Genomic DNA, 57281 nt, shown 5'->3' with positions numbered 1-57281 from the left:
TCGCGGCATCGCATCTTTTGGGCCTAGGCCGCCGAAACCTTATCTACGTGTCGGGACCACGAGGCGTTCGACAGGTGGCCGACCGTCTCGAGGGCGCTCGTCGCGCCGTCGGCGAAGTCGCAGGCGCAGGGTTGGAAGTCGTCGAAACGCCCGCCCTGACAGTTCTTGACGGTCGGGACGCGGGCGAGAGGCTGCTGCAGCGGGCGGAGGTTCCAGACGCCGTGTTTGCCGCCAATGACTTGCTCGCCCTCGGAGTACTGCAAGCACTGACCATGACGGGTCGGGTGCGCGTTCCCGAGGATGTCGCCCTGATTGGCTACGACGACATCGACTTTGCCGCCGCCGCCGTGGTCCCCCTCAGCTCGATTCGCCAGTCGGCGACCTCCATGGGCTACCGGGCCGTGGACATCCTGCTCCACGACATCTCCGGCGCGTCCCAGACACTCGAACGCAACGTCCAATTCCGTCCGTCTGTTGTCGCGCGCGCGTCAACTGTTGGGCCGTAGTGGTGGGCGGACTCGTTCGCCCGCACAATGAGTAGGGGTTCATTGGACGACGGGTCGTCGCGTCGTCCTACTATCTCGGTATGGCCCTCAGCCCAGATCAGGTCGCGGCACTCGATGCCCGCGCGCGCGAAGTCGGTGAGCAGATTGGTCGCCGACTGCGGTTCATTGTCGCACCCAACCCCGAGTTCATCGGGCTCGTTGCCGGGGAAGAGCAGATCGTCGTGGGTGGCCTGAACCGGTTGTCAGACCTCGCAGCTCACGAGGTCGACTTCACACTCGACGATCTCGCCGCCGGGCGACGTCACATCGTCGACGACGAAGACGGCGACCCCTACCTGGTCTGACGCGCGCGGAGCGCGGCGTCGAAACAGCGGGAACCAGGCCGTTGACCGGCAACGGGAGGACGCGGTCGTCGATTGGGGGGGTGGGCTGCCCTGAGCGCGGGGTCCACACCACCAGCGGGACGACGGTAGTCCGGCGCGCCCGCCCGGGCGGCGCGTCAGACTGGGTGACCCCGCCGGGTCTGCTTGACTCCCGCGCCCGGGGCAACCTGCTCTACGGCACGTGCGCTGTCCCTTGGGGTGAGAACGAGCGAGCCGTGAATGTTGTCGCCCGTGTAATTCTCCTCGCCCGGGGAGTCGCGTAGATCTTCCGAAACGACATCGTCGCTCTCCTCCCCGCGCAGACCTCAGCGCACGTGCCGGACCCCAGAGAGAGAGAGACGGGACTGTGCCCCCACTAGGAACCCGCGGCTCCATGACCCTCCCCGGCTCCGAGGTGATGATCCTGCCGATAGCGGACCGATGACCCTGCCGCCGCGGAATGCGCCCGCGCCGTCCGCGGCGCCCGTCGCGTGAAGCCGCCCCGCGACGCGATGGTGCGCGGAAGGCAATCGGGTCGGCTTGTAAGGCGCGGAGAAGCTGCTCGTCACCGCAGGTGTTGACGACGTTCGCGTCCTCGTACTCGTCGTTCTGTCAAAGCGGGGTGAGCTACGCTCGCGCGTCGAAGCCGCGCGCCTGATCTTTCAGGGCTGATGTCACAGTTGCAATTACGGGACTCGCGTCGCTTCCTTGACGGACTGAGAGCTCGATGCTCCGGGCGGCGACGACCTCAACCGTGCGGAATTCGCTTTGAGCGCGCAGGCTGAGACCCGGCAGGAATGCTGCCGCGAGCCCCTCCGTGACTAGCTGAGCATGCAAGTACACGTCGGCGGACTCGAACATGACTGAAGGTTCGAATCCCGCCCCCCTGCAGACCGAATCGGTCCAGCGGCGAACGCTGCTTCCTGCGTGCTCCATGACCCAAGGGCGCGTCGCAAGGTCGGATAGTGAGCCCACCGGCCAGTCCGCTGGTACGGCAAGGAACAACTTGTCCGAGAGAAGGACGGTCGTCCTGACCCCGACAGGCGCGGTGGACGGTTCCCCTGGATATCGCTCGGAGAGGACCACGTCGAAGTCTCTCGCCAGCAGACCGAGAACTGCAGCATCCGCGGATATGTGAGCGAACGTGACCCGCAGGGCCGGGTGCTGAGAGGACAGCCGCCGCACGACCCCAGGCAGCATCGCACGCCCGGCGGACTGGAAGGCGGCGATTCGAACATGGCCAGAGACCTCAGACCGGCTAGCGGCAACACTCGCCTGGGCGCGCTCGAGCTCGTCCAGGATGTTTTCGGTGTGCATCACGAGACGCTCAGCTGCGGGGGTCAACCGGACACGGCGCCCGACCGGCTCGAGAAGCGGAACCCCAGTTTCTCGTTCGAGAACGGATAGCTGATGGGATACCGCCGACGGACTGTACCCGAGCGCCTGCGCGACTGCCGCAAGGGTCCCCCGAAGGCTCAACTCGCGGAGCAACCGTAGTCGGTGCAAGTCGTACATGAAAACCGTCAATCTGCTGCATGAATACTGCTGAGAATCATGACATCGCTTTCGCCATCGCGATAGCCGCATGCTCAGTGCATGGCTCTCGACGCACCCGACACCACCCGTCATCGCACTCGACTGACCCTCGACGGCGGCGCCTTGTGGCAGCGGCTTGAGACGCTCGCTCGGGTGGGCGCATACGACGACCCCGCGACCGGGCTGGTCGGGGTGAATCGACAGTCGCTGACGGACGAGGACGCGGAGGGACGTCGGCTACTCATCACGTGGATGACGGAGGCCGGTCTCGACGTAACCATCGACGAGATGGGGAACATCTTCGGCCGCCGCGAAGGCGCCGATCAGGACTTGGCGCCCGTCGTGGCGGGCTCGCACATCGACTCGGTCGGCACCGCCGGAGCGTTCGACGGGTGCCTGGGCGTGTTGAGTGCGCTTGAAGTCATTCGCGCTCTCGACCGTGACGGCGTCACGACGCGTCGACCGGTGGTTGTGGTCGCGTGGACGGAAGAGGAGGGTGTGCGGTTCGGAACCGACATGCTCGGTTCCGCCGTCGCAGCGGGTCGGCTGTCACTGGAGTATGCCTACGGCCTCACGGACGCGGCAGGCGACCGATTCGTCGACGAACTGCAGCGAATCGGGTTCCAGGGACACCGCCCCGTACGGATCGAGCCCCCGCACGCGTACGTGGAGTGCCACATCGAGCAGGGCCCCGTCTTGCTACGCGAGGGCCTCGCCGTCGGTGTCGTAACCGGTGTTCAAGCCATCTCGTGGCAGCGGGTCACGTTGCACGGACGCGCTGCGCATGCTGGCACGACTCCGACTGAGCTGCGTGTCGACGCTGGACTGGCCGCCGCACAGATCACTGTGCATGTCCGCGGGATGGTGGACTCAGGACGCTACGGGCAGCTGCGCGGCACGGTCGGTCACATCTCGACCTCCCCCGGCTTGCCCAGCGTCGTCCCCGACCGCGCGGAGATCACCGTCGACCTTCGCAACCCCGACGACGCCGCAATGGCCCGAGCCGAGGAAGACCTCGCCGCGTTTCTCGAAACCCTTCCGAAACTGCAGCCCGGGCTCGCAGTGGAAGTCCAGCGGATGGCGAAAACGCATCAGGTGCCATTTGATCCTCAGATTCAAGACATCATCACCTCCGCGGCCGCCGGCCTTGGCTTCCCGACGATGAAGCTCATGTCCGGGGCTGGCCACGACGCTCAGGAGATGGCCGCGATCACACCGACGGCCATGATCTTCGTCCGCGGCCAGTATGACGGGATCAGCCACAACCCGCGCGAATACTCAACGCCCGAAGACTGCCTTGCGGGGCTCGAGACGCTGGGACAAACGATGCTGGAACTCGCCTCATGAGCGGCTTCTACGACAACCCTCGCGCGCGCGAGTGGCGCACACTAGGCGCGCGCGACGTATCGGAATTCCACCGCGGACTACCGGGCTACGCACCAACGCGGCTGGTCGAGGTTCCCGAAATCGCCGCTGAACTCGGTGTTGCGCGCGTCTTCGTGAAGGAGGAGTCGTCCCGGCTGGGCCTGCCAGCTTTCAAGGTGCTCGGTGCGTCCTATGCCGTTTCGCGTGCTCTTTCGACTCGCATCGGGCACTCCGGGGCTCTCCCTCTAGACGAGCTCAGGGGTGCGGCGGGCGGGGTCCGCCTGGTCACCGCGACGGATGGGAATCACGGGCGCGCTGTAGCCCACGTCGCGCGTCTACTTGGCATTTCCGCCACCATTTTCACGCCAGTCAACATCTCGCAGGCGGCGAAGGACGCAATCGAAGCTGAAGGTGCCCGCCGCGTGGAAGTCGACGCGGAGTACGACGACGTAGTTCGCGCAGCCGCTTCGCTCGTCGATGAGGGCGCAATGCTCATCCAGGACACATCTTGGGACGGATACGAAGAGGTCCCTGGTTGGATTGTCGAGGGTTACACGACGCTGGTGATCGAAGCGGACATGCAGGGCGCAGAGGTCGGCGCTGCTGAGTTCGACGTCGTCTTTGTGCCCGTCGGAGTGGGGTCGCTCGCTGAGGCTGTCGTCCGTCACTACCGCTCAGGCTCATCCTCACCGTCGGTTGTCAGCGTCGAGCCGACCGCCGCCCCGGCCGTGCTCACCTCGCTCAACGCTGGCGAACGCAGAGCCGTCCGGACTTCGTCGACAATCATGGCCGGCCTCAATTGCGGCACGCCGTCCGCGACAGCGTGGCCAACTCTGCGGGATGGACTGGACCGCGCCGTAGCCGTCACCGACGAGCAAGCATTGGCGGCCGTCAGCGACCTAGCCGCGTCCGGCATCGACGCTGGACCATGCGGCGCCGCCGCCCTTGCCGGCGCTCGCGCCCTGGCGTCGCACCTGAGTTCCGCCGCCACGCTCCTCCTCCTCTCAACCGAGGGTCGTGCCGCCAATCCGGTTCCGGTGCACGCGTGACCGTCGTGGAGAGAGCGGTGCGCTGGCGACACACACTGCACGGCATGGCGGAGACGGCGTTTCAGGAGTCGAAGACTGCTGCGTACGTCGCAGAAGTTCTCAGCGACCTCGGTCTTGACGTCGTCACGGGCATCGGGGGCAACGGCGTGGTGGCGACGCTTGAACGTGGCGGGCGGCCGATTGCCTTCCGCGCGGACATGGACGGTCTCCCACTCCGCGAACGAACGGGGCTCTCGTACGCTTCACACACTGATGCCATGCACGCGTGCGGCCACGATGGCCACATGGCTATGGTTCTGGGCGCCGCCGCGGCTCTCGTTCACGAACCGGCCCTCGAACGCACCGTGCGGTTCCTCTTCCAGCCAGCCGAGGAACCGGGCAAGGGCGCGAGCGCCATGATTGCCGACGGACTCTTCGAGCGGTTCCCCGTCGGGTCCATCTACGGCTTGCACAACATGCCGGGCATGCCCGCGGGGCGGCTGACGACCAGGTCCGGAGCGATCATGGCGGGCGAAGACAACTGCGTCATCACCGTCACGGGGCGCGGGGGCCACGCCTCAGCGCCGCACCTCGTGGTCGATCCGATCCTCGTTGCCTCACACATCGTGCTTGCGCTGCAGAGCGTCGTCTCCCGCAGTGTCGACCCGCTGATTGCCGCGGTCGTTTCGTGCACCGACGTGTCGACGGACGGCGCACGCAACGCGATTCCCACCCAGGTGAGGATCACCGGTGACACCCGCTCCTTCGATCCGAACGTCAGCCGCCTCATCGAAGAGAGAATGCGAGCGATAGCCGAGGCTACAGCGCACGCTCATGGAGCCACCGCAGAAGTCGTCTACACCCGTGAGTTCTCCCCGACGGTGAACACCCCTTCCGCAACGGCTGCAGCGATTCGCGCCGCCAGCGTCGTCGGCGATCACGACCCGGACGGGAGTCCGGTGGCGGCAAGCGAAGACTTCGGTCTCTACGCCGATCACGTGCCGGCGAACTTCACCTTTATCGGCAATGGCCTGACCGGGCAGCGCGGTGGCGTTCCTCTGCACAGCCACGATTACGACTTCAACGACGCAGTGCTGCCCATCGGGATGCGCTACTACACGACCCTGGCGCTCTCGCAATCATGAACAAAGAGCATCACGGCAACGACCTCCGAATGCGAGTCGAGGTTCCGGCAGCGAGACGCTCGCTGCGCGTCGGACTCTCGTCCGATTGCGACTGCGAGTTATACAGCGGGCGCGGCAGTGGTTGCCCGCGGAACCAGCTGCGGCTCTAGGAGCAGGTGTGTTGACTCTGTCCGGCCCGAAATGCGCTCCAGGAGGAGGCGTCCCACTGCTTGGCCCATCTCGAAGCCAGACTGGTCCACCGTTGTGAGCGCGATGGGCCCGATTGAGGAGGTGCGTGAGTTGTCGTAACCCGCGAGCGAGTACGCCGCCGGGGCGGATCGCCCCGTCTCCCACAACTCGCTGAGCATTCCGAGAGCCGTGACGTCGGCGCCGGCGACCACGGCTGTGGGTGGGTGCTCGAGGGTGTCGGCGATACGTGCCGCTTCCCGCCCTCCCTCCAGGCTCCAACGCGAGTCGATGACGACCGCCTCGCCGCCCAAACCATGCCGGTCCATCGCGCCGAGGAACCCGGCCAATCGGACGCTCTCCGGGCGGTCCGGTTCAAGCTGGTCCTGATGGTTCGCGACGAAGGCGATGCGGCGGTGACCAAGCTCAACGAGGTGGTCGACGACGAGAGCTGATCCGAGGTCGTCGTCGCCGGAGACGGAGTCGAGGGCTGCGCTACTGCTGTGCCGACCCACGACGACGAGGGGGATGTCGCGTGCGATGCGTTCCAGGTCCGCACCGGATACGACGGGCGCGATGAGGATGAGCCCGTCCATCTGGTGGTCGATGAGGGCGTCGACGGAAGCATTTTGGGACGCACTGTCGTAGCCACCGGTGGAGATCAGCAGCTCGTAGTTTTCGGTCTTGAGGACGCTGGTGATGCCGTCCGCGATGATGCTGAAGAACGGGTTCTCGATATCCGAGGCCATCATGCCAACGGTGAAGGTCTGACCACGCATCCCGCGCGCGGGTCGGTGTGGACGGTAGCCGAGGGCGTCCATGGACGCCTGCACCCGCTCCCGCATGGCGTCACTGACGCCGTATGCGTTTCGAAGAACCTTTGACGCGGATGCGGTCGAAACGCCCGCATGATGAGCGACGTCGACGATGGTCGCGCGCTTCTGCCGTGTCGGCCCCATTGTCGACGATGTCATTGTGCCCCTCCAGTCGCGCCCGGGCTACTCCGGCCGTTTCGGCCGGACGCGCAATAGAACGTTATCCGAAGCGGGTGAGAATTGCGCAGAGAGATCCCTCATGCCGCCACCGCGTCGCTCCGGTCGGACGCGCTGGTCAACCGGGAACGTAGCAGCAGACACGCGCAGATGGCGATGGTGGCCGTCACCATCACGGCGATGCCGAGAGCGGCCTGTGGAGTAGGCGCGGCAACCGCCGCGAGCGGCGACACCAAGCCGGCCACAGCGAAGTTGGCTGCACCGAGGACGGCGGCCGCTGTTCCCGCGCGATCCCCATGAGTCGACATGCCCAGTACCTGCGCGACCGGCATTGCCATTCCGGCGGCAGCGAGGAACGCGAATGAGGCGACGGTGAGCCACACCCAATTGGCGTGGGTCAGGTCGACGACCACGAGTGCACCACCAGCTGCCAGCCAGACGGGCAGCGCTATCCCCAGGGCCGTTCCCGGGGTGGTGCGGGTGACGACTCGCGAGGCGACCTGAGATCCGATTGCGAACGCAGCAGCGTTCACCGCAAATACCGCGGCGTACACCTGGCTGCTGAGCTGGTGAACGTCCTGAAAGATGAACGAGGAGGCCGCGACGTATGAGAACACTGCGGTGCAACCCATCGCTCCGAGGATGACAGCGCCGAGGAAGACCCGGTCGGTGAGCACGGCCCTGTATCGCTGTAGGGCCGGTTCCGGTTTCGGAGCGGCGCGGCGCGTTTCCGGCAGCGCGATAAGGCACAGGACCGCAACGGCGACTCCGTACGCACCGAGGACTGCGAACAACCCCCGCCAGTCGAATGCGTAGAGCAGGAGCGAACCGAGAAACGGCGCCACCACCGGCGCCAACCCACTGAAAAGAGCGAGTCGAGCCAGCAGCCTCACCAGAGGCGCACCGGACACGACGTCCCGCGCAATCGCCATGGCCACGACGCTCGCGGCCGCGGCTCCGGCTCCCTGCACGACTCGTAGCGTCAGCAGCTGTCCGATGTCAGCGCTCAACGCGATGCCGATGCTCGCCGCCACGTGCACGGCGGTACCCGCTAGAAGCGGTACGCGCCGTCCGATGACGTCGCTCCATGCTCCACCGATGAGTTGGCCTGCAGCGACACCGATGAGCGATGCTGCGACGGTCAACTGCACGAGCTCTCGCGAGGTCCCCAGCTCGCTGGTGATGGCGGGGAATGCCGGGAGGTAAAGGTCCGTCGTCAACGACCCCAGCATCACCAGCGGTCCGAGGATGAAGACCAGAGCCGCGGGCGACCGGCGAGCGAGGACCGACCGAGGATTGCTTCGCGTCATCCGACCTCGGCCACCTCGACGTACGTCGCCGGCGCGGTGACGCTGAGCGAGTGGACCCCCTGCCCCAACTCGTAGGGTTCGATGCCCTCGAGGTCTACCTCCGCAACGGTGCCCGGGGGGACGGTCACCTGCATGTTGAGGTGCCCGCCGGACACTTCCCAGTCCAGCGATGCCTCCCCGAATGGCGTCAGGTGGGTCGCGCCCGCGTCTCGAAGCGGCAGGCGGGGCCGCGGGGCGATGCGGATGCGTTCCCATCCCGGTGCCGCCGGCTGGAGACCGGCGACTGTGCGATGCAGCCAGTCCGCGACAGCTCCGAAAGCGAAATGGTTGAAGCTCGTCATCTCTCCGGGGTTGATGGAGCCGTCCGGCAACATGCTGTCCCAGCGTTCCCAGATGGTGGTGGCACCCAGGGACACCGCGTAGAGCCATGACGGCCGTTCCTCGTTGAGGAGGAGCCGATATGCGTCGTCGATCTCGCCCGCGTCGGTGAGAGCATCGAGCACGAGCGGGGTGCCGACGAATCCTGTACCGATGACGTGTCCACCCGCGCGCACCAGCTCTGCGAGGGCCTGACCGGCACCGTCAATCTGTTTGGGCGTCTCGAGCAGCCCGAGACGCAGGGCAATGGCGTAAGCGGTCTGGGAGTGGCTGGTCATGCGGCCGGTCGCGTCGACGAACTCGGCGCGGAACGCTGCACGGACCGCATCGGCAAGCGTGCGGTAACGCGCTTCATCATCGACTCGCCCCAGCACCTGCGCGGCGTCCGCGACGAGCCGCGCTGAGTGCGCGAAGTAGGCGGTCGCCACCAGAGCGGGGTCGGTGCTTCCACCCGCGGGGTCCTCGGGGGGCGCGACGGGGTCAAGCCAGTCCCCGAACTGAAATCCTTCCCGCCGGATGTATCCAGGGCCCGCGACCTGGGCAACACCGTCGACCCAGTTGCACATGCTTTCGTACACGTGGGCGAGGTAGCGGGGGTCCCCGGTGGAGTTGTAGACGGCCCAGGGAACGAGGGTGATGGCGTCACCCCAGACGGCCGGGTGGATGTCACCGAACTGTCCGTGGATCTTCTCCGAACCCGGGGGGAATGGGATTTCGGGAACGAAGTTGGGGATGGCGCCGTTGGCTCGCTGTTCCAGCGCGACGTCGGCCAGCCAGCTGCGGAGGAACTCGGAGGAGTCGAAGAGGTACTCGGCGGTGGGGGCGAAGACTGCGACATCGCCCGTCCACCCGAGACGCTCGTCTCGTTGCGGGCAGTCCGTGGGGATGCTGACGAAGTTCCCCTCCGTGCTCGCAACAACGTTTCTGTGCAGCTGCGCCAGGGGCTCGAAACTCGTACGGAACCATCCGGTGCGCCGCAGGTCGGTGGAGATCACGACGGCTTCGAGGTCCTCGACGCGCACGTCCCCTGTCGGCCATCCGTCGACCTGCAGGTAGCGGAACCCGTGATACGTGAAGCTGGGCTCCCATTCCTCGGGTCCTGTGCCCGCGAGAACGTACCGGTCGGTCGCCTTCGCGGACCGGAGAGGTCGGGTCCCCAACTCGCCGTTTTCGAGCACCTCGGCGTGCTGCAGTCGCACCTCCGTGCCTTCCGGACCGGAAACGCGGATACGAGCCCACCCGACGATGTTGCGTCCGAAGTCCACCAGGGTCTTCCCCGAGGGGGAGGTGAAGATGCGGGTGGGGCGAAGGGTGCGGATGCGTCTGACGGGCGGTGCCGCACGCTCCTCGAGGAGGTCGAGGTCGTAGTCCACGGTGTCCACCGGCGCGGGGGCCGCGACCCGGTCGCTGTCAGCTGCGATGCGGGCGTCGTAGGTCTCCCCGTCGTAGAGCTCGGCGCTCAGCGTGGGGCCGGGTTGCCAAGTCCACGTCTCATCGGTCGCGGCGACTGTGCGCCACCGACCATCCTCGAAGATGTCGAGTTGAGCGATGACGGCCCGGTGGGCGCCGTAGACGTCCCGCTGTCCGAAGAAGCCGATGCGTCCGCTGAACCAGCCGGGGGCCACTTCCGCTTCGATGACGTTCTCGCCGATGCGGAGGAGGTCTGCGACCTGGTGGACGCGGTACACGAGGCGGTGGGTGTAGCTCTGCCATCCCGGTTCCAGGACTTCGTCACCGACGATGACACCGTTGATGCGGAGCTTGCCGATGCCGAGGAACGTGGATCTCACGACAGCGTCGTCCGGCACCGTGAGGAGGTCGAAGTGGCCCCGGATGAGCGGCACGGGAACGTTTGAGTCACCCGTTCCGACCGGCTTGGCACGCCATTCGGGCAGGCTGCCGCTGAGGTCCGCGGAGCGGACAGCTGTCGAGATCATCCCTTCAGGCCACCCTCGGTGAGTCCGGCGAGAACCTGACGCTGTGCAACCAGGTAGACGAGGATGAGCGGGAGGCTCGTCATCACCACGTGCGCGAAGACGAAGTTCCACTTGACGCCGATGAAGGACGACGAAGCGAACTGGAAAAGCGTCAACGGGAGGGTGGCGTTTTCGGCGGAGCGCAGCAGCAGCAGTGCGAAGAAGTAGTCGTTCCAGACGCCGATGACCATGATGACGGCGGCGACGAACAGGATCGGACGCAGAAGCGGGAGGAGGACGGAGAAGAAGGTGCGCAGACGGGTAGCTCCGTCGATGGCAGCCGCTTCCTCAAGCTCGGTGGGCATGCCGCGTATGAACCCGGTTGTCAGGAAGATGACGAAGCCGAGCCTCGTGCCGATGTTCATCAGCGCGTATCCCCACAGGCTCCCGTCCAGGTTGAGAGTGCTGAGGATGAAGATGGTGGGGATAACCGCGGGCGGCAGGAGAATCGACAGCGCGCACAGGTAGAAGAAGAACTGTGTGAGTCGCTTGCTGCTTCGTGCGTACCCCCACGCGGCGAGTGAGCCGAGGAGGAGTACGACCAGGACGGTCGGAACGGTCACCAGGAGGGTGTTCCGCAGACCGGTCAGGTAGTTGCCCTCGGTGAAGACGGCGCCGTAGTTGTAGTCGATGGCCCACTCGGTCGGCAGAGCGAGTGACAGCTGTGCCGCCTCGCCTTCGCGCTTAAAGGAGTTGACGAGCAGCATCCACAGCGGAACGCCGATCCACAGCAACGCGAAGACGCTGAGGATGCTGTAGCGCAGCCAGACGATGGGGCGGGGACGCGTGCGGCGCTTGCGCTGCGTCTCTTGGTGACGGGGCGAGGACGTGACGGTCGGTTCGGTCAGGGTTGCAGCGCTCATGCGGCGATCTCCCTCTTGCGGAGCCAGGCCACAAGGGGCACGGCGATGGCGACGACGATGACGGTGACGGTCAGGCCGATGGCGCTGGCCGACCCGAGGAACCCGGCGCCGAAGTCTCGTTGGAGCAGCACGTTCAGGGTCGTGGTGGCAGAGCCTGGGCCACCCGAGGTGGTGGAGGCGATGATGTCGTACGCGCTCAGAGCGCCGATCAGGGTGGTCGCCACGTTGAAGGTGAAGGCGGGGGCCAGCAGGGGGAACTGGATGCGGAAGAAGCGCTTCACAGGACCTGCGCCGTCGATCTCGGCCGCCTCCAGCAGCGAGGCGGGGATGCTGTTCAATCCGGCGATGTAGACCAGCGTTGCGATGCCGCTCCACTTCCAGGCGTCGATGAATGCGACGGTGAAGAGAGCGAAGCCGGGTTCCCCGAGCCACCCGAACTCGAACCCGGGAATCGCCCATGAGATCGCGCCGTTCAGCGGTCCCTCGGGAGCGACGATGGCTCGCCAGATGTAGCCGGCGGCGAGCGGGGAGATGAGCACCGGGATGAAGAAGAAGCTGCGGAAGAACCCGTTGACGCGGGAGGTGTTGCGCAGGGTCAGAGCGAGTGACATTGCGACGACGTTCTGGATGGTCATGGCGATGACCGCGTAGGCCAGCGTGACTCCGATGGCGCCTTGCAGCTTGCCACTGGCGAACAAGAGCTCGAAGTTCTCGAATCCGACGAACGGGATGTTGTTGCTGAAGGAAGACCAGCCGGAGAACGCGAACGGGATGTTCAGCAAGAACGGGAGCAGGAAGAAGATCGCGACGAGGATGAAGGAGGGGACGATGAACCACGCCCACCCGCCGCGACGAGCGGGGGCCCGCCGAGAACGGCGGGCCCCCTTTTCGGTCGTGCGGTCCGCCTCGATGGAGGTGATTACCATCCTTCGACGCCTGCCGCCTTGGACGCACGGTCGACGTTGGCCTGCATCGCGTCGGCGAGCTGCTGAGCTGTGATCTCGCCCGCGAGCAGTCGGCTGACCTCCGCGGGGAAGTTGTCGAAGCCCGCGATGTCACCGGTCGAGCCGATGGTTGCACCGTCGTCGTAGGCGGCCTTGAACGCGAGCTTGAGCTCACCGGCGCCAGCGGGAGCGTCGTAGCCCTCGATGACGGGGAACGCCTCGTTGGTGGCGATCAGGTCTGCGTAGCCCTTGCCCGTGGCGTACTCGATGAACTGCTTGGCGGCGGCTTCCTTGCCGGCGTCGCCGGTCTTCGGCGCCATGTAGCTGCCGAGGGGGCCGGGACCGAACGCCGCGGTCGCGCTGTCCTTCGACAGGCCGGCGAACCCGACGGCTGCGGAGAGGGCGTCCTCGTCGCCACCGGCGGCGTCGACCCACAGGTTGTAGGTGTCCGAGTGCAGAGCGGTCATGGCGGCGGTGCCGGCATAGACCTCGGCGATGGCGTTCTCGAACGTGCCGGTGGTGTAGTTCGGGTCGAAGCACGCGTCGCGGACCGCGAGGTACTTGTCCAGACCGGCGACGAACGGGCTGTCCTCGCCGTTCAGCTGCTTCTCGTTGTGCGAGAACGCGTACCCGAGCTCGTTGCCTTCGTTCTCATCCGCCATGTAGAGGAACGGCAGGATCTGGGTCGGCCACTGGCTGCCGCCCGACTCGTAGAAGGGCACGACGCCGGCGCTCTTGAGCGCGCCGCACGAGGTGATCAGCTCGTCGAAGGTCTGGGGAGCCTCCACGCCCGCGCTTGCGAGCACCTCCTTGTTGAAGAAGATGCCGAAGATGCTCGGGAAACCGGTGATCGCGGCGTACACGGTGCCGTTGAGATTTCCGGCCTGCTCGTACAGCGAGCCGGACTTACCGACGAACTCCATGTCCGACAGGTCCTGCATGTTCTGCGAGGCGTTCAGAAGCGCGAGGGCGCTGGCGGTGGGGTGGTACTCGAGGACGTCGGGACGGTCGCCGGTGGCCCACTTGGTCGTGACGGCGGTTTCGAAGCCGTCGGCCGGGATCGCTTCCAGGTTGACCTGGATTCCGGTTTCGGCGGTGAAGCCTTCGTACAGCGCCATGATGCCGTCGTTGTCGGCCGAGTTGTGCCAGATGGTGATGCTCTGAGCGTCGCCGGATCCGGACGAGGCCGAGGAGCAGCCTGCGGCGGTCAGAGCGACGGCTCCGACGGTCAGCGCCGCGGCGACTTTGCGAGTGGTGCGCATGGATACCCTCCGTTGGGTGCAAGCAGTGCGGGTGTGGAGAACGTTATCTAAAGAACGTTCTACACGAAGATGACATGAAATGCGCTAGCGGTCAAGCGCGGCTTTCGAGCTGTGATCTGTCCGTGACCAGGCGCGAGCGCAACCCTGCTGTATCCACCAGTCCCAGCGATGCGGACAGCTCGTAGGAGTCAGTGCGGAAACCGTGTTCGTTGTCGGAGTAGTGGAAGGCGCCCAGCCCGCCCATGGACACCGGCGACCACGAAGCCCGGCCCGACTTGACGAAGGAAACCCAGTCGCCGTGCATTGCGTCTGCGACGGGTTGCGGGCACCCGCGTCCCAGACTTTCTTCGACGCCGACGGCGCTCAGGAGATCGAACACGTACGGGACGTCATGACAGTGCTCAGCGCGTCCTGACCGGGTGGAAGGTTGTCGGAAGTCGTAGAGCCACGTGCGCTCACCAGCACCCCCTTTCGCGCGTACCGCGGCGGCGCGGGCAGTGGGACCTCGAAAGGCGAGCTCGCTTTCCAGTTGCGATTCGATCCACTGCTCGCCAGCACCGGCGTGATGGACGAGACCGTTTCGAGCGTGGCTGCTCACGCCGGCGCGCCGCAGGTCTTCAGCCGTTATCGCGCCGGCTTCGCTCGGGCGCGAGATCTCGTGCGCGGTCGCTCCGAGCAGGAGTGGAACTTGGCTCCCGGTTCCGCCACCGATTGCGAGCTCGCCGTCGAGTACGACGTCACCGTCGACAACGGGCATGAAGGCCAGGTCCCAGAAGGGCTGCCCGTCCTGTGCCGCCTGTAGCCGTTCGACGAGGCGCCGACGAGACGCACGCTCCTCGTTGTGCGCGCGCTCCTTCGATGCCACGTCCCAGCGCGATATAGACCGCCAGCCCCTCGTTGACGGCTCCACACGGAGGGCAGCGGCGAACGACTGGCCTGCCTGGCGTGCGCGTTGGATGCTCTGATGCGGGATGGCCCCGGACTGGCTGATGGCTCGATGGAACAGCCCCTCGGCGTGTGGGGAGGTCAGCAGTGCGAGGACACTGGCCGCCCCTGCCGATTGACCTGCGATGGTCACCGCGTCTGGGTCGCCGCCGAAATGATGGATGTGTTCGTGGACCCACGTCAGGGCGGCGATCTGATCGAGGATCCCCCGGTTCAGCGGCGCATCGGTCATCCAACCGAACCCGTCGAAGCCCAGGCGGTAGGCGACGGTGACGACGACGACACCATCTCTATTGAAGGCCCGCCCGTCGTACCAGGGGCTGATGGGGGATCCAGAGAAAAACCCGCCCCCATGGATCCACACCAGGACGGGCATCCGCGCCTGCGTGTCGCCGGGAGCGGGGGTGAAGACGTTCAGGTTGAGGATGTCGTCGCCGCCGACGCTGGGCTCGGGGATCGTTGTGGTCTCCGCGAAAGGCATGAGCTGCGGTGTCGCGCCTGCGTTCGTCGAGTTGTGGACGTGCTCCGTTATGGGAGCGGCGGCGGGTCGATGGAATCGCAGGTTCCCGATGGGCGCTGCTGCGTAAGGGATGCCGAGGAACCGTGCGGAGTTGGAGAGCTGCACGCCGAGGTACCGCCTTCCATCGGCGGTACGCACCTCCACCAGGTGCTCACCTGGTGACGCAGGGGTCTTAGGCATCGCCCACCGGATCTGCCTGGTAGCGGAACGCGCTGATGTTGGCGGAGCCTCGTACGATGCGGGGGCCGACCACACGCCCCGTCCAGCCGCCGGCGACCTCCACCGACAGATAGCGGCCATCGACGGTGTCGAGGACCCGAGGGTTGTCCCCATCCATCACGCCGAGCTCCACGACATCTGGGCCGCGGCGCAGGGGCGGCCGACCGTCGGGGCGGACGCGGATGAAGAGGGAGGCCCCGTTCTCCGCGGTGTGGGTCAGACGGCGCTCGAGGTCGCCGACGCGCACGACGGTGGTCACGGCGCCCGTCTCATCCAGGAGAACGTCGGCGCTGTGGATCTCGTCGACGCGCAGCGTGATACCGGCCTCGCCGAGCACGTCCGCGTCCATCTCGACGGTCCAGTACTCGTCCTGTGGTCTCATCGCCAGGAAGTAGTGGGCGAGCGCTTCTCCATCAGCGCGCACCTCCAGCCCCGGCGCGGAGATGCTGGTGAAGGTGGCAGGGAGCCGTCCCGGGGACACCCACCGCGGGTGGAGTGCAGGGCCGTCGAAGGTGTCGGTGAAGGAATGCTCTCGCTCGGGTAACGGATATCCGGACTCGTTCACCACGGGCCACCCCTCACGCCATTCGACCTCGGCGAGGAACGTTTCGCGGCCGTTGACATGGAAACCGCTGAAGCCCCGTGCCCGAACGCCGAGGTAGACCATCGCGAACCGGCCGTCGGGCCCCTGCACAAGGTCGGCGTGGCCGGTGTTCAACACGGGTCGGTCGAGCCCGCGATGGGTGAGGATCGGGTTGTCCGGATTTGCTTCCCAGGGACCGTCGATGCCTCGCGACCGCGCGATGGTCACTGCGTGACCGCGCTCGGTTCCGCCCTCAGCGAGCAGTAGGTAGAGCCACCCTTCATGCATGAACAGGTGGGGGCTCTCGGGTGCCTGCCCGCCTGTGCCGCTCCACAGCTCCTTCGGCTCGCCGAGAAGCTCTCCGGTTTCGAGGTTGACCGGGGCGCTCGTGACGTGAGGTCCGCCGTTGGCGTACGAGGACACAGTGAGGTGGGCGATCCCGCTCTCGTCCCAGTACAGGTCGGGGTCGATGCCGGGCAGGCCGGGAACCTGCACGGGGTCGGACCATGGGCCTTCGGGGCTTTCCGAGGTGTAGATCAACGGCCCGTCGAGAAAATCGGACACGTTCGTCACGGCGAGGAACAGCCGGTCACCGTGCGAACGGATGGTGGGGGCGAATGTGCCGGTGTTGGCCGACCCGACCGGGATTCCGTCCGAGCCTGGCAACATCTCGGAACCGTCGAGCCAAAACCGCATGGGTTGCAGGCGCAACTGCGGCTCCCGCGTCAGGGCGTTGGTTACGTGGGTCCAGGTCGTCAGGTCTTTCGACACCCAGATCGGGATGGCCGGGGCGTACTCGAAGCTCGAATGCGCGAGGACATACAGACCGCGGTGTCGGCAGATGGTGGGATCCGGGAAGAACCCGGCGATGAGTGGGTAGCCGTCGGCGGCTGTCCGAGCGGCCGCCGGGAGGTCAGGTGAGGTCACAGCGTTCTCCTTCGAAGCAATCGTGTATAACGTTATCTAAACTCGCGTTGGCGCACGTCGGCAACGTTTCACCAGCCCCCAACCGGTAGCCGCGGGGCCCGATCAAGGACGATTGACTTGCGCGACACATCCGCCGAATTCATGAACACCGCGCTCAGCGCGCCCGAGCGAGCCAGCGCCCTCGTAGCGGAGATGACCGTGCACGAGAAGGCCTTCCAGCTGACGATGGCGGCCCCCTGGCTGTACGTGCACGCGGACGGCTCGCCCGCAGCTAACGCCGCACGACAGGCGGATCGACCCGTCGGCTTCATCTGCAACTTCGGCGTCGACGACCCGCAGGTCATGGCCGACACGGTGTCGCGGGTGCAGCGGTTCGCTCTCGAGCAGACGCGACTCGGCATCCCCCTTCTGTTTCAGGCGGAGGCGCTCAGCGGCTTCCTCACCGGTGGGCACATGGTGTTCCCTACTCCGACCGGTCTCGCGGCAACCTTCAGCCCGGACCTCGTCGAGGAGATGACCGACCTCATCCGCCGGCAGATGCGTCGGCTCGGGGTGCTCCACGCCTTGTCTCCCAACCTGGACCTGGGGATGGATCCGCGGTGGGGCCGCGTGCACGAGACGTTCGGCGAGGACCCGTACCTGACGGCGTCGATGGGCGTGTCCTTCGTTCGCGGCCTGCAATCGGGGAACTTGTCCGAGGGCATCATCGCGACGGCCAAGCACTTCATCGGGTACAGCGCACCGGAGGGTGGCAGCAATCTCGCGGCGTTCGAAGGTGGGCCGCGCCGCATCCGCGACCTGCATGCTTTCGCGTTCGAAGCCGCCATTCACGACGCAGGTCTCGCCTCCGTGATGAACTCCTACAGCGACGTGGACGGGGTTCCTGCCGCCGCGTCCCGGGCTGTACTCACGGACCTGCTCCGCGAGACACTCGGCTTCGAGGGGTTCGTGTCAGCGGACTACGGCACCATCGAGCAGATCGTCGACCGGCAGCGCGCAGCCACCACGCCTGGGGAAGCGGGCCGTCTTGCCATCAACGCGGGCCTGGACACCGAGTTTCCGGTGCCGTTCGGTTTTGGCGAAGCGCTGGCGGCGGAGGTGGAGGCGGGCCGTGTCAGCCCGGATGTGCTCGATCTCGCAGCGCACCGCATCCTCAGCGCGAAGTTCGCCGTCGGACTGTTCGAGCGCCCGTACCCGGCAGAGACCATCAACGTCGCAGCCATCGCTGACGAGGGTGTCGACCTCTCGCACGAGCTCGCGCGTCGCTCGGTGGTGCTCCTCGAAAACGACGGAGTGCTTCCGTTGGATGGTGGCGCGTCCATCGCCGTTATCGGTCCGCACGCCGCCAACGTCGTCAACCAGTACGCCACGTACTCCTACCCGGCCTTCCGGGACATGATGGTGCACATGTCGTCCGGCGGCATGGGCAACATGATCGGTGTCGATCCCGCGATGGCGGAATGGAACCGTGACGTGTTCACGACCGGCCCCGGTGACGCTTACGTCCGCGACCACCTGCACACCCGGACACTCGGGGAAGCTATCTCTGGCCGGGCGGGCAGCGTCGTTGTGGAGGCTGGCTGCGGCTTGGTCGAGGATCTCTCCGACGAGGATTTCGCCCGCGCCGTCGAAGCAGCCGCAGCCAGTGATGTTGCCGTACTCGCCCTCGGAGGAGCGTCGCTATGGTTCAACGGCGCTCGAACGGAGGGCGAAGGCAGCGACTCCACTGACATCTCCCTTCCTGCCCCGCAGCGGCGTCTAGCCGAAGCGGTGGCGGCGACGGGCACCCCCGTAGTCGTGGTGCTCACGCAGGGACGCGCGTACGTCCTCCCCGAGGCCGTCCGTAATGCTGAGGCGCTCATCGTCGCGTCGTTCGGTGGGCCTTTCGGTGCCGAGGCCGTCACCGAGGTCCTGTTCGGCGATGTCAACCCGAGCGGGAAGCTGCCGTACAGCATCCCTCGTACCGTCGGGCAAATCCCCGTCTATCACCACCAGCGCAACGGGACGGGGTTCCAAAAGCCCCTGCCGCCGGACGTGACCCATCACTTCCTCGACACGCCGGCGACGCCGCTGTACGCCTTCGGCGAGGGGCGGAGCTACACCAGCTTCCAGCTGGTTCCCGTCGAGGCGCCTGCAGAGCTCGCCGTTGACGGCGTCGCCGAGCTTGTCGTCGACGCCTCCAACACCGGGTCTGTCGATGGGGCAACTGTCGTGCAGTTGTACGGCTCGATCACCAGCTCGGGTGTGACCAGACCGGGCCAGCAGCTTCTCGGTTTCGTCCGCGTCGAGCTCGCCGCCGGGCAGACGAGGCGCGTGACCTTCCGAATCCACGGACGCCAGCTCGGGTACACCGCCGCAGACGGGACGTTCTGCGTGGACCCCGGCCAGATGACCCTCTGGACCTCGCTGGACGCCTTTTCCAAGGCCGACCGGTTCACGGTGAAGGTCACCGGCGACCGCCTTCCCCAGGCCAGCGGCGAACGGGTTTTCCACAGCGATGTGACCGTCGCCTGACGCGACGACTTACTGGGGCCGACTCTGCGCAGACAGGGTCGGCCCCTGCTGTACCTACGGGGGCAACCTGATGGGGTGCCTCGTTATCAGCCCTCGTTGGGCCTGAAAGCCGACCCGCCGTGGGCGGCAGCTCCTTGGCCCGGAGGCGGCGATCCGTGCCATTTCTCGAACCGCGCGGCCGCGGCACGCGTCTCTGCGACGCGCTTCTTCCATTCCGCTTCCGCCGCTTTGTCGATGGCAGATCCCCTGCTCGTTGCTTGCGTCATCATTGCCTTGAACGCCGCGAGTTGTTCTCTCTCCGCTCGGAAGTACGTCCTCATGACGTCGGCGACCGCGGCGTCGCCATCGTGAAGGATGGCGCACGCTCGCGTCGTGAACTCCATCACGTCCCAGAGCAAGTGCTGCACGTCCCGCCATTCGCTGTCGAACCAGATCGCTAGGGCGAGAGGGATGTCTTCGAACCCGGCGTCAAGGATCGGTTCTGCCGAGCGATACGTGACGAACGGCACGCGGTTCTCGATAGCCGGGAGGGGGTCCACCCAATCGAGCCAGTACTCGTTCGAACCGTACGGAGGGTTGAGATGCGTGAAGATCATCACGAACTCGGGGTCGGGAATGACGCGCAGCTCAAGTGGGCGGCGATGCTTGTCGGCGTTGTGGATCTCCGCAAACCAGTAGGCGCTGCTCTCGCCCGTTACAAACGGCTGCAGCGCGCGAAGAGCGCGCTGTTTGTCCTGCGGCAGGGCCTGGATATGCGCTTGGCCGGCAGCTGACTTCCATGCCTGCTCTGTTTCCGAGATGGGGAAGTAGCTGCTCCTGAGCTGCTTTTCGGAGAGGAGCCCGGTCGCTTCAACGGTTGATGTCATAGCGATATCGAGGACGGAGCGCGCGCGACCCAGCAGGTCGCGCAAGTCCTCGGTGAAATCGTCCGGGACGAGTTCTCCGCGAACTCCATAGCGGTAGGTGACCTGCCTGGGATCGTCGCGTGCGGGCACGGCGGCAACGGCGACGTTCTTTCGGAGGTGCTGCGCGGAACGGCGTAAGAAGTCGAAGCTCTCACCGGCGATCCGGGCTAGCCGGTTCGCCCAGACCGGAACGTGTGTCACTGCCACAGGGATGTCCTCTCTCCGTCCCAGAGTAGGAGAAACGACGGTGCCCCCGACGGAGAAAACTCCGCCGGGGGCACCGTGTGCACTCGGTCAGTTCAGCGTGAACGTGAACGTCGCGGAGTTGCCGGCCACGTCGTAGACGATGAGCTCATTCGCACCGCGCTGTGCGCCGGCGACGCCGGGCTTCACGCGGTCCAGGCTTGCTGACCGGAGGTTGGGGAGGTCGGTGGTGACACCGTTGACTGTCACGCGGTCGACCTTCTCCTTGTCTTCGAACTTGAACGAGATCAGGGAGTAGGCCGTGCCCACCTTCGTCGTGTAGATCTTCCCCGACTTCACCTCGACCGTGGGGGCGGTCGTGTCGACGGTGACCCGCGTCGACCCGACCTTCGAGACGTTGCCGGCGGCGTCGGTCGCGCTGTACTTCACCGTGTAGTCACCGTCGGGCACCGTCACGGACGCCGTGTGCGACGCGGCAGTCTCGCCGTTGAGCGGCGTCTGTGTCGACTGGACGAGCTTGCTCCCGCGGTACACGTCGGCGGTGATCTTCGCGAGGCCCACGGCGTCGGTGGCGTCCACCTTGATGTCGAGCGTGCGGAACGGCCCGGTGCTGGTGGGTGCCGCGAGGGATGCTTCCGGCCGGGTCTGATCCTTGACGACGACACGGGCAGGCGTCTGGTTCATCAGCCGACCCACGATCCCCTCGGCGGGCGCGCCGTTTCGGTATGCCGTCACGCGGAAGGCGGGGAAGTAGGTCCCAACAGCCTGGAAGGACTCGTCGCGACGGATGGCCACCGACCCGTCTCGCTTCGCGGTGAACGCCACGTCCGTCCATGGAGCATCCGGGGTGCCGGGGTTCCACTCCACGCGTGTGACCACGTCGCCGGCAACCGCCGGCTCGATCTTGGCGTTGAAGCGGACGCGGTCACCCTGAGCGACCTCGGCGCGCTTGCCCCCGTTCGCGGAGACCGTGATGGTGGGCTGGAGCCCGAGTCGACCCTTGCCCTCCTTCAAGACGATCTGGTTGTTCGGGAAGTCATACACGGTGGACGGTGCAGGCTGCTTGTCTTCTTCCACCCAGGCGCTGAGGTCACGCAGCGCCTGCTCGAGGAGTCCGAGGTAGGGCACGTCGCCGCCGCTCGAGATGGGACCGTCCAGGTGGCCAGCGGCTTCCTGCACGTAGACCCGGAAGTCGTCCGACTTGCCAGCCGCTGCCACCTGCCGCTTGTACCACTCTGCCGTGACGTAGATCGCGCCGCCGTCCTGCATGTTCTGGACGAGCATGCCCTTGCGCTGGATGTCTCCGGTCCAGCGTGAGGAGGACTCCACCGGGCCCGCCTTCGCGAACCTGTTCAGATGGTCGTACATGAACAGCCCCAGCTTGGGGTCGAAGTTGCGGTGGCGGTGCCAGGCGATCTTGGCGAGGAGCTCGTCCGTCATGACCGTGCCGTCGATGGTCGTTCCTCGGATGTCTCGGAAGTACTGACCGATCAGCGAGCTGTCCGTTCCCGTGTAGCCGGGCTTGGTCCAGAAGTCCTCCACGTAGCCGGCGGGGAGTGTCGGCCCGCCCGGAGCGGTGAGGTCCGTGCCCACGTTTCCGATGTCCTCCCATCGGAGACCGAGCAGCTCGAGCTCGCTCAGTGCCTCCTTCTGCAGGGGCGTGAGGGTGGCGTACATCGCTTCCCGCCCGATGCCTCCCGGGCGCATGGCGTCCCAGATCGACGAGCCCAGGCCGCGCAGAAGCAGGTTGCGGAAGACGGGGATGGTGTCCCCGCCGGTGGAGTAGGTGTACGGGCCGATGATGACGAACGGGACGGCGCCATCCCAGACGTTGTAGGTCTTGTCCTCCATGATGTCGATGGCTGCGGGCGAGCCACCGCTGCCACCGTAGGCGTAGCCGTAGATGTAGTCGTCGCTCTGGGGGTTACGAACTTGATCGCGGTTGAGGCCGTAGTAGTTGGCGGCGATGGTGCGCGAGATGTCCGCGGCGAGGGCCGCACCGTTGATCTTGAACAGCTCGTAGTACTCGACCTGGTAGCCACCGCTGGACGAGCTGAACTTCAAGTCGTCGGGGAGGTTGTTGGTGTTGAACGGGTACACCCGCTGGTAGAAGCGCCCCTCGAACTTGTCAGCCGCCGGCAGGTAGATGTTCCAGTCGTTGCGTCCCCCGAATAGGGCCTGCTCGTTGAAGGTTCCCGTCACCTTCAACATGTCGCCCTCGTAGACGGCTGAAAGTACCTCCAGCCCCGCGAACAGATTGGTGTCGAGACCGGGCTTGAGCGAGTACCCCTCCATCAACGACTCGACAGAAGGGGCCGTGGCAGGGGCGGCTTCGGTGGAAGCCGTAACGGAGGCCACGGCCGGGGAGATGGAGGTCAATGGGCTGAGACACAGAGCGGTGGCGACCGCGATGGCAACAGACGCGCGTCGTGCCCACTGAGGTTTGCGCGCACCCGTTTGGGCACGCTCAAAAGGATGCTGCAAGGTTCTCTCCTTCGAGATCGCGCGTCGACATCGACGGCGCAGGCGTGTGCATAGAACGTTATCTATATAACGTTCTCCAAAAGATAGATGGGCCGGCGATGTCCGTCAAGGGTCCAGATCGGGCACGCCGCCGCACCTTTGCACGCCCGGACTGGGGGTTGCCAGTCATCTGAGGCCGAGAAGCGGGGAGGGTACACGATCCCTCCCCGCTTCTCGTGCTGCTGGCGCACCTCTCAGGGAGGCGTTCCCACGCCGGCTTTGAACGCAACTTCCACCTGAAAGTAGGGGCGGCAGCGAGCGATGAAGGTGGTGATGATGGACCAGATGTCGTCCATGACGACTCCTTTCGTGGGGCGTATGAAGAGATACCGCCTGGGTGCCCAGGAGCTCTCGCAACCGGCCCCATCCGGCTGCGCCGCGGAGTCTAAGGTCCGTTTCTGCTGTACCGGAGGGGTCCATGGGAAAAAGGACGCCTGGTCAGCTGGCTCTGCTCACGAGCCCTGTCTTCACTTCGTGCGCGAAGGCTCGCGGTGTGGCCGTGAGGCATTGGCGCCGCGCTTCGCCCGCCCATCCCGAAGCAGAGCTACGCCGCGCCCATCGCCGGCGGAGCTTGCCGTCAACGGGTGGCGCCTTCGCCCACAGGAGGACAGGAAGGAGACCAGCGGGGTCACGTTACGAGCGCCACGCCCACGCGTCGTGTTCGGCGTCGCGAAGCACGCCGGAAAGGTCGCCCGCCCACAGCCGCGACATAGGACTGGGCTCGGAGTCCATCTCCGTGTTCAGCCACTGCGCCCACGTCCAGGGGTCGTCGATCCCGCTTTTCAGCACCAGCAGCACCTGTTGCAGGTGGGGGTGCACATGGTCGTCCTGCACCTGGAACGCGGGGTAGAGGTTGCGACCGTCCGCCGTGCGCAGGCGCAGCGCGCGAAGCTCCGCCGCCGCGTCCGCGACGGCGACCTGGTCGATCTGGAGCACGCGGCTGAGGCTCGATGTGGTGTGGCAAGGACCGACGATCTCCGCCCACGGGCTCACTGCGCCCTCATCGGCGTACCGGGCGACCGGGTTCATCTCGTTGCCTGAGACGCAGACATTGCCTGCCTCGGACGGGCCTCCAGCCGTCTTGGCCGGTCCTGATCCCGGAGGAACCGCAAGACCGGCTCGACAGGTCCTCCCCGGGCCAGCCACTGCACCGGGCACACCCCGTCGAGATCGTCGACAGGGGCGTCCATGGCATCTCGGAGCGCGTTCGAGTCGACGTCGCTCGCTGCGTGCAGGACGTCCGTGAGGTGCGGCAGCAGGCTCCCATCGTCGGTCACCTGCCATTGCGGGTAAACCACCAGCCCCTCCTGTTCGACACCGGCGAGAAGCTCGTGCTCGTACATCTCATGGACGTGGCTCGCCGGCACGTGGAGGAGATCCGCGACCTCCCGCTCTGTCAGGTGTGCGGCGAGCTGTCGTCGGTCAGACTCCTCCGGGTGCACGGCAAACGTCTCACGGTCCGTCGTCGATGTGGGCCGGAACCACGCGCTCGGATCATCGCCGAGCGGGGAACAGCTCCCCGTCACCGTTACCAGTTCGTACGGACCAGGTTCGCGGCTGTCGTGTAGCGCGGCGGTCATCGGCGCAACCTCCGCGCGCATGTACAGACGACCCAGTTCATGAGGCCTTTTTACGCCGGCCGCGCGGATGAGGCAAGACCCCGCGTGCGGTACCGGCGGGTTGAGGCGCACCGGCTTGCGCGGAACCCGCGAGATGGAGCCACGGTGACCCAGACCCGCACCTTCGCGGTCCACGCGGTTGACCGCATCGGGAGTACAGGCGATGCGGGGTGAGGACAGGTGTCGGACGTCCCGGCAGCACCCGGGCGCAACGCCAACGCGTTCCCCGTGGCCGGACAGCATCTCACGCTCGCGCCGGCCAGGCTGAACAGGCTGAGAGCCGACGTCTCCACATCCACCGTGGGGGCGTCGGCGGTGACCCTCGAACGCAAATGACGGGCCGCAAGGCTGCGCCGCCCGGTTCGTCCGCGCCCACGCACAGGCGCGCACGAACACCGCCACCAGGCGAAGGAGCTGACGAACGAAGGGCACGGTCATTACCCTGCGGCACATGATTGGCGACGGTGATACGCGCCATCGGTGGTCCGACGAACCGGGATCCGTTAATCGGGGGAGGAAGGGGCCTTCGGCCAAGGTTGCCAGCCTCTGCCAAGGCCGATGCCAAGGTCGCGTGCCCCGAAAAACCCCGGAAACACGCGGAAGTTGTTCTCGGTGCCAAGGTGGGCAAGGAACGGTAGCTATCCATAAGAGAAAAAAGAGAGACCGAGAAGGCCTTTTCTCTATCTCTCTCTCTTTGATCTCTCACGTAATACCTACTACCTTGGCAACCTTGGCAGGGCCCGTTTTCCCCCGTGTTTCCGCGGCAAAACGCTGCCAAGGTGACCTTGGCAGCGCTTGCCAACCTTGGCTGAAATGAGCCGATCCGGTCCTGCAGCCGAATTCCGAGAGTCTGCGCACCGGTGCAGATGACCCCCTGTCGTCGGAGCAGTGGCTCACCAGGTCGGGTGGCGACGGTGTTCATCCGCCCGTCGAGAAGGTCGCGGCAATGGGCTGAGCGCACCTCTGCGCGGCGTCGCACCGGCCGCCGAGCGGGCGCGCTGGCTGCGGCCTCATGCGGCTCAACCGCCGTTGGGGCTCGTCCAAATACATCCAGCGCACTGTCTGGTGAGACGGAGCCCGGACGGCGCACAGCGCCTCGTGCGCACATACCGACCTCTCGCCGTTCGAAACTCAAGCCTTGCGGAGGGACGCCAAGGTTGCCAGCCTCTGCCAAGGCCGATGCCAAGGTCGCGTGCCCCGGAAAACCGCGGAAAGACACGGAAGTTGTCTTCGGTGCCAAGGTGGGCAAGGAACGGTAGCTATCCATAGAGAAAAAAGAGAGACCGAAAAGGCCTTTTCTCTATCTCTCTCTTTGATCTCTCACGTAATACCTACTACCTTGGCAACCTTGGCAGGGCCCGTTTTCCCCCGAAATTCCGCAGCAAAACGCTGCCAAGGTGACCTTGGCAGCACTTGCCAACCTTGGCTCAAACGAGCCGATACGGTCCCTCGAGACGGCACCGCCCCGGGGGCGTCGCCACCGCGGTCGGAGGTGACCGGCGGCAGCGACGCGGCGGCGGCGGACTACCGGCTCAGCGAGAGGCTGTGAACGGTGGACGCCGGCTTGCGCACCAGCCGCCACCACAGGTCACGGAAGCCGTCCGCGGTCGGCATGGCGACGCCGTCGATGTGCATGTGGTGGCCGTCGAGGGCCACCTCGAACCCGCGGGCGGACATGAACGTTCGTGCACGTCGGTCGTGGATGGGGATGCCCGCCAGGAGGTAGTGCGCGCCGAAGTCGCGGCGCGAGTGCGAGGCGACCGAGCGCACCAAGTGCGCGGCGACGTCCTCCCCGCTGTGCTCCCCGATGACGGCGACACCCTTGAGTGAGCGGAAGCGCAGGGCGACGTAGGCGCCCCGGGTACCCTCGCCGGCGAGCATGAAGGTGTCGGCGATGTAGGACGTCATCGTGCTGTACGCCGCCCCGACGGGGACGCCGTCGCTGAGGGCCACGACGGCCTGCCCCAGCGTGTCGTCTTCCCGGACGGGGCGTTCTTGCCCCTCAGCGTCGAACAAGGCGTTCACGTCGGCGAGGAGGCGCGGCGCGCTGGTGTGCGCGAAGGTGAGGGCGGGCTTGGAGGTCTTGATGGTCATGGTCGTTGGCTTTCTCGTCACCGCGCATAGCGACGGTATGGATAACGGTTGTCTTGGTTCTGGTTCATTCGTCGACCTCCCCGCATCGTCAGACGCGGGGCGATGGCAGGTCGATGACGTGCTGCACACACCGGAAGAGGTGCGCGCGTTAGAGGCGGCGTGGGGTGGAGGTGACCCGGTCGCCGATGCTTTCCGTGCCCTGGCGGGTCGGGAGAGGAGACGACGGGCGGTGTCGCTCAGCGGGGCTGCCGCGGACACGGCCCGTAACCCGGAGGTGCTGACGGGCCGGGCGGGGAGGGGAGCGGGATGAGGGGTTCACGGTGTCCTTTCAGGCGGCGAAGTGCGCGCCTTCCGCTCTTACTTGCGCGGCCGCTGTAGCGGGAAGGTGCCAGAGGCGGACCAAGATCTCCTGACCTGGGCTTTTTGCGAAGACTTAGGATAAGAAAATGGACACCATCACGGCGCGCGCCGTCGCCGACGCCTTGGGTGTCTCGCTCCCAACGGCCCATGCGTTGCTGGATGACGAGGGCGTTAGTCGCACCGGTCGCGGGATCCCCCGAGTCGCGCCTATCGCCGTCCTGGAGGCCCTGCGGGCGCGTCGCGGTTCCGTTCCTCGAAGTGCGTTCCGCCGCACGGACGTACAGGTGCTCCTCGTCCTTCAGCGCTTCGAGATGGGGCTGCCCAGCGCACGCGCCATCGCCGTGCGCGCGAACCTCAGCCCGTCAACCGTCGCCGCCGCCCTCACACGGCTGCGAGCACACGGAGCGGTCACGGACGATGTGGTGAGCATTCGAGGCGGGCGCGTACGTCGCATCCGCGTCGACCCCGCTTCGTGGCCCACCTCCGTCCGAAACGCGGTCACCCGCGCCACCGTCCCGACCCTCACCACCTCAACCCGTCCGATGCCTCGGGGCTTGCGGCCCCTCCTTCGGGGAGCGCAGGACGAGGCGTCCGTGGCGAGGGCGCTTCTTCGCAGTCCCGATCCGCTCGCCTGGGCGTGGGCGGTCGCGAACGTCCCGGAGGCGGTGTTGAAGGACGTCGCACGGCACCGGGGTTTGAACGCAGAAGCGCGGCTGATGGTGCACCGAACGCTCGCTGCCTCCGTGTCCTCGACCAACGGCCTCTCATCGAGCGGGGGCACGCCCACCTAGACGTGTACACGCCGCACTGCAGCACCCCGGGGTGGCCCGGCCGACCGGACCCGCAGGCTCCGCGTCAGGGGTACCAGCAGGACGGCTTCGATGCAACCGTCGCGCTGACTAGCCTGGTCGGCATGACCACCTTCGACGTGCCCCGCGTGGGGCCGGTGACGGTGTTGATCGACGAGCGCGAACTGCCTGCGGCGGGACTGCAGCTGCGGTACTTCTCCCACGCCTGGTATGCCGACGGTAGCGACGTCGCCGGCGACGACCTGATGCTCGTGACCGCGTTTCTCCGCGCCCGCGGCATCACAAACTGCTGAGGACCCCTCCTCGCGTGCCGCTGATGGTCAATGCCTCAGGGTGGGGTGTCGGACGTCGGAGTTAGCGTCGACCGCATGGTGAGAAAGATCGAAGAGCTCCGGGCTACGCCGGACGAGACGCTGATCGCTGAGCATGACTCGCGGGCCGGTCACACGCTGGTCGGTACGGACTACTACGTGCAAGAGCTGGATAGGCGTTCTCGTGAGCGTTCAGCAGAGGCGTCCAACAGGCTCGCGATGCGGTCCTACTGGATGGCCCTGGCGAGCACGGCTCTCGCCGCCGTGGCAACGGTCGCAGCCGTCCTCGCGCTCTTCCTCCGCTGATGGACGGGGCCGTCGTCGCACTGTTGGTGGCAGGCATCCCCGCGGCTGTGGCAGCCGCTACCTTCGCTATCGCTGAGGCATTGAAAGTCCGCGCCGCAAGGGATGAGCGGATTGAGTCGGCCGTGGCCGAGTTGGCGGGTGCCCTCGGCGCGGTGGCCGCGATTGAGGATCTGCCTCGGCTGGTGCGCCGGTACAGGCTCACACCGGCGGTGGTGAGGATCTCCATTGCCTCCACAACCCTCTTGGGCGTCGTGCGGCGACGTGACCGGTGGTTCGCGTATTGGGTGATTTGGAAGAGCGGCGTGATGATCGAGGGTGATCAGGCGACGCGTGTGGAAGTGTGTGCGTTCCTGATGGCACAGCTACACGTATGGCGCATGTCGCCAAACCGCGAGCGTGAGGCGGCCCGTGTGGAGCTCCGCGCGAACGGATACACGGGCCGTCGTCTGATGGGTCGCTAGCGCTTAGGCGGGCCAGACGTCTGCCGCGTTCTCTGGGAGGGGGCGTTCCTGCAGTTTGGACAGCCAGTAGCGCACCTGCAGAGGCTGTGCCCCCAGCCCGATGCCGTCAGGCTCGTCGGTCCCGAATGCGCCCGTCAGCCGCCACGCCTCTCGCAAACCCGCTTCCGAGGGCCGAACGAGAGTGCCGCCCATGCGAAGGGTGAAGCGGTAGCTCGCGCCGGTGTCATGTCCGTCATCGACGTGGACGACGAGGTCGCTCTCGATCTGTTCACCACGCTGGCGGAGGTCGTAGACCTCAATCCATTCCTCCAAGGTGCGCGTCACCTCCCAGAACCCGTGGGCGCCGCGGCCCGGGTCCAGAAGGTAGTTGGCCGGGCCCGGCTTCATCACGACGAGTTCCCCCGCCGCGTCCTCGACGGGCTGACGCAACGCCCCCCAGACCACGAACCGAGTAGCCGCAGTCCCGGTGTTCCGCAGGATCACCGGGACCCGCACCGTCAGGGGAAGGTGCTTGTCTCGCACATGGAAGGTTTCGATAGCGGGCCAGGGCAAGCGGTACCCGCGGATGCCTGAGCCGGGGGTGATCACGACCATCTCATCCACCCCGCCAGCAAGGTCAGCCCGGGGAGCGTTAGCGGCGATCCGGAGCTTCACGGCTTCTGAACTCATCAGTGCCGCGTGTGCTCCGGCTTGGCGGGCCACCTCGAGGGACTGTTGAGCTACCAGCAGGCTCTCGCCAGCGTCGCGCAGCGCGCGACGAGTGAGGTGCGCTTGCCAGATGACGGCTACGGCGGCAACGGCTGCGACGACCACGGCGACGGCTTGAACGATGACGGCCGGGTCGGACCAAGAGGCGGCACTCACGTTGTCAGTATGCCCCCGGCCTCTGCGGAAGGGGGCTCGTGCTTGTTGTCGCTTCCCGTTGGCGCACCCATGTCGGCAGTCGCCACCGCGGGTAGGCCCAGACGCGCACGACGCTGTTCCTGTCGGAACGCTTGGCGCTCCTCGCGTGCACGCCGTGTGTACACCCACCACTCGCGAATCGTGCGTCGCAGTCGTTTGGCGCGGACGTCGTCCAAGAGGATCGCCAGGAACACCCGCAGCTGCCGAGCCGCCTGAATCGCGCGCCGGGGGGAGGGATCTGACACCAGCATCCATCGCTGCATCTGAACTCGAGGACTGTGGCGGGGGTAGGGCGATGCCTCGGCGCGCTCGAGGAGTATCTCGCGGAGAACGTCGCGACGCCGCTCCGGGTAGGACCAGGCTCGGGTGAGACGTTTGGCTTGTGTGAGAACGCCGAGATACTGCCACGTGGCCGCCGCGTCGACACCCTCGCGCGCACGAAGAGGACGTTGCGCGTCGCGCTCCGCCTGGATCAGGAACCCGGGGACCTCGCCGCGCGACACCTGGAGCCCGGTGGAGGTTGCCCTTCCTGCCCAGGTCGTCACCGCCGCTCGGAATCCCATGCTCATCACGGCGATGTCGCTGCGACCGCGCTCGTAGTTGGCATACAGAGCGTCCACCGTCGAGGCGAAGTCGTCGGCCACGGAGCGGTCGAGCTGGAAGTCGCGATTCTCCCGGGTTTCGCGCGCGGCGGATCGGGCGATGCCCAACCCCACGAGGGCGAGGACGACTGATAGAAGCGAGCCAACCACCTGCGCCCACGTGGCCAGCGCAGACCACGCCGCGTCGGTCATAGTTTCGCGGTGGCCATCAGCTCCGCCACGCTGACCTCGAGCACGTTCGCCAATCCTGCGAGGGTCGCCATGCGCGGGTTCGAGGGTCCGGTCGCGTCAGCGCGGCCGGTGGATCGACCTGCTTCGATCAGTTGCAACTGGTTCTTCGTAATGCCGGCTCGGTGGGCGACGGTTTCTTGTGAGAGCCCGTGCGTCGCACGCAGCGTCCGTAGCGCGTTGCCTAACCGAATTGCGCCCTCTTGTGTCCACATCGCAACCAAGGCTGTAGAAAAGGCCGCCACAATCACACCCTATGCGAAAGGCCTTTTTCATAAGGTCGATATGGCGACTCGACGAAAGTCGCTTGTCGAGAGGGGCTCTCCGGAATCATGAGAACCGCCTTAAGGGGCTTGTCGCCTTTGATAGGTCATTCCGCCGATAGACAGCCTTGCCGGATCAGTCAACGACCGGACTCCGCTCGCGTCAGCTGCCGTTGATGCCACCGCCTGGCACCCCCTCGGAGATGATCGCCCGGTGCAGTCGTTCAGAGGCGACTTTCAGCGAGTTTGCCCATCCAAGAAGGGTGCCTCGATGCTCCACGCGGTAACGCGGTCCTGCCTCCGTGCGCCGCAGCTCGATGCGACCCGCCTCCGCATGCCGGGCATCGAGCATCACCCACTGCGCGGGCGGCGACTCGCGCGCAAGAAGCTGGGGGTGCCAGCGCTGCTCGGAATCATTCACCCCACAATTATCGAACATGTGTTCTAAATTGCAAACGATCAACGCCCGCAGTCACGCCCGGCTAAGGGCGCGTGCCTGCCAGAATGGCAAGTCCGCACATCTTTGGAGCACCTATGACCCGCCTGCGTGTACTCACCGTGTCAACCGCCGCCGTTGCCGCAGCCCTGTTGCTGGCCGGGTGCTCATCGCCAGAGGAGCAGGCTCAGCCCGCGCCCGTTGTCACCACTGAGGCGTCGACCACTCCTTCGACCACCCCGACCCCCACGCCCGCCGCCTCCACGGCCGCACCCGTCTCGGATATCCAATCGTCCGTGGACACCTTCGTCGCCGCTTTGGATGAGCTGGGCATCGAGCACTCCGAGCCGGTGCGTGCCGAGGTCGGGGGATCCGGCGCTAAGGCGCGCTTCGACATGACCGTGAGCGGTAACGACGCCGGCATCAACGTCTTCCCGGACGCGGAGACCCTCGCCGCGTGGGGCGAGCTGAGCGACGCCTACGGCGGCATCTTCGTGTCCTCCGGCAACGCGGTCCTCTCGCTGAACTCGAGCGAGGGCATCGCGAACTCGGCAGAGATCGCGCCGGCGATTGCGCAAGCCGTGGGTGGCGAGGCCCGCGGCGTCTGATGTCGACGCCCGTTCCGTTCAACCCCGACGCGCGGGCGAGCGGGGCTGCGGCACCCCACATCGCCATATGAACCATTCGTCAGCAGCGGTCAGTGCATCCCGTGGGCATTGACGCGTTCTGTCGCGACGCGGGCTCCCCGCCCCGCGCCCGCGCAGTTCGAGCGGTTTGACGACGAGCTGGAACCGACTGTGCTCCTGCGCCAGCGACTGATACACCGTGTCGACACCGCCCGGGTGGCGCCTGATTCCCTGGAGAGATCCGTTGGGGTCGCCACCGAAACATCGACGAAGCCGGGGGAGCCTTCAAACTGGCCCCGGGCGCGCCTAAAAGGCGAGCGACGATGGAGGGACACGGCGTTCAGGCACGCATAACGTCCAGCATGTGCTCCACACGTGCCCGTTGGTAGTTGTTGAGGGGGCACACATGCTGCTGCTCGATCCACGCCGCCGCTTGCGCTCGCAGTGCGGCTGCCTCCGCCCACGGAAGGCGGTTGGCGCGCTCGAGCAGGTCGTCGATGTCAGCGGCGTGCTGACACCAGAGATCCTGCGGGGCGCTCGAGCGCTCGCCCGCACTGACGAGGTGCGCCGAGTAGTAGTACTCCAAGGAGGCCCGGTCACTCAGGGGGAGTGAGTAATAGTCCTGCTCGGCCAGGGCCCGGAATGGTGCGGAATCGAATGCCATCTCAGAGCTATGCGCGTGGCACTGACGACGCCGGTCTGGAGCCCGACCCAACTCGTTCACCGTCACCCCTGACCTATATATCCGACCTTACTAGTGCGGTCATGCCTGCATGCTCTACGCTACTCGACCAAGACAGTGGCGGGCGAAAGCTGGCGTCGATGCAAGAACGTGTCTCCGTGCACAAGCCGAATCAGAACCTCGGCATCCGTCGGCGCGCTTGCTCTTCAATCACTTCGTCCGGTGCCCACGAGGCGATGTACTTCGCGGCCGCCACAGCGATGAACGGGAAGTGGCCGGCCCAGAAGCTCAGATCCGCATACTGCGCCCCGGTCTCCCCGCGGAAGATCCGGCGGTGCCGGTCGGCGCTGGTTCCGCGCACGTCGCCCGCGTCGTGCAGGAACTGCGGGAGGGTGCGCCCCGCTAGACGGATCTCGTCACGTGCGATGGTGGCCATCAGGTGTTGCACCATCGCGGCGCGGTACCGGTGGTCCGTCGGGGCCACCCCGTCCGCGGGCTGCAGAAGTTCGCGGACGCCCCCGAATGCGGAGGACTCGTACACCATTCGCCGGGGCTCGAATGCCATCCCAAATCGTTCGATACCGATCACTGTCGACCTCGTTGTGAGTGAGTGTATTTTACGTCCTCAAGGTACATCAGCGGCTCGTGCGGATAAAACGTTTGCATTGCGGAAAATACGGCGCATAACGGACAAGGGCCAGCGCGAACTGCGCATGGGCAGGTCATGCAAACGACTCCCTTGTACCTCAACCGCCGGACCACGTTCGACGACACCACTACTGCTCAGGGGCATCATGCGGTGCTCCTCGCTCACCTCGGGCGTTACCGCAACACCCCCGTACCCAAGAAACTGGCGGCCGCCCTCCGTCAGAGCAGCTGGGGCGTCCTCAACGACGAAGCGCGGGCCGCCGTGACGTCCCACTCCTTCCGGGGAAACCCGGAGGCGGATGCGGCGTTCCGCGCGTTCGTGGAGGACGCCGTCACCGTGGCAGCGCCCAACACCGCCTATGCGGTGGGCGTCATGATGTCCACGACCACCCGGTACGTGAAGTGGTGCCGCCAGCAGGGCTGGCCCCTCAGCCCGGACATCATCTGGTCTGTCCGCGCCATCGACATCTACTCCACCACCGCCAACCAGGACCGCAGCGAAGGCACCCGACGCAACTACCGAGCCCAGCTGATGCGTATCAGCGAGGTGCTGCTGCCGGGCGAGCACCCGGAACGGCCGACCCCGCTCAGCAAGCGCAGCACCGCTCTGCCGTACACCGACTTCGAGATGAAGCTGTTCCGGCGCTGGGCGGAGGACCAGCTCACCGACTCCAAGCGTGACCGGGCGATGGTCATGCTCACCCTGTGCGCCGGAGCCGGTCTCCGCCCGCGCGAGCTGCCCTACGTCGGCCACGACCAGGTACAGGTCGACGACGAGGGCGTCCTCATCCACGTCGGGGGTGACGAGCCGCGTGAGGTCCCGCTCTTGGCCGAGTGGGAGGAGTGGATGCTCAGTCTCCTGGACCGCCGCCCCGCCGACCAGTCCCTCTGGGGTCCCGTCAACCGCCGCAACACCTCCAACCTCACCTCGTCCTTCACCGAGAACTCTCACGGACGCCCGCCGCGGGCGGACCGACTCCGTCACACTTGGTGGACGCACCACCTCGCCGCTGGTGTCCCCCTGAAAGACCTGCAACGCGCTGGCGGGGTCGAAAAGCTCCAACAGCTGCATCTCCTCCTCGAGCACGTGCAGCTGCGAGACGATGCGGACTACCGCCGTATCTTCCGTTCGGAGGGCCAGCGATGACCCCCCAGAAGCAGGTCGCCCTCGAGCTCCTCGACGCTCGCATGCTCGAAGCCACCGGGCACACCTACGACCGGTACCAGTGGCTGCGGAAGACGAACGCCGGGTGCCTGGACAAGGTGAAGCTCTACGGCACCCTCATCGACGAATCCGGCGTGGTCGAACTCATCGACAAGTGGAAGAAGGAGGACCGCCGCTCCGGCGCCGGCCGCAAGCCTTTGATGACGCACCGTGCCGTGCTCATCCTCTTCCTCATGCACATGGATGACGGGGATTCCCGGTACGACGCCATCGCCACCACGCTGTACGCCCGCACCACCCCGGAGGTGCGCGACTACCTCGAACTCGGCGCCCTTCCGGGTGACCGCAACCAGTGGTACCAGCGCTACTGCCAGGCCCTCAACCGCATCCTGGACCTCATGGAGCCCTGGGACATCGACAAGCGCAAGCACGCCACCGCCGAAGAGTTCATCATCGCGCGCGCCACCTACTCGCAGAAGAAGCGCGACCGCGCTGACGAGCTCATGAACGCGCTGGTGCGCGCGAGCGTGTGCCGGCTCCCCGCCGACATCCGCGCCCGCTACAGAGGCAACGTCGGCATCGACGGCACCCCGCTCAAGCTCGTCGGTCGCGCAAACCCCTCCGTGAGCAGGCAGGACTCCAACCGCTTCAACCTCGACGCGATGAGCGGACCGTACACCCGCGAGGGCAACCACAAGGGCAAGGGCAAGCGCAGCGACGAACCCGCATGGGAGGTGGAGACCGTCACCACCCTCCCCAACGACCCCGCCAACCACCTCAGCTTCCCGGTCCTCACCACCGGGGTAACCATGCACGAGCCGGGACGCAACAGGTACGGACCGCTCATCGCCGTCCGCTTCCACACCGGCTTTTCCTCGAGCGCGGCTACCTCATCGGAGACCGCGCCTACAACGGGTTCAAGGCATGGCGATTCCAGGTCGAAATCCGCAAGATGGGCTTCTACACGGTCTGGCACTTCAAGAAGAAGTACACCGGTAAGCAGGCGAGTATCGGCGACGCTATCCAGGTCGATGGCAACCTCTACCTCCGGTGGATGCCCAAAGACCTCGTCACCGCCACCCCGGACTGGCTGGCGGGCCTCATCGACGATGAGACCTACTACGCGCACCTCGCCGCACGCAGCAAGTACCGCCTCACCGAGAAGGGCCGCCCCGACGCCGACGGGTTCCACCGATACACCTACCCGACCATCACCAAGGACATGATGCTCATCGACCCCGCAACCGACAAGGTCGTGCGTGGGAACCCCCTCCAGCAGAAGACGCTGCAGTTCGGACCCGACACTACGGAGGGGATGCGCATCATCAAGAACCTGCAGAACATCGAGTACCGCACGCCCAAGTGGCGGGCGTTCTTCGGAATGCGCAACCGCGTCGAGGAGAACAACAACTGGTTCAAGGGCGACAACGAGACCGATATCGGCAACCCCGAGAAGCGTCGAGCCGTGGGCTACGCCTACAACGCGCTGTGCGCTGGCGCGGCCGTGTCGGTGTCGAACATGCGCCGCATCGTCGAGCACGTGCACGCTGAGGCGCTGGAGACGGTCGACCGTAAGGACGTCCGTGCGCGGCGCCGCACCGACATCGACGGCAAGCCGCTGGAACGATTGGATTCCATCGCGGCGTGAGCTCGCAGCACCGCCGCCGGTGCCATCCGGCCGGCGGCGGTGCTTCGTGAGTCAGCATCGGGGGCGCCTGAGATCCTCCGCTCACCCGAACGCGTCGTCCGGCAGGGCAACGTCGTCCGGCCTAACCGCGCGACCGATAGCGAACACGCGCCATCCGCGCAACGCGCTCCGCGTGAGGGTGATCCAGCTACCACCGTCCAAAACGACGCCTTCGCCGCGCACGACCATTCCCTGCAGGCTGACGTCATCCGTCACCTTCACCCGCGCGACGCTGGCTGCCGGGTAGTCCACGAATGACGTCGGCTGGGTATCGCGCAGGCGGTCAGCGAGTGCCGCCCAATCGGTGGACTGCCACCAATCTGCTTCCGGAGCCGAGGTGAACTCCACATCGTCGAGCCGGCCGTCCCGGACCGCCTCCAACCACATCATTGCGATCACCAGCGGGTTCTCCTGAGACTGGAGGTCACCGACTTGGCGCATGTCGTTCTCGCCGTCATGGACGAGCTCGCTCTTCTCTCCGGTGACCTCACGCAGGTCGCCGTCGGCGTTGCGCAACCATCGTCGTCCGTACGGGTCTTTGAAGAAGAGCTCCGCCCGGGGCATCCAACTGTTCTCGTGAGCGCGTAGCGCGGTAGAGATGTCGAACTTCAACTCTCGGCGTGGGGGAATCACGCTGATGATCGACGGTGCAGCCAGCGGTCCCAGGCGAACACCGTCCTCGCCGACCACAACGCTCACCCGAGCCCCAAAGACCGGCTCGTCACTTTCGTTGGCTACATGAAGCACAGCTTCGCGGCGATAGCGGTGCGTCTCGGGGTCGGGAAGGTACTCGTCGCTCACCCAAGCGGACACAACCCGGGAAGCCCGATCCCGCTCGCTTCGGATACCTCGAACAGCGAGCCAGAGAGCCACCGCGGTTGCACCAATCGTGCCCACAGCACTGGCCACCGTCCACACGTCCCAACTGACGGTCCACGTCACCCCAGGCGTGGCCCGCGCCAACCAGCTGAGACCATATGCGGCCGCGATGGCGACCAATGCAAGGGTGAGCACCACCAGAGCGCGTTGACCGGCGTCACGTCGAGCTTTCATGTCGCCATCCTCCGGGACGGCGAGGATGACGACGGTGCCACTGACCGCGCGTTGCGCGAACAGCTGCTCGGAACGGTCAGCGCACCCGCGGATGCAAGGCCGGGCGGGCACCCACCTTCCGCCTCACCCCGGTCGATGACTTCATATGGAGGGCCTCTTGTAGTTGGCGTCTCAAGCTCGACGGCAAGCGGTCATATGCTGCAGACAACGCGGCAGACGTCATGGGTGATGCCCGAGCGCGCGACAGCTCACCGTCTAGCGGGAACCGCCCCGCGCACCGTCAGGGGTCATCAGGCGAATGCGGTCGGCTTGATGTACTTCATCCCGCTCCGCCCACTGATTGGGCTCTTGAACCCAGGACTCGATGGAGAGCTTGTTAGCCATCTTGACCAGTGCCGCGAGCCGGGGCCGGTTCTCGGGAGGCTGGCGACTCTCGTCCTCCTCGAAGCTGTCACGCACGCGAGCGAGAAGGGTTCCAGCATGCGGACCCGGAGCGCGCAGCAACTCCGCCTCGACGCGCGCCCGAGCGGTTCTCGATTCGGGCGGAGCTGAAATGACACCGTCGCTGTACATCACCTTCCCGGCGAACACCCATTCGGTGACGACGGCCTCGGAGTACTCCATCATGACCTGACCGAACTGATACCGCCGCTCCCGCTGCGCGTGCAGCTCCGTCTCCTCGTGCACACCCACCTCGAATTGGTGCACGCGTCGAGCCAGGCGCCACGACAGGACCGCCACGACAAGCGTGGCCACACCAAGGAGAGACGGAACGACCACAGTGGTGAGTATCTCCACCACGCCAGGCTCTTCCTCCAGCGCGCTGGCGATTCGGTCCAGCTGGCAGGTCGTCGGTGCAAGGTCAGGCGCGCAGTCGGTTCTCACGTCCGGAGACTACCGGGCTCAAGCGGACGCTCCGGTGGGTCGTCCACCAGCTCCGGCGCCCTGCGCGCACATGCCAGTCAAGCAAATTCGCCCCGTCTACACGTGGTTTGCTGAGTCTTGAGGAGCGATGTGCAGTTTGCAGTCAAGCAAACCGGATCGGTCAGCGAACGAGACGGGCCCAGTACGGAACGTAGGAGCGCGACTTGGTACCCACGGACTCATCGAACAGCTCAATCAACCCGTCCTCAACCGCGTAAGCGATCAGCCGCGACACTTGGGAGGAGTTTCGCGTCGAGATCCCAAATCGGTCACGCAGTGAGCCGTTGGTGAGGTGTTTGTGGTTCGCGTACTGCAAACAGGCGTGCGCGTAGACGATCCACTTCTGATCCTCGCGCTGCATCGTGGTCAGCTTGCGCGGCCCCAGAATGGTCACTCGCATAGAATCGTCGTCCGACTGCACCGTCGGAGAGGGTAGACCTGCATCCTCGGTCTCCATCGCGATGCGGTCCCAACCGGTGCCGTGGTTCTCGCACAGACGCATCTGCAGCATCAGGTTGGCAAGGGCCGAGTTCCGTGCGAGCGGCGGGTGGTTGATCAGACGGTCGACCGCGACGAGGGAACGGCCGGGGTTGCTGACCTCGATGCGGTCGTTGAAGATCTCCACGCGCGGACCTGAGCCACGGACCGTCAGGTCCTGGTGCACCATCGCGTTGGCGAGCACCTCTCGAAGAAGAAGGTCTGTGTAAACCAACTGCTCAGTGCGCTCACCGTTGACGTACACCTCGCGCGCGGGGAGCACCGCCTTCAGCCAGGACAGCAGCCCCATGAAGCCGACCGCATAGCCTTTCGCGCCGTCTTGCCGGCGAACGACCTGTGCCCGCGTGTCACCCTCGTACTGAACGACGCGGATGCTCTTGCCCGAGACCGTCGGGAATGACGACAACTCGCGTGCGAACAGCAGGGCACCCAAGTTGGTGATGTCCCAGCGGCCGTCGTCCCGCGGTCGAAGCAGGCCCAGCGTCGTCGCAATGGCCAGAAGGTCCTCCAGCGAGGCGGGGTGAGCCTGGCGGCTGCGAGCGAAATACGCCCCCAAGTCCAGGAGCTTCTGCACCCGCTCCTCGGCTACGGCCTCCATGGCCGTTCCCTCTTCGAAGCTCTTGTTCCGGAGGATGTCCCAGAGGCGACCCTCGCGATCCTTGTCGGTCTTTAGCTCCACCAAGGACGAACCGACACGGATGTAGGCCTTCGACAGGCACTCGACGGGGCGGTCCGCTGCTGCATGGACTCGCAGGATGACCATGTGGGCACCCTCGAACTCGAACTCGATGAAGGCGAACACCGCACCCGGGGTTGCGCGGGCCAGCCACAGCTCGAGCTCCTGGCCTTTGACCTTGGTCGTGCGGGGCGAGAAGTCAGTCCCGATGATGCGCCGGGTCTCGTCCTCCACCCCCCACACCACGTACGCGGAATGACGGTTGAGAAGCGCGGCCGTGTTCGCGAGACCGGAGATGTAGCGCGCGATTCGTTCCGGGTCGCCCAGCGAGGACTTGAACTCCAACCACTCCAACTCGGCGTTGTTCTGCAGCAACGCCAGAAGCAGCTCGACGTTCTCGTCGGCGCTCTCCTCCACCAGCACGTCCCTCGATCTGGCTCGAACGCGACACCGTCGAGCGACCCCTACCGCGACAGGTTCACTCGTCACGGATGCCGAAAAAGCGAAGAGCCGGTCGAAAACTCGACCGGCTCCTCGTATTTCCAAACAGATTGGCCCACATTCACAAACTGGGCCATCTGTGCGCGAGGGGGGACTTGAACCCCCACGCCCGTGAAGGCACTGGCACCTGAAGCCAGCGCGTCTACCTATTCCGCCACTCGCGCATGCGAGGCATCGAGGATGCCACGCGACCAACTTTCCGAGAATATCACGGCACCGGCCGCCTGACGAAACGCGGCCCCCGGAGCCGGCATCCATGACCTGCCCAGCCGTGCTGACTACGATGTGCCTACTGGTCTGCCTGCCCGAAGGAGTCTCGTGGGACTACTCGACAGTTTCGAGAAAGGTCTCGAACGCGCCGTCAACGGTGCGTTCGCGAAGACCTTCCGCAGCGGCATCCAGCCGGTGGAGATCGCGTCCGCTCTGCGGAGCGAGCTCGACAAGAAGGCCGTGGTGGTCACACGTGACCGCATCCTCGCCCCGAACACGTTCGCGGTGCGTCTCTCGCCCGCCGACGACGAGAAGATGAGCGCGCTCGGCTCGACCCTCGTCTCCGAACTCGATGCCCTCGTGAAGAAGCACGCCCGCACGCAGGGCTACTCGTTCGCGGGTCCCGTCGCGATCTCGATCGAGCGCGACGCGTCGCTGTCGACCGGCACGCTGCGCGTCGACTCGCAGACCACCGAGGGCCGTATCGCCTGGCGCGGCGTCGTCGACATCGACGGCACGCGGCATCCGCTCACGGGATCGCGCACCGTCATCGGTCGTGGCAGCGATGCCGACATCACCATCCCCGACGCCGGCACGAGCCGTAAGCACGTCGAGATCCTGTGGGACGGCGAGCGCGCCATGGTGCGCGACCTGGGCTCGACCAACGGCACCACCCTCGACGGACGCAAGGTGTCCGAGGCCGCATTGCCGCCCGATTCGACGATCTCGATCGGCCGCACCAATATCGTGTTCCGTGTGGTCGCACAGGCGCAGCCGCCGCGGCGCCCGCAGGCGCCCGACGCCACGAGCATCTTCGACGTCCGGGAACGGGGACCCCACTCATGAGTCAACTGACTCTTCTTCTTCTGCAGGGCGGATTCCTCGTGCTGCTGTGGTTCTTCGTCTTCGGTGTCGTGTACTCGCTGCGCGCGGACCTCTTCGGTGTGAAGGTGCGCAAGCTGCCCGAGCCCGCGGCATCCCCCGCTCCGGCGGCCGCCGCCCCCGTCGCCTCCCCCGATGCAGTCACGACGCAGGTCAAGCGTCCCGCCCCTCCCGCCCCGTCACCGGTCGGCGCTCTCGCCACCACCTCGACGGTGTCGCGCATCGTCATCACGAGCGGCCCCAAGGCGGGCCTCGAGCTGCCGCTGGGCACCGAGCCGCTCACGATCGGACGCTCGAGCGAATCGGGCCTGGTCATCCGCGACGACTACACCTCCAGTCATCACGCCCGTCTCGTGCTGTGGGGCGACCAGTGGATGCTGCAGGACCTCGATTCGACCAACGGCACCTCCCACGACGGCGTGCGCGTCGCCGCACCCGTGCAGGTGAAGGTGGGCGCCCCGATCAAGGTCGGCGCGACGACGTTCGAGCTGAGGACGTAAGCCACCTCCATGGTCTTCCAGGGCTCGAGCGCCGCCATCTCCCACACGGGCAAGGTGCGCTCCAACAATCAGGACTCCGGCTACGCCGGGTCCAATCTCTTCGTGGTCGCCGACGGGATGGGCGGCCACGCGGGCGGCGACGTGGCCTCGAGCCTCGCCATCGGTCGCCTCACCGAACTCGACCAGCCGTTCCCCTCGCCCACCGAGGCCGAGCACGCGATCCGCGACGCGCTGGCCGACACCGCGACCGAGCTGATCGACACGGTGGGGCGTCGTCCCGAGCTCGCGGGTATGGGCACCACCGTCAGTGCCCTCGTGATGGTCGACGACTATGCCGTGATCGGCCACATCGGCGACTCGCGCATCTACCTCTACCGCGACGACACGCTCACGCAGATCACCGCCGATCACACCTTCGTGCAGCGGCTGGTCGATTCGGGACGCATCACCCCCGAGGAGGCGCGGTATCACCCGCGTCGCTCGGTGCTCATGCGCGTGCTCGGCGACATGGACCCCGACCCCGAGGTCGACAGCTTCATCATGCCGACGCAAGACGGCGACCGCTGGCTGCTGTGCTCCGATGGTCTGTCGGGTGTCGTCGACGACGCCCACACCGCGAAGACCCTCGCCCTGGGCATGCCGCCGGCGCGCACCGCGGACGCACTGCTGAAGCAGGCTCTCGACGGCGGTGCGCCCGACAACGTCACCGTCGTGCTCGTCGACGTGGGCGGTCAGCATCCCGTCTTCATCGGCACCCCGACGATCGTCGGGTCGGCGTCCAACCCGAGCGGTGTCGTCGTGCCCGCCGCGCGCACGGGTCGCGCCGGCTGGCTGCACCACGCGCGTCAGGTCGCGAACGAGCCCACGCACTTCGAACCGGCCGCCGAGTTCCTCGAGGAACTCATCGAGGAAGACCGTCGCCGTGCGCGACGACGCCGCCTCGGCTGGCTCGCCGCCCTGATCATCGTGCTCGCGGGTCTCGGCTTCGGCCTGTACGCCGGGTACGCCTGGACCCAGACGCGCTACTACGTGGGCACCGATGAGAACTCGGTCGTCATCTACCGCGGCATCCAGCAGTCCATCGGGCCGCTGTCGCTGTCGACCGTCTACGAAGACACCGACGTGGAGCTTGCCGAGCTGAGCGAGTTCGACCGGCAGACCGTCGAGGCCACGATCTCGGCGAGCTCCCTCGACGACGCCCAGCGCATCGTCGATCGCCTGCGCCCCGCAGAGGAGGCAAGCGGATGACCGACCAGAAACTCACCCGATCGACGGATGCCGTCTCCACCGACACGGCGGTCATGCGGGCCCTGAAGAAGATCCGGGTGCCCGCCACGCAGCGCAATCGCGAGCTGGGGCTGCTCGCGTTCGCCATCGCGGTCTACGGCGCCGCCGTGACGCTCGTGCAACTCGGCGCGACGGGCGCGATCGAGACCGGGTTCCTGATCCTCGCCGCCGTTCCGGCCGTCCTCGCGCTCATCACGCACGTCGTGCTGCGCCTGCGGGCTCGCGACGCCGACCCGTTCGTGCTGCCCATCGCCACCGTGCTCACGGGCCTGGGCATCGCGATGATCTACCGCATCGACCTGGCCGATCAAGCCACCGGATGGGATGCCACGGGCCACCGCCAGATCGCATGGGCGGTGATCGCGATGCTCGCGGCCCTCGCCGTGCTGATCTTCGTGCGCAACTACCGCGTGCTCTTCCGATACACCTACCTGTCGGGGCTCATCGGCATCCTGCTGCTCCTGCTGCCGTTCGTCCCCGGTCTGGGCACCGACCAGAACGCCGACGTGTGGGTCTCGCTCGGGTTCGTGTCGTTCCAGCCGGGCGAGTTGGCCAAGATCTGCCTGGCCATCTTCTTCGCCGGGTACCTCGTGCGCACCCGCGAGAGCCTCACCTCCACCGGCACGCGGTTCCTCTTCATGACCTGGCCCCGCGCGCGCGAGCTCGGCCCCGTGCTGATCATCTGGCTCGTCTCGCTCGGCATCATCGTGCTCCAGCGCGACCTCGGCACCGGCCTGCTCATCTTCGGCATGTTCGTCGCGATGCTCTACGTCGCCACGGGCAAGACGAGCTGGGTGCTCATCGGTCTCGTGCTGGTCGCCAGCGGTGCGTTCCTCGCTTCCCGCGTGCTGCCCTACGTCAACGGACGCTTCGCCAACTGGCTGCACGCCTTCGACCCCGAGGTCATCGACCGCGACGGCGGCAGCTACCAGCTCGTACAGGGCATCTTCGGCCTCTCGCACGGCGGCCTCTTCGGCACGGGTTTCGGCCAGGGTCGGCCGTACATCACCCCGCTGTCGCAGAGCGATTACATCGTGCCGAGCCTCGGGGAGGAGCTCGGCCTCGTCGGACTCTTCGCGATCCTCGCGCTGTACATGGTGTTCACGAGCCGCGGCATCCGTATCGGGCTCGCCGGGCAGGACGACTTCGGCAAGCTCCTGGCGACCGGTTTCTCGTTCACCATCGCGCTGCAGGTGTTCATCATGGTCGGCGGCGTCACCCGCGTCATCCCCCTGACCGGACTCACCACCCCGTTCCTGGCCGCCGGCGGCTCGTCGTTGATCGCCAACTGGATCATCGTGGCGTTCCTGCTGCGCATCTCCGACGCGGTCCGCAGCCGTCCCCGGGTGGTGATCGGTTGATGACCCGCTCGTTCCCGCCCGCCGACGCGCCGATGACCGAGGAGGCACCGTGACCAAAGAACTCCGACGCCTCAGCATCGTGATGCTGGCGATGTTCCTCGCCCTTTTCGCCTCGACGAGCATCATCCAGGTGGTGCAGGCCGGCAACCTGACGAACACCACCGGCAACACCCGCGCCCTCTACGACTCGTACGAGGTGCAGCGCGGATCGATCATCGCCAGCGGCACGGCCATCGCCTCGTCCGTCCCGTCCGACGACGTGTACAGCTGGCAGCGCCAGTACACGGATGCCGCCATGTGGGCGCCCGTGACCGGTTACATGAACCCGATCCTCGACGCCAAGACGCGCATCGAGGCCACCGAGAACGGTGTGCTCAGCGGCTCCGACAACGCCGACTACTTCTCGCGCATCGAGCGCGCGGCCACCGGCCAACTTCCGCGCGGCGCCAACGTGGAGCTGTCGCTCGACGCGACCGTGCAGAAGGCCGCGTGGGACGCGCTCGGCGACCAGCAGGGCGCGGTCGTGGCGATCGAGCCGTCCACCGGCCGCATCCTGGCCATGGTGTCCAAACCCAGCTTCGACACCAACACCCTGGCATCCCACGACACGGATGCCGTGAACGCGGCGTACGACCAGCTCGTCGCCGATCCGTCGAAGCCGCTCGACAACCGCGCGATCGAGGGGAACCTCAACCCTCCCGGCTCGACGTTCAAGCTCGTCGTGGCCTCGGCGGCGCTCGCATCCGGCCGCTACACGCCCGACTCCGCGTTCCCGAACGTCGCCGCGTACACGCTCCCCGATTCCACGAACGTGGTGAGCAACGCCGGCGGCGGCACCTGCGGAGGCGGTGACACCGTCACCATCGCCACCGCGCTGCGGCTGAGCTGCAACATCCCGTTCGCGGAGCTCGCGGTCGAGCTCGGCGACGACGTGATTCGCGCCGAGGCCGAGAAGTACGGCTTCAACTCGCAGTTCTCGATGCCGCTGCAGTCCGCGGCATCCACCTACCCCGCCTCGCCGAACGCTCCGCAGACCGCCCTCAGCGGCTTCGGTCAGGGCGATGTGCGCGCGACGCCGCTGCAGATGGCGATGGTCTCGGCCGGTATCGCCAACGAGGGTGTGGTCATGAATCCCCGCATGATCGACCGGGTGATCCGGCCCGACCTGTCGGTCGCGAGCGAGGGCACCAGCACGGAGTTCGGTCGCGCTCTCGACTCCACGATCGCCGCGCAGATGGTCACCATGATGACGGCGAACGTCCAGGACGGCGCGGCATCGAATGCAAGAATAGACGGGGTCCAGGTGGCGGGTAAGACCGGCACCGCGGAGAACGATTCCCGTCCCTACACTCTCTGGTTCACCGGCTTCGCGCCGGCGGAAGACCCCCGGGTCGCCGTCGCCGTGGTCGTCGAGAACGGCGGAGGCCAGGGGCAGAGCGGGAGCGGCAACGAGATCGCCGCCCCGATAGCGAAGAAGGTCATGGAGGCGGTGCTGGGTAGATGAGACCGACACAGGGTGTGACCTTCGGCGGGCGGTATGAGCTCGATTCGCGGATCGCGATCGGCGGCATGGGCGAGGTCTGGGAAGCGACCGACCACGTCATCGGACGAACCGTCGCCATCAAGATCCTCAAAGACGAGTACATGGGCGACCCCGGGTTCCTCGAGCGCTTCCGCGCCGAAGCCCGACACGCGGCCCTCGTCAACCACGAGGGGATCGCGAGCGTCTTCGACTACGGCGAAGAAGACGGCAGTGCCTTCCTGGTCATGGAGCTCGTGCCCGGTGAGGCGCTCTCCACGATCCTCGAGCGCGACGGCTCCCTCTCGACCGACAAGACGCTCGACATCGTCGCCCAGACGGCCGCCGCCCTCCAGGCCGCTCACGCTGCCGGTCTCGTGCACCGCGACATCAAACCGGGCAATCTCCTCATCACCCCCGACGGTCGCGTCAAGATCACCGACTTCGGCATCGCACGAATCGCCGATCAGGTGCCGCTGACGGCCACCGGTCAAGTCATGGGCACGGTGCAGTACCTCTCGCCCGAGCAGGCGTCGGGCCACCCGGCGTCGCCCGCGACCGACACGTACTCGCTCGGAATCGTCGCCTACGAGAGCCTCGCCGGCAAGCGCCCCTTCACGGGCGAGTCCCAGGTCGCCATCGCGATGGCGCAGATCAACGAGCAGCCCGCTCCGCTGCCGCCCACCGTGCCGGTGCCGGTGCAGAACCTCGTCATGGCCATGATCGCCAAGAAGCCCGAGGACCGGCCGGCGTCGTCGGCCGCCGTCTCGCGCGCCGCCACCGCTCTGCGTCGGGGCGACCTGACCGCGGCCGCCGCGGCCGTCCCCGCGGTCGCCGCCGGCGCCGCGGTGGCAGACGACGCCACTCAGCTGCTCACCGCGGGTCAGACGGCCGCGGCGACGCGCCTCATGCCCACGCCGGCCGCGGCCGCGTCGCTGCTGACCGAGGAGCACGTCGAAGAAGATCCCGCGCCGCAGCAGAAGAAGCGGTCGCGGTGGACGTGGCCCCTCATCGCCCTCATCGCCTTGTTGGCCCTGGTCCTGGGTGTCACGCTCTTCAACCTGCTTTCCAACCAGAACGAGCCCGAGCCCACCCCGACGAACGCCGTCCCGACGGCGACCCCCACGCCGTCGCGCACCTCAGCGACGCCCACACCGACACCGACGTCGCAGCGCGTCGAGGTGGCGTCGCTCGGCCTGCAGGGCAAGACCTGTGACGACGCGCGCGCCATCCTCGAAGACAACGACCTCGTGGCCGACTGTCAGGCCGGCAGCGCCGCGACGAAGGCCTCCGACGTCGGTCTGATCTACGACGTCAACCCCACGGGACGTGTCGACGAAGGCACCACCATCACCGTGCGCTACTACGGCGAAGAGACGCCCCTCGAGACGCCCGGCACCCCGACCCTGCCCGGCTCGTCGGTCTCGGCCGGCAGCGACATCCAGGTGACGTGGCAGCAGTACACGTGCCCCTCGGGCACCGGCTCGGTGACCTCGTACAACTTCACCGCGACGAACGGCACGTTCGACACCAACGGCCAGTCCACCGCGTCGTTCCCGCCCGAGGCACGCAACGCGGCTCTCAAGGTGAGCAATTCGAGCGGTCAGACGCTGCGGGTGACCTACACCGTCAGCTGTTCCGGTATCGGCGACCGCCAGGCCGGGCCGTCGGGCGAGGCGTCGGCGTCGATCACCGGCGGCAACCCCACGCCCTCGCCGTCGCCGACGGCCACGGCCGCGGCCAACTGACCGACCCATCCTCACGCCAGGAGCTTCATTCGTGACCACTGAGACGCGCGTCCTCTCCGGGCGCTACCGCGTCGACGACCTCATCGGTCGCGGCGGGATGGCGAGCGTCTACCGAGGCTACGACCAGACGCTCGGTCGCACGGTGGCCATCAAGATCCTGAAGGCCGATCTGGCGGGCGATGCGGCGTTCCGCACCCGATTCCGACTCGAGGCGCAGGCGGCCTCGCGCATGGCCCATCCCACCATCGTCCGCGTGTTCGACGCCGGCGAAGACGCCGAGACCGGCGTCGACGGTGTGGAGCGCCCCGTCCCCTACATCGTGATGGAGCTGGTTCACGGGCGGCTTCTGAAAGACGTCATCGCGCAGGGCGACGTGCCGACCGAAGACGCGTTGCGCTACATCGACGGCATCCTCGAAGCCCTCGAGTACTCGCACCGCGCGGGAGTCGTGCACCGCGACATCAAGCCCGGCAACGTCATGATCACCGACTCCGGCCGTGTGAAGGTCATGGACTTCGGCATCGCCCGAGCGGTGTCCGATTCGTCGTCGACGGTCGCCGAGACCACCGCGATCGTCGGCACCGCGGCCTACTTCTCGCCCGAGCAAGCCAAGGGCGAGTCGGTCGACGCCCGCGCCGACCTGTACTCCACCGGTGTCGTGCTGTACGAGCTCCTCACCGGACGCCCGCCGTTCCGAGGTGACACCCCGGTCGCCGTCGCCTACCAGCACGTCAGCGAGGCACCGCTCCCGCCGAGCGAGATCAACGATCGCATCCCGCGCGCCCTGGATGCCATCGTGCTCCGCGCTCTGGCCAAGGATCCGTTCCAGCGCCCGCAGGATGCCGCCGGCTTCCGCGAGGCGCTCGACGAGACGATCGACGGAAAGGCGCCCACCAAGCGGCAGATGTCGGCGCTCTCGAACGAGCTCTACGGCCCCAACCCTCGCCAGGCGGCCGAGACGGCCCGCTCACTGCGCCAGCTGAGCACCGACACGACGATGCGCCGTACCCAGGCGGGCCCTCCCGTGGCCTGGATCTGGGCGGGCGTCAGCGTGCTCGCGGTGCTCCTCGTGGCCGTTCTCATCTGGGTGATGCAGATCCGGCCGGCTGCCGAGGTGCCGTCGACGGCGCTCTCCGTTCCCAACGTCGTCGACATGTCGTACGACCGCGCGGTCGAGACGTTGACCGACCAGCAGCTGGTCACGGCACGCGTCAACGAATCCGACGAGACCATCGCCGCCGGCAACGTCGTGAGTACCGTCCCCGAGGCGGGCACGAGCGTGGCAGCCGGGCAGAAGATCACCGTCTACGTCTCGACGGGTCCCGATACCGCGACGGTCCCCACGCTCGAGGGGATCAACGAGAACGAGGCGCGGTCGGCCATCGAAGGGGCCGGTCTCTCGGTCGGATCGCTACGGCGCCAGAACGACCCCGCCCTCGCCGAGGGCACGGTCATCTCGTCGAACCTCGAGTCCGGCACGGCGGTCGCGAAGGGCACGACGGTCAACCTCGTGATCGCGAGCGGCAAGGTCGTGATCGTCGACTACACCGGCTACACGCTGGACGCAGCCCAGCGCGAGCTGACGTCGGACGAGAAGCAGCTGACGGTCAAGGTCGAAGAAGATCCCGGATGCCGCGCGGCCGCGCAGCCCACGGTCGCCACCCAGTCGCTGGCACCGGGTGAGGTCGCCATCCACAGCGAGATCACTCTGAAGGTGTGCTCGGGCTCCTGACCCCGCGCGGGTGGAGCCTTCGACCGCGTTCGGCGGCGCCGGCGAGACCCGCGTTCTCGAGCCACCGGCCGATCAGCAGATGTCCTCCCTCGGTGAGCACGCTCTCGGGATGGAACTGCACGCCCTCGATCGGTGCCCGACGGTGGCGAAGACCCATGATCACACCGCCCTCGGAGTGAGCCGTGACCTCGAGCTCTGCCGTGAGGGACTCCGGCTCGACGGCGAGGGAGTGGTAGCGCGTGGCCACGAAGCCGTCGGGCAGGTCGCGGAACACTCCCGCACCGTCATGGCGGATGACGCTGGTGATGCCGTGCAGCAGCTCGGGTGCGTGGCCCACCCTCGCGCCGAAGGCCGTGGCGATCGCCTGGTGGCCGAGGCACACACCGAGCACGGGCACGCCTTCCGCATGGGCGGCGTGCACCACGTCGACGGAGTGTCCGGCGTCGTCGGGGTGTCCGGGGCCGGGCGAGATGAGGATCGCGTCGGCATCCCGCAGGATCCGATCGGGCAACCCGGGCGCATCGGCGCGAGTCAGAACGGTGTCGGCACCCAGGTCGCGCACGTAGCCGGCGAGGGTGTGGACGAAGCTGTCGTGGTTGTCGACGACCGCGACACGCCACGCTCTCACTCGACCGTGACCTCCTGGGGGTAGACGAGGTCGCTCACCCAGGGGAAGACGTAGAAGAAGAGTCCGTACAGCACGGCTGCGAGCAGCACGAGGACGATGAACAGGCGCACCCACCAGGGACCGGGCAGGACTCGCCAAAGGGCTCCGTACATCAGGCGGCTCCGGTGGTGAGGGACAGCGGCGGGCCGGCGTCGGTGCGCGGCGTGAACGACTCGAAGACACCGTAGGCGATCGCTCGCTCCGAGAAGCCGTAGCGAGGGCTGCACGTCGTCATGGTGATGACGCGGTCGGTGGCCTCGACCTGCGGCTGCTGCGGCAGCGGCAGCAGGACGTTGACGCCGTCGGGCTGCACGTACTCGAGGTTGCGGAAGCGGTAGGTGAACCAGCCCTCCTGCATCTCGATGACCACGGCGTCACCGACGCGCAACGACGGAAGATCGGCGAACGGCGCGCCGTGGCTTCCGCGGTGGCCGGCGATCGCGAAATTGCCCACCGCACCCGGCATCGCGGTGTCGGGGTAGTGCCCCAGACCGATCGGGTCGAGCGTCCGCGAGGCGCTCACGCCGCCGGCGACGGTGAAATGGTAATCGGGTCCGAGACGGGGGATGTAGACCACCCCGAACCGCTCGGCGTCCGCGGGTTGTGCGAGCGCCGGGGGGTCGGCCGTGGGCGGTCCGGCGGGCTGATCGGACGCCGGCGGGGTGGCCGACGCGCTGGGGACGGGCGCCACGGGGTCGGCAGCCCACTGCTCGCTCAGCTCTTTGCCCTGGTCTTTGAACTGGGCACCGATGATCGCATCGCCGATCCACAGCTGCCACACGACGAACAGCAGCACGACGACGCCGGCTGTGACGAGCAGGTCGCCGAAGACGCCGATGACCGACACGCGTCGACGCGGCTTGCGCGTCGGCACGGCTGTCGACGCGTGACGCCGGTCGCGGCGGGTCTGCGGCTGCGTGTCGGTCTGCACGGGAGGAGTCTAGTTCCGTGGGTTCGGCGACACCTGAGCATTAGACTGTGGCGCATGGCTCGAACTGGCAAAGGCGACGACCCGATCGCTGAACGCAACGACGGTAACTCGGCTCCGAACCCCGTGTGGTTCCTGCCCATCATGATCGGCCTGATGCTGATCGGCTTGGTCTGGGTGCTGGTCTTCTACCTCAGCAACTCGACGTTCCCGATTCCCGGCATCGGCGCCTGGAACCTCGTCATCGGCTTCGGCATCGCCTTCGTCGGCTTTCTCATGACCACGCGGTGGCGCTGACTTACACGCGTGTAATTCATCCCCACCTGTGGAAGAGCCTGTGGATAACTCCTACGGGAAGGTGAGGGCGGGGACCGCGAGCAGCGCGACGAGCAAGACGCTCAACCCCACCATGAGACCGATCTGCACTCCGCGTTGCGACACGAGGCGCGTGCGGGCGTAGATCAGCCCGACGAGGGCTCCGGTGACAAGACCACCCAGGTGGGCCTGCCACGAGATACCCACTGCGGTGAGGGATGCCACGAAGTCGCCCGACCCGATGGCATTGATCGCGGCGAGGACGAACGGCCACGCGAAGTTGATCGCGATCAGGATGCCGATCACGCGGATGTCGGCCCCGATGTGGCGCCCGATGACCAGGAGCGCCCCGAACAGCGCGAAGATCGCGCCCGACGCGCCGACCGTCCAGACGCCGGGGGCGAGCAGGGTGACGGCGACGGAACCGCCCAGGGCTCCGAGCAGGTACAGGGCGAGGAAGCGACCCCGACCGAGCATCGGCTCGAGGCTGCGTCCGATGAACCACAGGGCCGCCATGTTCAGCGCGACGTGGAAGAACCCGTCGTGCACCAGAGCCACCGTGAACAGACGCCAGGGTTGGACGACGCCGGCCTGGGGCAGCAGGTAGTAGCTGTTGAAAGCCAGGAGGTTCGAAACGATGCGTCCGACGCCGGGTATGAGACCGATGATGTAGATCAGTCCGGTGACGGCGACGATGGTCAGCGTGACCCGCGGGCGGCCCGAGGCGACCACGGTCGCGGAACGCGACGCCCAGCGACGCTCCGCCTTCTTCTGCGCGGGCGTCTGGGCCGCGTGTTGCTGCGCCATGCACTCCGGGCAGATGACGCCGACGGCGGCGGGGGTGCGGCACTCCGAGCACACGGTGCGCATGCACCGTTGGCACAGCACGAAGCTCTGCCGATCGGGATGCCGGTAACAGAAGTTGTCGCTGTTACGACGGAACTCCTCAGAGGGTGACACCCGCCGCCGCCTGTGGGATCAGACCGAGACGACGTCGACCGACTGGAGCACGACGGGCTCGATCGGACGGTCGCCCGCGGCGGTGGGCACGGAGGCGATCTTGTCGACGACGGCCTTGGAATCATCGTCAGCGACCTCGCCGAAGATCGTGTGCTTGCCCTGCAGCCACGGGGTGGGGTCGGTCGTGATGAAGAACTGCGAGCCGTTGGTGCCCTCGGGCTGACCGGTGATGGCGTTGCGGCGCAGACCGGCGTTGGCCATGGCGAGCTTGTAGGGCTGCGTGAAGTCGAGCTCGGGGCTGATCTCGTCGTTGAAGTTGTAGCCCGGACCGCCGATGCCCTGACCGAGCGGGTCGCCGCCCTGGATCATGAAGTTGGGGATGATGCGGTGGAAGATGACGTCCTTGTAGAGCGGACCCTCACCCTTGGCACCCGTAGCCGGGTTCGTCCACTCCTGCGATCCGTCGGAGAGACCGATGAAGTTGCGGACGGTGCGCGGCGCGTGGTCGCCGAACAGGTTGACGACGATGTCGCCGTGGTTGGTGTGCAGGGTCGCGACGGCGGTGTGGTTGGCCATGGGTACATTCTCTCAGAGTTATCTGCAAGGGTCGGCGGCGCCGGCGGGCCGTTCTGGCAAGATGAACGGACATACATCCCATCGACAGGGAGGATGAGCCGTGGGCCTCAGCCGCAAGAGCAAGAAGGAACTGCGCAAGCTCCAGAAGCACGCCGCGAAGGTGTGGGAGTCGCAGCAGGTGCTGCTGGGCGAGAGCGGGAAGGTCGCTCGCGAAGCCGGCCACCAGCTCGGTCGCTTCAGCCGCGAAGATCTCGTCCCCGCCGTGCAGGACGGCTACAGCAAGTACGCAGCGCCGTACGTCGACAAGGGAGTGAAGTACAGCAACCGCTTCCTCAGCCACAAGGTCGTCCCGGCGGCCGGTGCGGTCGTCGGCGGCGCACTGTCGGTCTGGGACGCCGCGGGCGACACCCGTGACCGCCTCGCGAAGGGCAAGGGCTTCGAGCTCGACACCCACAAGTACGCCAAGCGTGCCGAGAAGTACGGCAAGCAGGCGTCGAAGCGTCTCGCCAAGAAGCTTCCGTCGCAGCACGACGGCATCGGTGCCGGTGGCGTGATCGCGATCATCCTCGGCGTCGTCGCCGCCGCGGGCGTCGCTTACGCCGCGTGGCAGACGCTGCGGGCCGACGACGAGCTGTGGGTGGCCGACGACCCGCTGCGTGCGCCGGACGCGTGAGCGACCCCACCATCAGAGTCCGAGAGGCCGCGCGTGAGCGCGGCCTCTCTGTCGATGTACGCGAGCGCCCCGCGGCGTCGAGCCTCGACGAGGCCGCCGAGCTGCTCGGCATCCCCCCGTCGTCCATCGTGAAGACGCTCGTGGTCAAGCGTTCCGACGACACGTACCTGTTCGCCCTCGTCCCCGGCGACCGTGCGATCTCGTGGCCGAAGCTCCGCGCCGTGGTGGGCGTCAACAAGCTGCGTCTCCCCGAGCCCGAGCTGGCGTTGGCGGCGACGGGCTATGAGCGTGGCACCATCGTGCCGATCGGCAGCACGACCGCCTGGCCGGTGTACGCCGACGAACGCATCGTGGGCGAACGGATCGCAATGGGCGCCGGCGCGCACGGATTCAGTCTTTTCGTCGAGGCGGATGATCTGATCTCCGCCTACGGCGCCGTCGTGGCCGACATCACCGCGGACCGCGCCTGACGGCCGTCACGTCCGCAGATCCGCCATGCGCAACGCGATGTCGACGAGCTGAACGCGGCGCACCTTCCGCGCCGCGGGAAGAGTGAACCATTCCGCCCGATCCGTCGACCCGTCTCGCTCGTGGCGCAGACGGCCGCCGATGATCCGCGCGCGATAGACGATCCGCAGGGTGTGCAACGGTCCCGAGGAGTCGTCGGCGAGACGCGCCTCGGCCGGGATGACCCGCGAATGGATGCCGAGCAGGTCGCCGACCGTGACCCGGAACCCGGTCTCTTCCCGCACTTCCCGGCGAACGGCCTGAACGGGGTCCTCCCCCGCTTCGAGGCCGCCTCCCGGAAGCGTCCAGGCGGCTCGCCGCCCGTCGATCCAGTGGGCGAGCAGCACACGATCGTCGTCATCGGTGATGACGGCGTACGCGGCGACCCGCATGTCCATGACCAGACTCTAGCGAAGCCCCGTCGTCCCCCACCCACGAGACTCATCCCGCAGACGAGAAGAGCCGGCCCGAAGGCCGGCTCTCTGTTTCTCGATGTTGTGGAGCCTAGGAGATTCGAACTCCTGACATCCTGCTTGCAAAGCAGGCGCTCTACCAGCTGAGCTAAGGCCCCGTAAGGGAAGGGGTGGGGCTACCAGGACTTGAACCTGGGACCTCTTCATTATCAGTGAAGCGCTCTAACCGCCTGAGCTATAGCCCCGTCTCGCTGACGTGATGTCAACCTCGAAGACTTTACCGGAATTCCGAGGTTTTCACGAATCGAGGTCAGTTGGAGGTGAAGCCGACCAGCAGGCCGCCCGTCACCTTGACCGCGAGGTTGTAGATCCCGGCCATCACGGCACCGAGAACGGTGACCACGACGAGGTTCAGGATCGCGATGATCGCCGCGAAAGCCATGACCTGCGGCAGGCCGACGTACTGCGACAGAGTGGCGCCACCGTCGGTGAAGCTGGTGAAGAACTCATCGAGCCGGGGCAGCAGGGTCGCCGCGACCACGAGGTAGAGCAGGAAGTACGACACCACGGTGACGATGGCCAGAGCCACCGCTGCCAGGAACGACAGCTTCACCGCCGACCAGAAGTCGATGTAGACCAGGCGCAACCGCACCTGCTTGGCCGGGGTCTTGTGCGTCGACTTCTTCGCCAGCTTGTCAGCTACCGTGCTCATGCGTCAGTACTTTCCTCGGTGGTCTCGGGGGCGGAGCCGTCGGCCTCGTCCGCAGGGGATGCGGCGGGCTCCGTGGTCGTCTCCGTCGTCTCGGCCAGGTTCCGCTCGGCATTGCGGGCGATCGCGATGATGCGGTCGTCGCCACCGGCTCGGGCGAAAACAACACCCATCGTGTCACGGCCCTTGGCGGGCACCTCGGCCACGGAGGAGCGTACCACCTTGCCGCTGGCAAGAACCACGAGGACCTCGTCGCCCTCCGACACCATCATTCCGCCGGCGAGAACGCCGCGATCCTCGGTCAGGCGGGCCACCTTGATGCCCAGACCACCGCGGTTCTGCATGCGGTACTCGGTGACGGCGGTGCGCTTGGCGTAGCCGCCCTCGGTCACGACGAACACGAACTCGTCGTCCTTGGCGACGGATGCCGAGAGCAGGCTGTCGCCCTCACGGAAGTCCATGCCCTTCACGCCCGAAGTCGACCGACCCATCGGCCGCAGGGCACTGTCGGTCGCCGAGAACCGCAACGACATGCCGAGGCGGCTGATGAGCAGGATGTCATCGCCCTCGTCGACGAGCAGGGCGCTCACGAGTTCGTCGGCGGCGCCGGGCTCGCTCTCGTCGCCCTCCTCAGCCACCTGGCCGCGGAGCTTGATGGCGATGACGCCGCCCTGGCGGTTCGTGTCGTACTCCGACAGGCGCGTCTTCTTCACCAGGCCGCCGCGGGTGGCGAGCACGAGGTAGGTCGAGACGCCGTAGTCGCGGATGTCGAGGATCTGCGCGATCTCCTCATCCGGCTGCAGCGCGAGGAGGTTGGCGACGTGCTGGCCCTTGGCATCGCGTCCGGCCTCGGGAACCTCGTATGCCTTGGAGCGGTACACGCGACCCTTGTTCGTGAAGAACAGCAGCCAGTGGTGCGTCGTGGTGACGAAGAAGTGCTCGACGACGTCGTCGGCGCGCAACTGCGCGCCCTTGACGCCCTTGCCGCCGCGGTGCTGCGAGCGGTAGTTGTCGCTGCGCGTGCGCTTGATGTAGCCGTCGCGCGTGACCGTGACGACCATCTCTTCTTCGGCGATGAGGTCTTCGATCGACACGTCACCGTCGAACCCGTGCAGGATCTCGGTGCGGCGGTCGTCGCCGAAACGGTCGGTGATGGCCGTCAGCTCGTCGCGGATGATGGTGCGCTGGCGACCGGGGGTTGCCAGGATGTCGTTGTAGTCGGCGATGCGGGCCTCGAGTTCGGTCGCCTCGTCGACGATCTTCTGCCGCTCGAGGGCCGCGAGACGGCGCAGCTGCATGTCGAGGATGGCCTGCGCCTGCACGTCGTCGATGTCGAGCAGCTTCTGCAGACCCTCGTTGGCATCCTGAGCCGTCGGCGACCGGCGGATGAGCGCGATGACCTCATCGAGGGCGTCGAGCGCCTTGAGGTAGCCGCGCAGGATGTGCATGCGCTCTTCGGCCTTGCGCAAGCGGTACCGCGTGCGACGGACGATGACCTCGATCTGGTGATCGATCCACAGGCTGATGAAGCCGTCGAGCGAGAGCGTGCGCGGCACGCCGTCGACGATCGCCAGCATGTTGGCGCCGAAGTTCTCTTGCAGCTGCGTGTGCTTGTACAGGTTGTTCAGCACGACCTTGGCGACGGCGTCGCGCTTGGGCACGACGACCAGACGCTGGCCGGTGCGTCCCGAGCTCTCGTCGCGGATGTCGGCGACGCCGGTGATCTTGCCCTCGCGGGCCAGATCACCGATCTTGACCGCGACGTTGTCGGGGTTGACCTGGTAGGGCAGCTCGGTGATGACAAGGCACGTGCGGCCCTGGATCTCCTCGATGTTGACCACGGCTCGCATCGTGATCGAGCCGCGACCGGTGCGGTAGGCGTCTTTGATGCCGCGGGTGCCGAGGATCTGCGCGCGCGTAGGGAAGTCGGGGCCGGGAATGCGCTCCATGAGCGCTTCGAGCAGCTCCTCGCGCGTGGCATCCGGGTTCTCGAGTGCCCACAGGGCGCCGGCCGAGACCTCGCGCAGGTTGTGCGGCGGGATGTTGGTCGCCATACCGACGGCGATTCCGACCGATCCGTTGACCAGCAGGTTGGGGAAGCGCGACGGCAGAACCGTGGGCTCCTGGGTCTGACCGTCGTAATTGTCTTGGAAGTCGACGGTCTCTTCTTCGATGTCGCGCACCATCTCGAGCGCGAGCGGAGCCATCTTGGTCTCGGTGTACCGGGGGGCGGCGGCGCCCTGGTTGCCGGGAGAGCCGAAGTTGCCCTG

Annotated in this window: 55 protein-coding genes and 3 tRNA genes (2 of these 58 cut by a window edge); 23 read left to right on the top strand and 35 right to left on the bottom strand. The window is 66.7% G+C overall.

What is annotated here, in order from left to right; translation table 11 throughout:
* Together AS029_RS07825 and AS029_RS07820 are read left to right on the top strand one after the other, a co-directional pair.
* On the top strand, positions 1–506 hold the 3' portion of the coding sequence (locus AS029_RS07825; protein ID WP_058232011.1) for a LacI family DNA-binding transcriptional regulator. 499 nt of this gene lie to the left of the window's left edge; the window shows 506 of its 1005 coding nt (coding positions 500–1005); the start codon falls outside the window, past its left edge; its stop codon occupies positions 504–506.
* 80 nt (positions 507–586) lie between these two features.
* On the top strand, positions 587–850 hold the full coding sequence (locus AS029_RS07820; protein ID WP_058232010.1) for a hypothetical protein: 264 nt from the start codon (positions 587–589) through the stop codon (positions 848–850).
* Positions 851–1495: 645 nt separating this feature from the next.
* On the opposite strand, the gene AS029_RS07815 is transcribed toward AS029_RS07820, so the two are convergent.
* Entirely contained in the window at positions 1496–2383 is an 888-nt protein-coding gene (locus tag AS029_RS07815) for a LysR family transcriptional regulator (RefSeq protein WP_058232009.1), read from the bottom strand.
* Between the two features lie 81 nt (positions 2384–2464).
* Between AS029_RS07815 and AS029_RS07810 the strand changes: the two genes are divergently transcribed.
* Genes AS029_RS07810 through AS029_RS07800 form a run of 3 tightly spaced genes read left to right on the top strand, consistent with a single transcriptional unit; the run spans position 2465 to position 5942 of the window.
* Positions 2465–3751 (top strand): M20 family metallo-hydrolase, encoded by a 1287-nt coding sequence (locus tag AS029_RS07810; protein WP_058232008.1) that lies wholly within the window; start codon positions 2465–2467, stop codon positions 3749–3751.
* Positions 3748–4818, top strand: a complete 1071-nt coding sequence (locus AS029_RS07805; RefSeq protein ID WP_058232007.1) for a diaminopropionate ammonia-lyase — start codon at positions 3748–3750, stop codon at positions 4816–4818. Before AS029_RS07810 ends, AS029_RS07805 begins: the two co-directional genes overlap by 4 nt.
* A complete protein-coding gene (locus tag AS029_RS07800; protein WP_074615885.1) occupies positions 4815–5942 on the top strand; it encodes an amidohydrolase in 1128 nt (375 codons plus the stop codon). The genes AS029_RS07805 and AS029_RS07800 overlap by 4 nt, the downstream gene beginning before the upstream one ends.
* Positions 5943–6040: 98 nt before the next feature.
* Here AS029_RS07800 and AS029_RS07795 read toward each other — a convergent pair whose 3' ends face one another.
* The 8 genes from AS029_RS07795 to AS029_RS07760 all read right to left on the bottom strand — a co-directional run bounded on the left by AS029_RS07795 (position 6041) and on the right by AS029_RS07760 (position 17026).
* On the bottom strand, positions 6041–7081 hold the full coding sequence (locus AS029_RS07795) for a LacI family DNA-binding transcriptional regulator (protein ID WP_217630067.1): 1041 nt from the start codon (positions 7079–7081) through the stop codon (positions 6041–6043).
* Between the two features lie 98 nt (positions 7082–7179).
* A complete protein-coding gene (locus AS029_RS07790; protein WP_074615884.1) occupies positions 7180–8409 on the bottom strand; it encodes a Bcr/CflA family efflux MFS transporter in 1230 nt (409 codons plus the stop codon).
* Positions 8406–10724 (bottom strand): alpha-L-rhamnosidase, encoded by a 2319-nt coding sequence (locus AS029_RS07785; protein WP_082642215.1) that lies wholly within the window; start codon positions 10722–10724, stop codon positions 8406–8408. Before AS029_RS07785 ends, AS029_RS07790 begins: the two co-directional genes overlap by 4 nt.
* Positions 10721–11626 (bottom strand): carbohydrate ABC transporter permease, encoded by a 906-nt coding sequence (locus AS029_RS07780; RefSeq protein ID WP_082642214.1) that lies wholly within the window; start codon positions 11624–11626, stop codon positions 10721–10723. Before AS029_RS07780 ends, AS029_RS07785 begins: the two co-directional genes overlap by 4 nt.
* Positions 11623–12552: a carbohydrate ABC transporter permease gene (locus tag AS029_RS07775; RefSeq protein ID WP_074615883.1), complete on the bottom strand. Its 930-nt coding sequence runs from the start codon at positions 12550–12552 to the stop codon at positions 11623–11625. The genes AS029_RS07780 and AS029_RS07775 overlap by 4 nt, the downstream gene beginning before the upstream one ends.
* The gene (locus AS029_RS07770; protein WP_058232002.1) at positions 12546–13832 is read right to left on the bottom strand and encodes an ABC transporter substrate-binding protein; all 1287 of its coding nucleotides are present in this window, start codon (positions 13830–13832) and stop codon (positions 12546–12548) included. Before AS029_RS07770 ends, AS029_RS07775 begins: the two co-directional genes overlap by 7 nt.
* 91 nt (positions 13833–13923) lie before the next feature.
* Positions 13924–15402, bottom strand: a complete 1479-nt coding sequence (locus AS029_RS07765) for a carboxylesterase/lipase family protein (RefSeq protein WP_167345242.1) — start codon at positions 15400–15402, stop codon at positions 13924–13926.
* Between the two features lie 67 nt (positions 15403–15469).
* Positions 15470–17026, bottom strand: a complete 1557-nt coding sequence (locus AS029_RS07760) for a glycoside hydrolase family 43 protein (protein ID WP_058232000.1) — start codon at positions 17024–17026, stop codon at positions 15470–15472.
* A 117-nt stretch (positions 17027–17143) separates the two neighbouring features.
* Between AS029_RS07760 and AS029_RS07755 the strand changes: the two genes are divergently transcribed.
* A complete protein-coding gene (locus AS029_RS07755) occupies positions 17144–19540 on the top strand; it encodes a glycoside hydrolase family 3 N-terminal domain-containing protein (protein ID WP_228375906.1) in 2397 nt (798 codons plus the stop codon).
* An 86-nt stretch (positions 19541–19626) separates the two neighbouring features.
* On the opposite strand, the gene AS029_RS07750 is transcribed toward AS029_RS07755, so the two are convergent.
* From AS029_RS07750 to AS029_RS07730, 5 genes are all read right to left on the bottom strand, one after another.
* Complete coding sequence (locus AS029_RS07750; RefSeq protein WP_139168056.1) at positions 19627–20652, bottom strand: hypothetical protein; 1026 nt, start codon at positions 20650–20652, stop codon at positions 19627–19629.
* A gap of 87 nt (positions 20653–20739) precedes the next feature.
* Positions 20740–23028, bottom strand: coding sequence for an Ig-like domain repeat protein (locus AS029_RS07745; RefSeq protein WP_139168055.1), 2289 nt, complete (start codon positions 23026–23028; stop codon positions 20740–20742).
* Between the two features lie 777 nt (positions 23029–23805).
* Positions 23806–24165, bottom strand: coding sequence for a hypothetical protein (locus tag AS029_RS07740; RefSeq protein ID WP_194293689.1), 360 nt, complete (start codon positions 24163–24165; stop codon positions 23806–23808).
* A 32-nt stretch (positions 24166–24197) separates the two neighbouring features.
* A complete protein-coding gene (locus AS029_RS07735) occupies positions 24198–24752 on the bottom strand; it encodes a beta/alpha barrel domain-containing protein (RefSeq protein ID WP_058231995.1) in 555 nt (184 codons plus the stop codon).
* A 1563-nt stretch (positions 24753–26315) separates the two neighbouring features.
* Entirely contained in the window at positions 26316–26885 is a 570-nt protein-coding gene (locus AS029_RS07730) for a hypothetical protein (RefSeq protein WP_058231994.1), read from the bottom strand.
* A 446-nt stretch (positions 26886–27331) separates the two neighbouring features.
* Here AS029_RS07730 and AS029_RS07725 point away from each other — a divergent pair, with 446 nt between their 5' ends.
* The 4 genes from AS029_RS07725 (at position 27332) to AS029_RS07710 (ending at position 29132) form a co-directional block, all read left to right on the top strand.
* The gene (locus AS029_RS07725; protein WP_058231993.1) at positions 27332–28036 is read left to right on the top strand and encodes a hypothetical protein; all 705 of its coding nucleotides are present in this window, start codon (positions 27332–27334) and stop codon (positions 28034–28036) included.
* Positions 28037–28158: 122 nt separating this feature from the next.
* Positions 28159–28347, top strand: coding sequence for a hypothetical protein (locus AS029_RS07720; protein ID WP_058231992.1), 189 nt, complete (start codon positions 28159–28161; stop codon positions 28345–28347).
* Positions 28348–28422: 75 nt separating this feature from the next.
* Positions 28423–28671 (top strand): hypothetical protein, encoded by a 249-nt coding sequence (locus AS029_RS07715; RefSeq protein WP_058231991.1) that lies wholly within the window; start codon positions 28423–28425, stop codon positions 28669–28671.
* Entirely contained in the window at positions 28671–29132 is a 462-nt protein-coding gene (locus AS029_RS07710; RefSeq protein ID WP_058231990.1) for a hypothetical protein, read from the top strand. The genes AS029_RS07715 and AS029_RS07710 overlap by 1 nt, the downstream gene beginning before the upstream one ends.
* Before the next feature lie 3 nt (positions 29133–29135).
* On the opposite strand, the gene AS029_RS07705 is transcribed toward AS029_RS07710, so the two are convergent.
* From AS029_RS07705 to AS029_RS16890, 4 genes are all read right to left on the bottom strand, one after another.
* Positions 29136–29996: a hypothetical protein gene (locus AS029_RS07705; RefSeq protein ID WP_058231989.1), complete on the bottom strand. Its 861-nt coding sequence runs from the start codon at positions 29994–29996 to the stop codon at positions 29136–29138.
* Positions 29993–30829: a hypothetical protein gene (locus AS029_RS07700; RefSeq protein WP_058231988.1), complete on the bottom strand. Its 837-nt coding sequence runs from the start codon at positions 30827–30829 to the stop codon at positions 29993–29995. Before AS029_RS07700 ends, AS029_RS07705 begins: the two co-directional genes overlap by 4 nt.
* On the bottom strand, positions 30826–31110 hold the full coding sequence (locus tag AS029_RS07695) for a helix-turn-helix domain-containing protein (RefSeq protein WP_217630066.1): 285 nt from the start codon (positions 31108–31110) through the stop codon (positions 30826–30828). The genes AS029_RS07700 and AS029_RS07695 overlap by 4 nt, the downstream gene beginning before the upstream one ends.
* Before the next feature lie 181 nt (positions 31111–31291).
* Positions 31292–31549 carry a hypothetical protein gene (locus AS029_RS16890; RefSeq protein ID WP_228375905.1) on the bottom strand — a complete coding sequence of 86 codons (258 nt, stop codon included), beginning with the start codon at positions 31547–31549 and terminating at the stop codon, positions 31292–31294.
* A 113-nt stretch (positions 31550–31662) separates the two neighbouring features.
* Here AS029_RS16890 and AS029_RS17285 point away from each other — a divergent pair, with 113 nt between their 5' ends.
* Positions 31663–32172, top strand: coding sequence for a hypothetical protein (locus tag AS029_RS17285; RefSeq protein WP_139168054.1), 510 nt, complete (start codon positions 31663–31665; stop codon positions 32170–32172).
* Positions 32173–32530: 358 nt separating this feature from the next.
* Here AS029_RS17285 and AS029_RS07685 read toward each other — a convergent pair whose 3' ends face one another.
* Together AS029_RS07685 and AS029_RS07680 are read right to left on the bottom strand one after the other, a co-directional pair.
* Positions 32531–32854, bottom strand: coding sequence for a hypothetical protein (locus AS029_RS07685; RefSeq protein WP_058231986.1), 324 nt, complete (start codon positions 32852–32854; stop codon positions 32531–32533).
* Positions 32855–33044: 190 nt separating this feature from the next.
* Positions 33045–33437 carry a hypothetical protein gene (locus AS029_RS07680; protein WP_058231985.1) on the bottom strand — a complete coding sequence of 131 codons (393 nt, stop codon included), beginning with the start codon at positions 33435–33437 and terminating at the stop codon, positions 33045–33047.
* 159 nt (positions 33438–33596) lie between these two features.
* On the opposite strand from AS029_RS07680, the gene AS029_RS07675 reads away from it, so the two are divergent.
* The gene (locus AS029_RS07675; RefSeq protein WP_082642212.1) at positions 33597–34667 is read left to right on the top strand and encodes a site-specific integrase; all 1071 of its coding nucleotides are present in this window, start codon (positions 33597–33599) and stop codon (positions 34665–34667) included.
* On the opposite strand, the gene AS029_RS17575 is transcribed toward AS029_RS07675, so the two are convergent.
* Positions 34631–35548, bottom strand: coding sequence for a hypothetical protein (locus AS029_RS17575; RefSeq protein WP_167345241.1), 918 nt, complete (start codon positions 35546–35548; stop codon positions 34631–34633). The two genes, AS029_RS07675 and AS029_RS17575, sit on opposite strands and share 37 nt — an antisense overlap.
* Positions 35549–35637: 89 nt before the next feature.
* Here AS029_RS17575 and AS029_RS17570 point away from each other — a divergent pair, with 89 nt between their 5' ends.
* The gene (locus tag AS029_RS17570; protein ID WP_058231981.1) at positions 35638–36333 is read left to right on the top strand and encodes a hypothetical protein; all 696 of its coding nucleotides are present in this window, start codon (positions 35638–35640) and stop codon (positions 36331–36333) included.
* 81 nt (positions 36334–36414) lie between these two features.
* Here AS029_RS17570 and AS029_RS07655 read toward each other — a convergent pair whose 3' ends face one another.
* From AS029_RS07655 to AS029_RS07640, 4 genes are all read right to left on the bottom strand, one after another.
* Entirely contained in the window at positions 36415–37425 is a 1011-nt protein-coding gene (locus AS029_RS07655; RefSeq protein WP_139168052.1) for a hypothetical protein, read from the bottom strand.
* 255 nt (positions 37426–37680) lie between these two features.
* Entirely contained in the window at positions 37681–38310 is a 630-nt protein-coding gene (locus AS029_RS07650; protein WP_139168051.1) for a hypothetical protein, read from the bottom strand.
* A gap of 160 nt (positions 38311–38470) precedes the next feature.
* Entirely contained in the window at positions 38471–39940 is a 1470-nt protein-coding gene (locus AS029_RS07645; protein ID WP_139168050.1) for an ATP-binding protein, read from the bottom strand.
* Positions 39941–40104: 164 nt separating this feature from the next.
* Positions 40105–40188, bottom strand: a tRNA-Leu gene (locus AS029_RS07640).
* Positions 40189–40342: 154 nt separating this feature from the next.
* On the opposite strand from AS029_RS07640, the gene AS029_RS07635 reads away from it, so the two are divergent.
* The 7 genes from AS029_RS07635 (at position 40343) to pknB (ending at position 49263) form a co-directional block, all read left to right on the top strand.
* A complete protein-coding gene (locus AS029_RS07635; protein ID WP_058231977.1) occupies positions 40343–41080 on the top strand; it encodes an FhaA domain-containing protein in 738 nt (245 codons plus the stop codon).
* On the top strand, positions 41077–41616 hold the full coding sequence (locus AS029_RS07630) for an FHA domain-containing protein FhaB/FipA (protein WP_058231976.1): 540 nt from the start codon (positions 41077–41079) through the stop codon (positions 41614–41616). Before AS029_RS07635 ends, AS029_RS07630 begins: the two co-directional genes overlap by 4 nt.
* 9 nt (positions 41617–41625) lie before the next feature.
* Positions 41626–42864 (top strand): PP2C family protein-serine/threonine phosphatase, encoded by a 1239-nt coding sequence (locus tag AS029_RS07625; protein ID WP_058231975.1) that lies wholly within the window; start codon positions 41626–41628, stop codon positions 42862–42864.
* Positions 42861–44264, top strand: a complete 1404-nt coding sequence (locus tag AS029_RS07620; RefSeq protein ID WP_058231974.1) for an FtsW/RodA/SpoVE family cell cycle protein — start codon at positions 42861–42863, stop codon at positions 44262–44264. The genes AS029_RS07625 and AS029_RS07620 overlap by 4 nt, the downstream gene beginning before the upstream one ends.
* 49 nt (positions 44265–44313) lie before the next feature.
* On the top strand, positions 44314–45768 hold the full coding sequence (locus AS029_RS07615) for a peptidoglycan D,D-transpeptidase FtsI family protein (RefSeq protein ID WP_058231973.1): 1455 nt from the start codon (positions 44314–44316) through the stop codon (positions 45766–45768).
* Complete coding sequence (locus AS029_RS07610) at positions 45765–47531, top strand: serine/threonine-protein kinase (protein WP_058231972.1); 1767 nt, start codon at positions 45765–45767, stop codon at positions 47529–47531. The genes AS029_RS07615 and AS029_RS07610 overlap by 4 nt, the downstream gene beginning before the upstream one ends.
* A gap of 97 nt (positions 47532–47628) precedes the next feature.
* The gene (pknB, locus tag AS029_RS07605) at positions 47629–49263 is read left to right on the top strand and encodes a Stk1 family PASTA domain-containing Ser/Thr kinase (protein WP_414683036.1); all 1635 of its coding nucleotides are present in this window, start codon (positions 47629–47631) and stop codon (positions 49261–49263) included.
* Here the strand turns inward: pknB and AS029_RS07600 are convergent.
* Genes AS029_RS07600 through AS029_RS07595 form a run of 3 tightly spaced genes read right to left on the bottom strand, consistent with a single transcriptional unit; the run spans position 49235 to position 50861 of the window.
* The gene (locus AS029_RS07600) at positions 49235–49891 is read right to left on the bottom strand and encodes an anthranilate synthase component II (protein ID WP_058231970.1); all 657 of its coding nucleotides are present in this window, start codon (positions 49889–49891) and stop codon (positions 49235–49237) included. The genes pknB and AS029_RS07600 overlap by 29 nt on opposite strands.
* Positions 49888–50043, bottom strand: coding sequence for a hypothetical protein (locus AS029_RS17565; RefSeq protein ID WP_167345240.1), 156 nt, complete (start codon positions 50041–50043; stop codon positions 49888–49890). Before AS029_RS17565 ends, AS029_RS07600 begins: the two co-directional genes overlap by 4 nt.
* Positions 50043–50861 carry a class E sortase gene (locus tag AS029_RS07595; RefSeq protein ID WP_082642210.1) on the bottom strand — a complete coding sequence of 273 codons (819 nt, stop codon included), beginning with the start codon at positions 50859–50861 and terminating at the stop codon, positions 50043–50045. The genes AS029_RS17565 and AS029_RS07595 overlap by 1 nt, the downstream gene beginning before the upstream one ends.
* Positions 50862–50915: 54 nt before the next feature.
* On the opposite strand from AS029_RS07595, the gene AS029_RS07590 reads away from it, so the two are divergent.
* Positions 50916–51155 (top strand): cell division protein CrgA, encoded by a 240-nt coding sequence (locus AS029_RS07590; RefSeq protein ID WP_058231969.1) that lies wholly within the window; start codon positions 50916–50918, stop codon positions 51153–51155.
* 51 nt (positions 51156–51206) lie between these two features.
* Here the strand turns inward: AS029_RS07590 and AS029_RS07585 are convergent, their stop codons facing one another.
* Both AS029_RS07585 and AS029_RS07580 read right to left on the bottom strand, forming a co-directional pair.
* Positions 51207–52133: a rhomboid family intramembrane serine protease gene (locus tag AS029_RS07585; protein WP_058231968.1), complete on the bottom strand. Its 927-nt coding sequence runs from the start codon at positions 52131–52133 to the stop codon at positions 51207–51209.
* An 18-nt stretch (positions 52134–52151) separates the two neighbouring features.
* Positions 52152–52709 (bottom strand): peptidylprolyl isomerase, encoded by a 558-nt coding sequence (locus tag AS029_RS07580; RefSeq protein WP_058231967.1) that lies wholly within the window; start codon positions 52707–52709, stop codon positions 52152–52154.
* A gap of 100 nt (positions 52710–52809) precedes the next feature.
* On the opposite strand from AS029_RS07580, the gene AS029_RS07575 reads away from it, so the two are divergent.
* Both AS029_RS07575 and AS029_RS07570 read left to right on the top strand, forming a co-directional pair.
* Positions 52810–53382, top strand: a complete 573-nt coding sequence (locus tag AS029_RS07575; RefSeq protein ID WP_058231966.1) for a hypothetical protein — start codon at positions 52810–52812, stop codon at positions 53380–53382.
* Positions 53379–53852, top strand: coding sequence for an aminoacyl-tRNA deacylase (locus AS029_RS07570; RefSeq protein WP_058231965.1), 474 nt, complete (start codon positions 53379–53381; stop codon positions 53850–53852). Before AS029_RS07575 ends, AS029_RS07570 begins: the two co-directional genes overlap by 4 nt.
* A gap of 6 nt (positions 53853–53858) precedes the next feature.
* On the opposite strand, the gene AS029_RS07565 is transcribed toward AS029_RS07570, so the two are convergent.
* The 5 genes from AS029_RS07565 to gyrA all read right to left on the bottom strand — a co-directional run.
* The gene (locus AS029_RS07565; protein ID WP_058231964.1) at positions 53859–54287 is read right to left on the bottom strand and encodes an NUDIX hydrolase; all 429 of its coding nucleotides are present in this window, start codon (positions 54285–54287) and stop codon (positions 53859–53861) included.
* Positions 54288–54387: 100 nt separating this feature from the next.
* Positions 54388–54460, bottom strand: a tRNA-Ala gene (locus tag AS029_RS07560).
* A gap of 13 nt (positions 54461–54473) precedes the next feature.
* A tRNA-Ile gene (locus tag AS029_RS07555) sits at positions 54474–54547 on the bottom strand.
* Positions 54548–54612: 65 nt separating this feature from the next.
* Entirely contained in the window at positions 54613–55014 is a 402-nt protein-coding gene (locus AS029_RS07550; protein WP_058231963.1) for a DUF3566 domain-containing protein, read from the bottom strand.
* Positions 55011–57281 carry the 3' portion of a DNA gyrase subunit A gene (gyrA, locus tag AS029_RS07545; RefSeq protein ID WP_058231962.1) on the bottom strand. Its footprint extends 360 nt past the window's final position, so 2271 of the gene's 2631 nt are visible here — the last part of the coding sequence; its start codon lies beyond the right edge, outside the window — the gene reads right to left on this strand; it ends in the stop codon at positions 55011–55013. Before gyrA ends, AS029_RS07550 begins: the two co-directional genes overlap by 4 nt.

Origin of the sequence: Microbacterium enclense, assembly GCF_001456955.1 — a bacterium.
Classification (GTDB): Bacteria; Actinomycetota; Actinomycetes; order Actinomycetales; family Microbacteriaceae; genus Microbacterium; species Microbacterium enclense.
Note: the sequence above shows the minus strand (reverse complement) of the source record. Positions and strands in the feature narration are given on the sequence as shown.

Coding starts and splice junctions, on each gene's coding strand:
- AS029_RS07820 (WP_058232010.1), top strand. CDS start 587: ATGGCCCTCAGCCCAGATCAGGTCGCGGCACTCGATGCCCGCGCGCGC.
- AS029_RS07815 (WP_058232009.1), bottom strand. CDS start 2,383: ATGTACGACTTGCACCGACTACGGTTGCTCCGCGAGTTGAGCCTTCGG.
- AS029_RS07810 (WP_058232008.1), top strand. CDS start 2,465: ATGGCTCTCGACGCACCCGACACCACCCGTCATCGCACTCGACTGACC.
- AS029_RS07805 (WP_058232007.1), top strand. CDS start 3,748: ATGAGCGGCTTCTACGACAACCCTCGCGCGCGCGAGTGGCGCACACTA.
- AS029_RS07795 (WP_217630067.1), bottom strand. CDS start 7,081: ATGACATCGTCGACAATGGGGCCGACACGGCAGAAGCGCGCGACCATC.
- AS029_RS07790 (WP_074615884.1), bottom strand. CDS start 8,409: ATGACGCGAAGCAATCCTCGGTCGGTCCTCGCTCGCCGGTCGCCCGCG.
- AS029_RS07785 (WP_082642215.1), bottom strand. CDS start 10,724: ATGATCTCGACAGCTGTCCGCTCCGCGGACCTCAGCGGCAGCCTGCCC.
- AS029_RS07780 (WP_082642214.1), bottom strand. CDS start 11,626: ATGAGCGCTGCAACCCTGACCGAACCGACCGTCACGTCCTCGCCCCGT.
- AS029_RS07775 (WP_074615883.1), bottom strand. CDS start 12,552: ATGGTAATCACCTCCATCGAGGCGGACCGCACGACCGAAAAGGGGGCC.
- AS029_RS07770 (WP_058232002.1), bottom strand. CDS start 13,832: ATGCGCACCACTCGCAAAGTCGCCGCGGCGCTGACCGTCGGAGCCGTC.
- AS029_RS07735 (WP_058231995.1), bottom strand. CDS start 24,752: ATGACCGCCGCGCTACACGACAGCCGCGAACCTGGTCCGTACGAACTG.
- AS029_RS07730 (WP_058231994.1), bottom strand. CDS start 26,885: ATGACCATCAAGACCTCCAAGCCCGCCCTCACCTTCGCGCACACCAGC.
- AS029_RS07725 (WP_058231993.1), top strand. CDS start 27,332: ATGGACACCATCACGGCGCGCGCCGTCGCCGACGCCTTGGGTGTCTCG.
- AS029_RS07720 (WP_058231992.1), top strand. CDS start 28,159: ATGACCACCTTCGACGTGCCCCGCGTGGGGCCGGTGACGGTGTTGATC.
- AS029_RS07715 (WP_058231991.1), top strand. CDS start 28,423: ATGGTGAGAAAGATCGAAGAGCTCCGGGCTACGCCGGACGAGACGCTG.
- AS029_RS07710 (WP_058231990.1), top strand. CDS start 28,671: ATGGACGGGGCCGTCGTCGCACTGTTGGTGGCAGGCATCCCCGCGGCT.
- AS029_RS07700 (WP_058231988.1), bottom strand. CDS start 30,829: ATGACCGACGCGGCGTGGTCTGCGCTGGCCACGTGGGCGCAGGTGGTT.
- AS029_RS17285 (WP_139168054.1), top strand. CDS start 31,663: ATGACCCGCCTGCGTGTACTCACCGTGTCAACCGCCGCCGTTGCCGCA.
- AS029_RS07685 (WP_058231986.1), bottom strand. CDS start 32,854: ATGGCATTCGATTCCGCACCATTCCGGGCCCTGGCCGAGCAGGACTAT.
- AS029_RS07680 (WP_058231985.1), bottom strand. CDS start 33,437: ATGGCATTCGAGCCCCGGCGAATGGTGTACGAGTCCTCCGCATTCGGG.
- AS029_RS07675 (WP_082642212.1), top strand. CDS start 33,597: ATGCAAACGACTCCCTTGTACCTCAACCGCCGGACCACGTTCGACGAC.
- AS029_RS17570 (WP_058231981.1), top strand. CDS start 35,638: ATGGGCTTCTACACGGTCTGGCACTTCAAGAAGAAGTACACCGGTAAG.
- AS029_RS07655 (WP_139168052.1), bottom strand. CDS start 37,425: ATGAAAGCTCGACGTGACGCCGGTCAACGCGCTCTGGTGGTGCTCACC.
- AS029_RS07630 (WP_058231976.1), top strand. CDS start 41,077: ATGAGTCAACTGACTCTTCTTCTTCTGCAGGGCGGATTCCTCGTGCTG.
- AS029_RS07625 (WP_058231975.1), top strand. CDS start 41,626: ATGGTCTTCCAGGGCTCGAGCGCCGCCATCTCCCACACGGGCAAGGTG.
- AS029_RS07620 (WP_058231974.1), top strand. CDS start 42,861: ATGACCGACCAGAAACTCACCCGATCGACGGATGCCGTCTCCACCGAC.
- AS029_RS07610 (WP_058231972.1), top strand. CDS start 45,765: ATGAGACCGACACAGGGTGTGACCTTCGGCGGGCGGTATGAGCTCGAT.
- pknB (WP_414683036.1), top strand. CDS start 47,629: ATGGCGAGCGTCTACCGAGGCTACGACCAGACGCTCGGTCGCACGGTG.
- AS029_RS17565 (WP_167345240.1), bottom strand. CDS start 50,043: ATGTACGGAGCCCTTTGGCGAGTCCTGCCCGGTCCCTGGTGGGTGCGC.
- AS029_RS07590 (WP_058231969.1), top strand. CDS start 50,916: ATGGCTCGAACTGGCAAAGGCGACGACCCGATCGCTGAACGCAACGAC.
- AS029_RS07580 (WP_058231967.1), bottom strand. CDS start 52,709: ATGGCCAACCACACCGCCGTCGCGACCCTGCACACCAACCACGGCGAC.
- AS029_RS07565 (WP_058231964.1), bottom strand. CDS start 54,287: ATGGACATGCGGGTCGCCGCGTACGCCGTCATCACCGATGACGACGAT.
- AS029_RS07550 (WP_058231963.1), bottom strand. CDS start 55,014: ATGAGCACGGTAGCTGACAAGCTGGCGAAGAAGTCGACGCACAAGACC.